The following is a 57,671-nucleotide window of genomic DNA, read 5'->3' as shown; positions in this document are numbered from 1 at the left end:
TCGGTGAGTTCGTCGTGAAGAACGCCGAGCTCGACCAGTACGCCGAAGGCAAGTACGAGGGTGATTTCGCCATCGCCGAGATTCGCCCCTCCACCTACAACGCCAACGGCCGCATGGTCATCGAGATCCGCGCCCTCCTGGGCGGGATGACGCTGTCCAACATCGATGCCCTGAGCCGCGACGAAGCCCGCCGGCTGAGTCCGCAGGAAGTCGATCCGATCGACGAGGAAGCGCAGGCGCCCGCACCGGCAGCGCCCCAGGCCAAGCCGAAGGCGAAGCCGCGAACCCCGCGCAATCCCCTGGTCGACACCACGCCGTTCGGAAGCGAGCCGGCAGCCGCATCTCCCGAGGCCTCGGCCGAAGCAGATGACGGAGCGTTGTTCGGTGCACTCTGGCCGCTGGGCGAGATCGTCAAGCTCGACGCCACCGTCGATCGCCGCGTCCTGCGTCAGCAGCGCGACCGTCTCGGTGTGTTGGGCTACGAGTTCGCTCCGCTGTCCCAGGACTGGCATCTCGCCAAGGCCTGATTCCAACCGCCGCGCCAGCGGCGTTCCACCACCCGCCGGGGTTCCTCCCCGGTGGGGCGGGGCTCCGGTCTCTCATCCAAGGAGATCGTCATGCAACTCGCATCCCGCTTCGCTTATCGCTCCCCGGTGCTGCGGTCGAATCATCCGCTGTCCGATGACCAGATTCGCACCGTCGCGCCCTCCATCTTCGCGGACACCCCGCACGAAAGCCGCTCCGAGCGGTACAGCTATATCCCCACGGCGGCTGTGCTGACCGAACTGCGCACGGAAGGCTTCCAGCCGTTCATGGTTTGCCAGACCCGCGTGCGCCAGGAGGACCGCCGCGACTACACCAAGCACATGCTGCGCCTTCGCCATGCGAGCCAGATCAACGGTGCCGAGGCCAACGAGATCATCCTGCTCAATTCGCACGATGGCACCAGCAGCTACCAGATGCTGGCAGGCATGTTCCGCTTCGTCTGCCAGAACGGTCTGGTGTGCGGCGACACGTTCGCCGACGTGCGCGTGCCTCACAAGGGCAACGTCACCGATCACGTGATCGAGGGTGCCTACGAGGTGCTGCATGGCTTCGAGCAGGTGCAGGACTCGCGCGACGCCATGCGTGCCATCACGCTCGACGACGGCGAGGCCGAGGTCTTCGCCCGGTCTGCCCTGGTCCTCAAGTACGACGAACCTGGCAAGACCCTGCCGATCACGGAAAGCCAGATCCTGCGTCCCCGTCGCTTCGACGACAACCATGCGGACCTGTGGTCCATGTTCAACCGGGTCCAGGAGAACCTCGTCAAAGGCGGCCTGAGCGGCCGCAGTGCCAACGGGCGCCAGCAGCGCACACGGCCTGTCCAGGGCATCGACCAGAACGTCCGGCTCAACCGGGCACTCTGGCTGCTCGCGGATGGCCTGCGCAAGCTGAAAGCCTGACCCCCAAAGCGGATCGTGCCCATCGTGGCGCGGTCCGCTTTTTCTTTTCACGACCTACGCATGCCATTGAAATCCAAGAAGCCGTCCCCACGTCAGGATTTCTATTCACTTTGTGGAGCAGCAGGGATGGCTGAACTCGGCGATTGGTCGGATCACGACAACAAGAAGTACATCGGCAAGCTGGATCGCATCTATGTCTCAATGACAGAGCACTACGAGGTCGGCTACTTCATCGACAAGTACCTCAAGGATCACGGGTACGGGGTGAACAACAAGAACCGAGATGTCATTGCTGCGGAGATGGAAAAGTACCCCGGCAAGGCACCGTTCAAGCGCGACGATCTGATCGCGTTTCTGGACAAGCGCATCACGAAGAAATCCTGACACTCTTGGGCTGGAGCAAAGGCTGGGCACCAACGCCCGGCCCATAGCTCCCGAGCCAGAGTCGTCAAACAGGGCGCAACCTCTCGCGGTTTGTCGCGCCCTTTTTCTTGTTGACTAGGGCAGGCTAGGCCCATGTCCGTCGGCGTTGCCGACAACATGCCCAGGTAGCCAAGACCTTCAAGGCTCCGGTGCGTTGCGACGCACAGGTCGTTCTCTTCGCCAAGCCGCTCGCGGCGTTTTCTTCCACCCCTTGGGGCAGTGACTGCCCTGGCGGGCCGTGCTGCCTCCGATTCCTTCGAGGACAACAGCATGCCTGTCACCCATCCTTCCAAGACGCTGTATCGCATCGACGAATGCCCCGACCTGATGGCCGACGGCTGCATCGGTGACGAGAACGGCAACCTGGTCTTTCTCTCCATCTGGGCACGCGACACCGCGGTCCAGGAATTCCTGGCTCGCCTGACCCTCGGGCGCGACGAGCAGGGGCTGGACCAGTTCCACATCATCACCGACCAGGGCGCGAGCGTCCCGGTCTTCGTCGGCAACGTCGAGAACCTGGAGAAGCGCATCACCCGCGCCTACCGGCGCACGCTGTTCGGTTCGCTGACCAACGTGTGGCTGTTCGACCGTCGCTGCGTGCGCCCCGACAAGGCCAACGCCAGTGCGCTGGCACTGCTGCCGCTTGACTCCACATACCGGCTCGACCGGCTGTGGTCGCTGGTGCGGGACACCTGCCCGCTGCCGCTGCTTGACCACTGGCGCGACATCGTGCTGGAGCTGTTGCAGGCGCGATCGATGCTGACCGGCCTTCCGTTCGCCCTCGGGCCATTGGAAGGCCATCGGCTCGCCATCGACGTGCCGGCGCTGACCCTGGCACTGGGCGGCCTGATCCGCAGCAACGTACTCACCACTGACGCCTCCGGGCACACGATCGCCTCCGATCTGCCGCTCGAAGCGGTGGCTTGAAGTCCCCACACCGGACATGCGAACGCGCATGTCCGCTTCCGTCCATCGACATGCCCAGGAGATTCCCATGGCACTCATGTTCCCGCGGCTCGCCCGCAATTTCGTCAAGAACGGGTACTTCCCCACGGACGAACCCACGCTCGAAAGAGCGCTCACCGCGCTGGCGCCCGCAGATGGGCCGATGTGCATCCTCGATCCCTGCGCCGGCGAAGGCGTGGCGATCGCCGAAGCCGCTCATGCCCTCGGACGCGAGCAGGTCAAGGCATTCGCCGTCGAGTACGACGCCGAGCGTGCCCGTCACGCACGGCAACTGGTCGATCGCTGCATCCACGGCGACCTGATGGACACGCTGATCTCCCGCCAGACCTTTGGCCTGCTGTGGCTCAACGCGCCCTATGGCGACCTGAGCAAGGACGCCAATGGCAACATCGGCTACCAGGGCCAGGGCCGCGCCAGGCTGGAGAAGCTTTTCTATCAGCGTGCGCTGCCGCTGCTCCAGTATGGCGGTGTGCTGGTCTTCATCGTGCCGTCCTACGTGCTCGACGCCGAGCTGGTCGGCTGGCTGACGCGTCACTTCGCCGAGTTGCGCATCTACCGTGCGGTGGAGATGCAGTTCAAGCAGGTGGTGATCTTCGGTCGCCGGGTTCGCCAACGCGACCAGGCTTCGGATTCGGTCAAGGCCACGCGCGGTCTGCTGCTGCAGATCGGGCAAGGTGATGCCGAAGCCGAGGAGCTGCCGGTCGAATGGCCATTCCTGCCGTACACCGTCCCCGCCGCCCAGGCTGAGCCGGAGCATTTCTACCGCGTGACGATGGAACCCGAGCAGTTCGCCGATGAAGTCTGCCGGCTGCAAGGACTCTGGCCGGCGCTCGACACGCACCTGGGTGCCGCGCAGCAGTCGTTGCGACCACCGGCGCGGGCCTTGTCGCACTGGCATCTCGCCCTGGCACTGGCCGCGGGCGCGATTTCCGGCGTGGTGAGGTCCAGGACCGGGCGCGTGCTCGTCGTCAAAGGTGATACCCACAAGGAGAAGACTCTCCAGACGGAATACACCGAACGCGACGACGGCTCCGTGGCCGAGACGCGCATCCTCACCGACAAGTTCGTGCCGGTCATCCGCGCCTGGGACATGACGCCAGGTTCCCCGACACGGGGCGAGGTGCTGACCATCCGCTGATCGCTGTTCCCTGACGGTTCGCCGTCGCTTTCATCCACCCACCGGGGTCATGACGTCCCGATGGGGTGCCGTGGCCCCTTCTTCCAGTAGGAGAAACCACCATGGCACTCGCAGTTCTCGACCTCGCATCACAAGCACGCTTTTCGCCCGGGCAGGTGGTCATGACCATCGGCGTCGATGATCTTGTCCGGCAAGGCCATCTCAACCCCGTGCCGTATCTGCGCCGCCATCTTCATGGCGACTGGGGCGACCTGAGCGACAACGATCGACGTCTGAACGACGCCGCGCTGAAGTCCGGCGAGGATCGTCTGTTCTCGTCCTACCAGGTCACGCCCGACCTGAAGCTCTGGATCATCACCGAATGGGATCGCAGCGTCACCACGCTGCTGTTGCCCAGCGAATACTGATCCGCATCCAGCGGCCCTGCGCCGTTCCTTTCTTCCCACCCCGGGGCACACGCCCCGCGGGGGCGGCGTGTGCCCCTTCACCTTGGAGCATCACCATGTCCTTCGATCTCGAAACCATTCCCGAAACCGCTGTGCAGGGAGACCTGCTCGAAGCGGCCGCTTCTCCTCTCACCCTCAGCCTGCAGGACTTCGTCACCGAGTTCGGCGACGAACTGCTGGACTCCCTCAACCGTGCCAATCCCCCGGTCTACGCCGGACAAGCGCGGGCGCATCGGCAGATCGTCATCGCAAGCCTCAAGCGCAAGCTGTTCCAGGCGCAAGCCGATGTAGTCCATGCCGTCACCGAATTGCTGGTCGACCGTGGCGAACGCGCCGCGATCGTCAACGGCGAGATGGGATGCGGCAAGACGACGGTCGGTATCGCCACGGCCGCCGTGCTCAACGCCGAAGGCTACCGCCGCACCCTGGTGCTCTCGCCACCCCACCTGGTCTACAAGTGGCGACGCGAAATCCAGGAGACGGTGGCCGGTGCCAAGGTCTGGGTGCTCAACGGCCCGGATACGCTGCTCAAACTGTTGAAGCTGCGCGAGCAGCTGGGTGTGCCTGCAAGCGGTCAGGAGTTCTTCGTCCTGGGTCGAGTGCGGATGCGGATGGGTTTCCACTGGAAGCCCGTCTTCACCCGGCATCGGACCCGGCACGGCGACGTGGCGGCGTGCCCGGACTGCGGTTATGTCATCACCGACCTCGACGGCGAGCCGATCAATCCGGTCGAGCTGGAAGCCGAGGAGTACCGCAGGAAGTGCAGCCATTGCGCCGCACCGCTGTGGACGCTGATCCGCCCAAGGAGCCTGTCCGCCAGTGACCAGTCCTCTTCCGTGCTCAAAGCCTTGAAACGCATCCCGACCATCGGGGAAGTCACCGCACAGAAGCTGATGCAGAAGTTCGGTGATGCGTTCCTCGCCTCGATGCTCGGGGACAACATCCACGAGTTCATCAACCTGATGGACGACCGCGGCGAGCTGGTCTTCTCGGATCGGCAAGCTCACCGGATGGAGCGTGCGATGGCGAACATGGAGTTCGGCTTCGGCGAGGGCGGCTACCAGCCGTCCGAGTACATCAAACGCTACCTGCCCCAGGGCACGTTCGATCTGCTCATCGCCGACGAGGCGCACGAGTACAAGAACGGCGGTTCCGCTCAGGGCCAGGCCATGGGTGTGCTCGCAGCGAAGTCGCGCAAGACGCTGCTGCTCACCGGCACGCTGATGGGCGGCTATGGCGACGACCTGTTCCACCTGCTGTTCCGAGCCCTGCCGGGGCGGATGATCGAAGACGGCTACCGGCCGACCAAGAGCGGCAGCATGACGTCGGCTGCGATGGCGTTCATGCGCGACCACGGTGTCTTGAAGGACATCTACTCCGAGAGCACGGGTACGGCGCACAAGACGGCCAAGGGCACCAAGGTATCGGTGCGCACGGTCAAGGCGCCGGGCTTCGGTCCCAAGGGGGTGCTGCGTTGCGTCCTGCCGTTCACGGTCTTTCTCAAGTTGAAGGACATCGGTGGCAACGTGCTGCCGCCCTACGACGAGGAGTTCCGCGAGGTCGCGATGGACACGGCGCAAGCCGCAGCCTACCGCGATCTGGCGGGTCGCCTGACCCAGGAGCTGAAGCAGGCCCTGGCGAAGCGTGATACGACGCTGCTCGGCGTGGTCCTCAACGTGCTGCTGGCCTGGCCGGACACGTGCTTCCGGTCGGAAACCGTGGTGCATCCGCGTACGCGCAACACCCTGGCGTTCGTCCCGGCTCAGTTCAACGAGCTGGAGGTGATGCCCAAGGAACGCGAGCTGATCGAGATCTGCAAGCAGGAGAAGGCGGAAGGTCGCAAGACCCTGGTCTATTCGGTCTATACCGGCACGCGCGATACCACGTCGCGTCTGAAGGTGCTGCTGGAGCAGGAAGGCTTCAAGGTGGCGGTGCTGCGCGCGAGCGTGGATGCCTCCCGCCGCGAGGACTGGATCGCCGAGCAGTTGGACCGCGGCATCGATGTGCTCATCACCAATCCCGAGCTGGTCAAGACCGGCCTGGACCTGTTGGAGTTCCCGACCATCGTGTTCATGCAGTCGGGCTACAACGTGTATTCGCTGCAGCAGGCCGCACGGCGCTCATGGCGCATCGGCCAGAAGCAGCCGGTGCGCGTGATCTACCTTGGCTACGCCAACTCCTCGCAGATGACCTGCCTGGGGTTGATGGCCAGGAAGATCATGGTGTCGCAGAGCACCTCCGGCGACGTGCCGGAATCCGGGCTCGATGTTCTGAACCAGGATGGTGACTCGGTGGAAGTGGCGCTGGCGCGGCAGTTGGTGGGTTGATCATTCCGGCCCCTTCACGGGGCCGATTTTTCTTGCGTGAATACGCTTCGAGGCGCGGCCGCGTCGCCGACCGCTTGATTCGGGACCCGATCATGGGGGGCGGAATCGTGCCGCGTGGCGAACGCCGGGATGCGGGCGGCATGGGTCATTCCGCGCAGTCTGAACCGCGGACCTGGGAATCGGAAATGGCCCGTGCGATGAATCGATTGAGTTGCGCGTGCGCATCCGCCTCCGGTCGGAGCAGATACGTGGTCAGGATCGGCGACTCTTCGGCCAGCCGACGCGTAACAACCTCGGATCGGTGATACGCGATGATCTGCGCGTGACAGGCCAGGCCGAGCCCATAACCGGCCGCGACCAGCGCGAGCATGACATCGTTGCTGGCGACGTGCTCCGCGATCGCCGGATCGAACCCGGAGGAGCGAAAGATGCGTTTGATCTGCCTGTGGCGGCCTTCGCACGTCTCGGGGTGACAGAGCACCAGCGGATACTGCATTACCTTGTCGAGGGGGATCACGCGAAAGGCCAGCAAAGGGTGGCGCGCGGGAAGGACGACCAGGAGCGGATCCTTCCAAACAGGCCGGGCGATCAGTCCGCTTCCGCTCTCGTCCGAGCGGGCGAACCCGGCGTCGTACAGGTCGTTGCGGAGTCCTCTCACCTGCTGGGAGAGAGGGACCTCGAAGAGTCGTATCTCGACTTCCGGCTCCTCCAACCTGCATCTGGCAAGCAACTCGGAGAGCCGCCGTGGCACAACACCGTCGGACAATGCGATGCGAAGCGTTCCCCGGAAGCCGGAAGCAGCTGCTCGCGCGTTCGCCGTCGCCTGGTCCACCGCGAGAAGGATGCGTCGCACGTCCTTCTGGAACACTTGCCCCGCCCATGTGAGGCGGGTTCCCCGGGGATTTCGTTCGAACAGCCGTACCCTCAGCTCAGTTTCCAATTCCTTGATCGCTCGTGACAGTGGGGATTGTTCGATGTGCAAACGTTCCGCAGCACGAGTGAAATGGAGCTCTTCCGCCAGGGCGATGAAGCAGCGAAGATGTCGAAGGTCCATTTCTCCTCCTTCTCCATCAGGACTGGCGGTCCGCGGTCTCCTCCATGCGAGCGAGAACCGCCGGGACGCGCGACCGGCGCTCCTCAAGCCCCGTTTCATCGGCCATGGGCCGGATCGCCCGCGAGACACGCAGCACCCGTCACATCCCCGGCTCGGTGACGAAGGCAGGGTGCGCATTTCGGCCCGCTGGCGCATCCCCTGACCGAAGCCGTGGTCGTGTCTGATTCCCACCAGAGTGGCGCAGACCGGGGCCGACTGGGTGGAAGCGGATGTCATCACGGTATCCCCCGTCCAGGCATGGGAAGCGGCGCCAACGCCGAGGATTCGTCCATGCCAATCATGTCGACGAAGCGATCGACGAAACCAATTCAGTGTACGAGTCGGGTTGACGGGAGCTTTTCCGTAGCCGGAAGACCATCGCCATCAGCATCAGAGCGACCACGAGGCCGATGGACAATGCCACGACATATCCCGCCCGCGCAGCCAAAGCCGTCGCCGCCGCCACCACCAGAGCTTCCCCGAGGGTCTGCAACCCCTGGAACACCGAATAGTCGGTGCCGGGCTGCCTGCCCTGCTGGGCGAAGCGCATCAGAAGGGTGTAGGACGCCACGGTGCTGACTCCGATTCCGAGGCCGCTCGCAGTCGCCAGTCCCCACACCGCCGTGGGGGCCGCAAGGCGCGGGTCCATGGCCAAAACCACCCATACCGCAGAGCTGGCCCCGACCAGAATTCCCCCCAACAGCAAAGTGGACCACGGCCCGAAGCGCACAACCATCAACCCCGCGATGCCAGATCCGGCCACGATCATCAGCATGTTGCCAGTGCCCGATAGGATGCCGACCGCGTCGAGAGACCATCCGGCATCAATCAGGAACAGCTTCGCCACACCGAATGAGACTGCGCCTCCCATGGTGGCGCATATGCCCAGCATCAGCATGGGAAGCGCCCCCGCCCGTCGGAAGAAGGCCTTGAGCGAAGCGGGCGCCGACACCCGTCCTTGCGGCGGATCTGGCTCGCGCCACAGGGTGATGGGCACGCCGCACAGCAGAACCATCAGTGCCAGCCCCAGAAGCGTGGGCGCATGCCCCAGCGTGGCGATTCCCACCATCGCCCCCGGGCCGCCTGCCAGCATGCCCGTCATGAAACCGGCGACCTGGAAGGTGTTGATGTGGGCCAGCCCGGTGCCGTGGAGCTGCTCGGATGCCAAGCCGTCGGTAGCGATGTCCTGGGTAGCGCTGACCAATGATGCCATTGCCACGAGAACCAGCAATGCGGGCGCGTTGCCGGCGGTGAACGGAAACAGCGCCATTCCCGCAAGGCTGACTGCCAGCAGGGTCTGCATAGGCAATATCCAGCTTCTGCGGCGACCAAGTGGGCGAACCCAGTGGTTCTCCACGACGGAGGCCCAGAAGAACTTGAACACCCACGGCAGGCTGGCCAGCGGCACCAGCGCGATCAGGTCCAGCGAAGCGCCACCGTCCCGGAGCAGCACGGGATAGGCCTGAAACGCGAGCCCTACCGGTAACCCCTGCACCAGATAGAGGCAGCCGATCATCATCAGTAGCTTCCGCCCCTCGGCGGCTTTGACGGGTCTGTCCATGATCACCACCGCGCCGTGAGCGTCATGCCAAAGGTTCGCGGGTCGCCAGCAATACCGGCAAAGGTGCCGCCGCCGATGTCGAAGGCGCGGGTGACATACACCTTGTCCAGCGCGTTCTTGATCCAGAACGCCACCTCGAAATCGCTGAACCGGTAGCCGGCCTTCATGTTGAGCAGGCCATAACTGTCCTGCTTCTTGGTATTCGCCGAGTCGAAGTAGACTTTACCGGCGCCTTGCCAATCGGCATGGGCATACCATCCGTTGCCGAACATGTAATCGGCACCGAGGCTGTAGGTGTAGGCCGGCGCGTTCGGCGGACGGTTGCCGGCGAAATCGTTGCCGCCGTCCTTGTACCTCACGAAATGGGCATCGTTCCAGCCGCCGCTGGCCCGCAGCATCAGGGCTCTGCTTGCCTGCCAGGCCAGTTCCAGCTCCACCCCTCGGCTGACACTCTTGCCCGCGTTGGTGATGTTGGACCGCGACAGAACCAGCTCCTCCACCTGCTGGTCGGTCCAGTCGATCCAGAACAGCGCCAACCTGGTTTGCAGCCGGTTGTTCAGGCCCGTGTGCTTGAGGCCGATCTCGTAGTTCGTTGTGTACTCGGGCTCGTAGAGTTCGTGACCCGGATCCGCCAGATTGTTGAGCCCGCCTGCCTTGTACCCCTTGGCATAGGTGGCGTAGGTCAGCAGATCGGACGACGGCTTGTATTCCAGACCAACCTTGGGCAGCCGCGCATTGAAGGTCATCCTCTCCCTGGAACCGAAGTCCCTGCCCATGGCGACCCAGACCTGACGGTTGTCCACATCCTTTGTCTCATGGTCGTACCGCAGCCCCGTGATCAGGGAGACCGTGTCGGTCATGGGCCAGGTGGCCTGGCCAAACAGCGCCATGTTACGGGTATCCGTCTTCGTCCGCACCGACTGGACACCGAAGCCCAATCCGCTCATGTTCATGTCGAAGTTGTTGTGATCCGTCTGGTCGAAATAGTAGAGTCCACCGACCCAGCGTGGCCCGGAAGCACCGTCCGGGGAGCTCAGGCGCAGTTCCTGCGTGAAGCGGGAATAGTTCACGTCCGTGCGCAAGCGCATGGCGTCGAACGCCGAGGCATCGACGTCATAGGTCGCCGATTTGTCTTCGGTGGTGTAGGCCGAGATGGAGGTCACCGTGAAGGACGGCGCTTTGTAGACTGCGCGTAGAGTGCCGCTGTGCGTGTCGGTGTCGTTGAAGCCGATGAGGTCGGACGAAACCGTGTGCGGATCGGAACGTATTTGACTGAGTGTGGCGATGTTGGTTGAGCCGTCCCGATAACGTTGGCCGTCGTAGGTGGCCACAACGTCCCAGGTATCCCCACCAGGCTTCCAGCGCACCTTGAAGCGGGCGTTGAAGTCATCAGCCTTGTCGACGTCATTGACGCCATCCGGCTTGCGGGTGAAATAGCCATCGCTGCGGAACTGCTGCAGCGCCACGCGGTAGGACCAGTCCTGATTCCCCAGCGCCCCTCCGAAAATGCCGCTCAGCGTCTTCCGGTCGTAATTCCCGATGCCCAGCGACACCGAATGCTCCCCGTAGGGTTCCGGATCGCGGGTGATGATGTTGACGGCCCCGGCCTCGGTGTTGCGCCCGTAGAGGGTGGATTGCGGCCCGCGCAGCACTTCCACACGCTCGATGTCCAGCAACTCCATATCGATGTTCCGGTAGTGGACACCATCAACGAAGAAACCTATCGGCTGCTCGGCCTCCATGAATGGAGTGACGCCGCGTATGGAGATGAAGGCGACGCTGGAATGCTGGCCGGCCTTGGTCATGTACACGTTGGGGGCCTGACGGACGATGTCGATCGTATCCTTCGCGGCGGACCGTTCCAGGTCCTCGCCGCTTACCACCGTCATGCTGATCGGCACCTCCTGTTCGGCTGCGGATGTCTTTTCCGCAGTCACGGTCACGGCCGGCAACTCGACTGCCCCTTCGCTCACGGCGCTCTTGCCCTTTTCGACCGCTGGAGCGGCCCCCTGCGCCAGGGACGCGCCGGGCAGGGCGGCCAAGGCCGCCAGCAACGCGACGGCAAGGGCGCTTGGCGCATGGGGTCGGACTCGGCGGCCTTGCGGCTTCTTCACGTAGATCGGTTGCGGCATTCATTGCACTCCTGAAACGGGTTCACGAAGCGCCGCCGAACGTTTGGCACGGAGCCGCGTGGCTTGGCTATTCAACCGACCTGGGGCATGAAGGACGCCTGGAAACCGCCGGAGATAGCCTCCGCCGACACGTTTCCGTCGGCTTATCCAAATCGACTCGACGGGCACGGCAAAAACTAGGAAAATAATGGTAAATGATTCTCATTTGTAGTAATGCCCGGCTCGGAAATCCATTGCTCGAATCGGTACTAATTGATGCTGAAGGGAGTGACTCGCATGACGTGTTCAGATCAGCCACGGTCGGCCGCCTCGTTCAAGGTGGCCATTTCGAACTGCCTTGTGAATCGGCCGGTGGCGCATGCCGAGCGCTACACCGGCCGTACCCTGACCGAGAACGGGAGGTCATCATGCAAGTACTGAGGCCCGCCGAGTTCTTCTACCCGCACCAAGACAGAGCACTGGCCGGAGTTCTGGTCAAGACGGTCGACTTGCAGCCGGGGTTGGCGGTATCGATGGAAGTGTTCGATACCCAGCAGGAGCTGAACCCGATGATGGAAGCGGAGGACGCGCGCGTTCATTTCAGCTGTCTGTTACGCGGTGCAATCCGTGTCGCTTGCGAAGGCCAGTACTTCGAACTTGATCGCGACGATGTCCTGGCGACCTTCATGCCAGGCAATCGGTTTCAGGTGAGATGCGACGCCGGCAGCGTCAATATTGAACTTCGCATCGCCCCCCAGTTGCTTGACCAACTGGCGGCAGGAGAATGCAAGCGTGCGTGCTTCGCGCATGGCAGCGAATCCTGCCTGCTTCGCGCCCGCAACAACCTGCGCATTCGCGACGCGGCCGCCCGCGTGGGGCGCCTTCTGACCGAGGAAAATGCCCCGCCGTTGCTCGTGCATTCGGCCGCACTGGAATTCCTCGCCTGGCACCTTCAATCATCGCAACCAGAAACATCCGACAGCGGTATCGGGCCGCGCGAGCGCCGGCTGCTGCTCGCCGCTCGCGAGCGCCTGCTCAGCGATCTGAGCAACCCGCCCACAATCGAGCAGCTGGCACGCGAAACTGGATTGAACCAGCTCAAGATCAAGCGCGGCTTCAAGCTCCTGTTCGGCATCAGTGTCTATGCGCTCTTCCAGCGCGAGCGCATGGAGCAGGCCCGTCGGTTGTTGCAGAGCCGTAGCGTCACTGAAACTGCCACCTCGCTGGGGTACAGCAACCTAAGTCATTTCAGTGCGGCTTTCCGCAAGCAGTTCGGAATGTTGCCACGCGAGGTTCGTCGCAATCTCATCAGATGACGAGTGGCGTGGATACTGTTACCAACCGCAGGCGGGACCAGGCCGTTGCGGTGGCCACAGCAAGGTGCGTGTGCGCATCAAGCATGCCGTGCCAAGCTTGCCATTGCCGCCTGCCATCGCCGCAGCGAAGGGGCTGTTCCTCGCCTCGCCACAAGCGCAGACGAGTGAAATCAAGCGTCAACCCCTCTCCACAGCACTTGGCGACCGCTTCCTTTACGGTCCAGGCCCAGAGGAACGAATCGTCGTCGACTATCGGCTGATCATCTGGGTGCGCGATCGCCGGCCATGGCAGGTTGGGCTGGGTATGTCGCCCACACTCCACGTCGATTCCCACCTCAACATCCCGGCGTAGCGCCACGGCAACCCACTGACCGCTGTGCGACAGGTTGAAGTGCAAAGCATGATCCACAAGGCGGGGTTTCCCATTTGCCTCGGTGAAGAATGCCAAGTGCTGGGGCGACTGATGAAGCAACGCTCCGATCACCAATCGCTTGAGTGCATGGGCCGCATGATGGCGCTGCCGATCAGGGGCGAATCGATAGCCGGCGAGACGCCGCCGCTCGGTGGCGTCAAGCCATGTCACCGGCAGACGCTCGGCCCATGAAGCCGGCGCACAAACGACTGCCACATCACTGTTCCGCAAGGGCGGAGTGTCACGCAGCGCGGATAGAAGCCCTGACCCCGCCGAAACGAATTGCTCAGTCACACACCCCGAGACATTCAGATGTGGAAGCAATTGCCTGTTCGCGCCACAACTGCGCATAGAGACCTCCCTGCGCCAGTAGCGCCTCGTGCGTACCTCGTTCCCGCAAACGGCCCTGCTCCAGCACGAGAATCTGGTCGGCATGGCGAATTGTGTGCAGGCGGTGGGCTATCACGATCACCGTGCGTCCGGCGATCAGGCGCGAGAGGGCCTGCTGTATCTCGTGCTGCGACTGAGGATCAACCGAGGCTGTCGCTTCATCCAGCAGCAGCACCGGCGCATTCTTGAGCAATGCGCGGGCGATCGACAGGCGCTGGCGTTCACCGCCGGACAGTTGCTGGCCATTCTCGCCAATCCGTGTCGCATATCCGTCGGGAAGGCGCCGGACGAAATCGTCGCAGAGGGCCAGACGGCAGGCCTCGATGACCTCCTCGTCGCTTGCGCCCTCGCGACCGATGCGCACGTTGTCGAGCACACTGCCCTGAAAGAGCTGCACATCCTGAAAGACAAAACCGAGTTGCCCGTAGAACGCTTCGCTTCGCCACGCACGCAGGTCGACGCCGCCAAGCGTGACGCTGCCTTCCTGCGGGTCGTAGAAGCGCGCGATCAACTCCAGCAGGGTGCTCTTTCCGGCGCCGGACGGCCCGACGATGGCGGTCACACTCCGCTCTGGAATGTCAAACGAGATGTCATGCAGTACCCGCTGCGCCCCGTATCCGAAGCCCACATCATGAAAGGCAACGGCAAGCCCCGATGACGCCTCCGTGTGTTCGCCTTCCTTCAAGGGAGATTCGTCCAGAAACCGTTGCAGGCGGGTTTCGCCCTGCACCATCGCGCGCAACTCCACAAGATAGGCCGCGGCTTCCAGCAACGGGTCCAGCACCTTGTAGGCCACAAGGACGAACAGCAACCAAGTCACGGGTGTCAGTTCCGCACGCGCGACGAGCCATCCGGCCACCGCCAGCAAAAGCAACAGACCCGCTTCCAGGACGAAGCGATAGGCCTGTACCGAGCCGCCTCCCCAAGCCTCGGCACCCATGCTGTGATGACGGATCCGAGCAAAGCGATCGTCCAGCCGTTGTAGCCATGCCTGGGCGCGATTGAACAGGCGCAGGGTGCGCAAGCCACCAATGAACTCCACGATCATGCCGCTGGTTTCCAGAAAAAGCGTCTGCTTGCGCGTCCCACGAGCGAGGAAATACCTGTTGGCGCCGTTGATCACGGCGAGCGCCAGAGGCCATGTCATTAGCAGCGCCAGCGTCAGGCGCCAGTCACCCCATACAAGCACCATGGCGAACAACAAGGGAACCGACACGGCGGCCAGCAGTTCGGCGGCAAGATGCGTGAACACGTCCTCCATCCGCTTGACGTCGTCGGTCATCACCGAGGCCAGGTGACCAATGCGCTGGCGGCCGAATATGCCGAGGGGCAGGCGCTGCAGGTGATCGATCAGACGACCGCGATACGCGACCGTCAACGCGTAACTGCCGCGAAAGCTGTTCATTTGGCTCAGGTAGGAAAACAGCATCTGCCCCAGCAGCAGGGCCACCAGCCACACGGCGGGCTCCGCCCATATGCGCGCCCCCATGTCAGTCGTATCTGGCGTGGTGAAGGGTGCCAGCCTCGACAGCCATAGCCAAGCCAGGAAATACGGTGCGATCGAGAAGGCACGTTCGACCACGCGCAGCGCCAGCCCGGCATAAAAGCGCATTGGAGAATGGCCGCTGGCGCGAATCACGCGGCCGCTGGCACGTACGAAACTAGCCATACAAGGCCTCTCTGGGAGACTGAATGTCAGGATTACCTTGGGCTCCGATGGCCCACGCCTCGTCCCATGCCTGTGCCTGCCACATCTGTCTGTAAAGCGAACAGCTTCGCAAGAGATTGTCATGATCGCCTGCGTCCACTCGCTGCCCGGATTGCAGCACCACGATCTGTGAAGCATCCTTCACTGTGTAGAGCCGATGGGCGATGATCAGCAACGTCTTGTCTGGACACGCTTCGCGCAGGGCCTGGAGAAATCGTCGCTCGGTACGGCTGTCCGCGAAGGCTGTGCTTTCGTCGAGCACGAGGATCGGCGTATCGGCAAGCAGCGCTCTTGCGACTGCGATACGTTGACGCTCGCCTCCCGAAAGACTAATGCCCTGTTCACCCACTTCGGTATGCCAGCCATCGGGCAGTGCTTCGACGAACGCCTCCGCCTGGGCGATGCGCAGGGCGCGGCGCACTGCGACCTCGTCCGCGTCGGGGCGGCCGATACGCAGGTTTTCCAGCAGGCTGCCCCGAAAAAGAAACGTGTCCTGCGCCACGACCGAGATGAGCCCCGCGCGCTGTGCTTCGCCGATTTCCGCAAGGAGCTCTCCGCCGATGCGGATTTCGCCATGCTCCGGTTCGATCAATCCCCCGAGCAGGCTTGCCACCGTCGTCTTGCCCGCGCCGGACGGCCCGACCAGCGCGGTGACCCGGCCAGCGGGGATGGAGAAGAACAAGTCGCGCAGTACGGGCGCTTTGCCATACCCAAAACATACGCCATCGAAGCTCAGGTCGAAGCTTTCGACGGTGGCCTTTGCCCGCGGCTCCGGTTCGCGCATGTCCAGCAAAGGGTGCATGCGACGCACGCCGTCCAGAATCTCGCGGATCTGCGCCTGAAAACGCATCAGCTTGAACAACGGCTTGAGCATGCCGTTGCCGAGCACCAGGGCGAGGAGCAGCTCCGGCAAGGCAATCTGGTGATGCTGCGCAAGCCACAACCCCACCGGCAGCAGCAGCACGATGTTCGCATTGAGCAGGACCATGAAGATCGACCAGCCGGGAACGGTACAGCGCGCGACCCGCAGACTCAGATCGTGATATCGCCTGAGCCCGTCACGCATGCGGGCAAAGGATCGCGCGTCCTGGCGGAAGGTCTTCATGACCCGCATGTTGCGCAGGTATTCAATCGAAGCGCTGTTGAGCTCGCCAACCTCGCGCTGGTACTCGGCCATGTACGAATCCATATCGCGCATGGCGACAGACTGAAACAGGATGGCCAGGGGGAATGTAGCCAACGCCGCCACGGCGAGGCGCCAGTCGGTCCACAACAGCACGACCGCAACAAGGATCGGTGCAACGATCGCTGCCGTCATTTCCACCAGATGGTGCGCAATGAATTGTTCCAGCCGCTCGACATCCTGCATGAGGAGCTTCTTCAGTGCCCCCGAACCATGTTGTTGCAGCCACGTCAGCGGTGCCCATACCAAGCGCCGAGCCAACGTCTGCCGCGTATGCATCAGGATGTGATAGGCCGCACTGTGGCTGAGGTAGTAGGCCAGCGTATACAGCAGATACTTGCCGAAGAGCGCCAACGCCATCCAGCCAGCCAAGTGAAAGAAATCCCCAGCCGCCGCATGATCGAGCAATAGCGTGGCCGAGTAGCACAACAACACGTAGGGCACCAGTTCAAGAATGGCCGCCCCGATGGTCAGCGACAACGCCAGCCCCAGGGGCAGGCGATGGCCACGCAACAGGTCCAGCAATACAGACCATGCCGGGTCGGCACGTCTTCTCGTCATGCAGCGCCTCCACATCAGGTGAACGGCACGGCACCCCGACATGACGACTCAGCGGGTCCGCGCTCCAGGGCACGGTTTTACGTGTCCTTGCGAACTCACACTACCCGGTTCGGATACGACACGAGCCCGAAATGGATGATTCGTGGTGTCGGCTCACTTTCCCCTTGAAACATCGCGTACTCAGCCAACAAGAATGCCGATGCGGGCAAAGCGGATTCCTTTCGGGTAGTCAGATGGCCATCAATCGAGAATTATTCCCATTCATGACATCTTGCTGCAAGGCCCCGTGCCAGGAAGGAGTTGATGATGGAATCTCATGCCGTTGATCGGACGAAGGCTGGGATCGCACGCCACGAACGGGAGCGGTACTGGGAGCGCTTGACGCTCGGCCAGCACCTGCGCCAGTGGGCACGGCGCTACGGCAAGCGGGTGGCCCTGGTGGATGGCGCTGGGAGTTGGACCTACGCCGAACTGGATCAGCGGGCTGACCGCTTGGCGGCGGGCTTCGTGCGTCTGGGTATCCAACGGGGCGATGCCGTGTTGATGCAATTGCCCAATGGCATGTCGTTCGTCGTGACGTTGTTCGCGCTGCTGCGCATTGGTGCGCTCCCGCTCCTTGCGATGCCGTCGCAGCGGCTGGGAGATCTCGAGGGATTGTGTGCGCAGGGACGCCCGGTCGCCTGCGTGGTGCCCGACCGCTTTCTGGGCTTCGACCATCGAGCCATGGCCGAAGCCCTGCAGGCACGATCCCCGGCCCTTCGGCATCTCATCATTGATGGAGATGCTGGCAAGCATGTGGCACTTATGTCGCTGGAAGCCGAGCCCATTGAGCGGCGAACCGAACCGGACCCTCATGACACGGCCCTGTTGCTCCAGTCGGGCGGCACGACGGGAACGCCCAAACTGATCCCGCGCACACATATCGACTATGCCTACAATGCCCAAGCGTCGGCCGCGCTATGCGGCATGAATGCGCAGAGTGTCTATCTTGTCGCCCTGCCGATCGCCCACAATTTTCCGCTGGCGTGTCCGGGGCTGCTTGGCACACTCTCCGTCGGCGGCCGTGTGGTGATGGCGCGCACGCCCAGCAGCGATGAGGCGTTCTCGCTGATTGCCCGCGAAGGCGTGACCATCACGGCGTTGGTGCCTCCGCTGGTGCAGCTATGGCTGCAGGCGCGGGAGAGCGACGACACCGACCTGTCCAGCCTGCGCCTGCTTCAGGTCGGCGGCGCGCGTCTTGAGTTGGCATTGGCCCGGCAGGTTCCGCCGGCGTTTGGCTGCCGCCTGCAGCAGGTGTTCGGCATGGCAGAAGGATTGCTCTGCTATACGCGGCTCGACGATCCCGACGAGGTGATCTACCACACACAGGGCCGTCCCCTGTCCCCATACGACGAGATCCGTATCGTCGACGCTGACGGAACCGACGTTGCGCCCGGTGAAACCGGTGAGTTGATCACCCGCGGTCCCTACACCATTCGCGGCTACCACCGCGGCGGAGCACACAATGCGGTGGCCTTCACCACCGATGGCTATTACCGCACAGGTGACTTGGTACGGCGCACGCCGGAAGGCAATCTGATCGTCGAGGGACGCCTGAAGGAACAGATCAACCGCGCCGGCGAGAAGATCGCCGCCGCCGAGATCGAACAGCATCTGCGAGAACATCCCGCGATACACGACGCGGTGGTGGTTGCGGTCGAGGACCGCGAACTGGGCGAACGTACCTGCGCCTTCGTCATTGCTAAGGGAAGCGCTCCCAGTCTGCGTGAATTGCACGATTTCCTGCGATCGCGCGGCCTGCCGCGATACAAGCTGCCGGATCAGCTTGAATCGGCGAAAACCTGGCCGTTGACCACGGTGGGCAAGATCGACAAGAGGCGCCTGGCACAACAGGCCCGGCAAGTCGGTGAGACGACGCGTCTGTCTTACCGGGAACGAACAGTCGCGACGAAGCAGGCACCGCTTGCGCTCGCGGTCGGTGTTGCACGGATTCTGGAGGACGCGTCGTTCACTGTCTACGAACGCGATGGCGAGTGGTGCGTCGGAATCGGCGTGCTGGCCGAGTTGTGTATCGACGCGCAACAAGCCGTCCTCACATACAGAGGCAGTCGCCAGTCATGGTCGCTGGGCGACTTTGCCGCCACCGTCGGGCAAGCGCTTGCCGCTTTGCCGGTCGATGGCTATCGACTGTACGGGACAGCCGATTTCGAACTGGCGCGCCTGTTCCATGGGCTCTCCGTCGCACCGACCTCGCGCCCGTTGCTTCACCTGATCGCCCCGGCAATCGAATTGCGCCTGCGTGAAGGCCAGGCAACCCTCCGCACGGTGGACGAAACGACGGCATCGGAATGGGCCGAGCGGATCGCCCAACTCGATGCGCGGCCTCCCGAGGACCAACAACCTGCCTCGTCAGGCCGCTTGAGCATGGACATAGACCACGCGGATGCGGAGCCGTACAAGCAACGCGTGGCCAACGCAGTCCGGCAGATTCAGGAACGCGACTACGAGAAGGTAATTCTGTCTCGTGTCATCCCCGTGGGCGGAAGTATCGATGTCATCTCAAGCTACCTCACGGGACGGCACGCCAACCAGCCGGCACGCTCCTTCCTCCTGCGCCGGGGCAATTTCCGCAGCGCCGGCTTCAGTCCCGAAACGCTGGTCGAAGTCGCGGCCGATGGCCGGGTCAGTACCCAGCCGTTGGCAGGGACACGCGCACTCGGCGCGAATGCGGACGAAGAAGACAGATTGCGGGCGGAGCTGGTCAGCGATCCAAAGGAGATCATGGAACATGCCATCTCGATCAGGCTGGCTTTCGAGGAAATGAAACAGGTGTGCGCGCACGGCAACGTGCAGGTTGGCGAATTCATGCAGGTCTGCCGGCGGGGGACTGTCCAACATCTGGGCTCGCGCGTCCACGGCTGCCTCGATTCCGGCAGAACCGCCTGGGACGCCTTCCAGTCCCTGTTCCCGGCCGTAACCGCATCCGGCATTCCAAAACGTGAGGCCATCGATGCAATCGGCCGTTACGAACCTGTGCAGCGTGGCCTCTACAGCGGTTGCGTCCTGATCGCCGACAGCGATGGGGCGCTGGATGCCGCGCTGGTACTGCGCTCGATGTATCAGGACGAAGAGCGCGCCTGGCTGCGCGCCGGTGCCGGTATCGTCGCCATGTCCACCCCCGAACGCGAACTTGAGGAAACCTGCGAGAAACTGACCAGCGTGTCCCGTTTCCTCGTCGGAGCGGGAGGCCAGGCATGACCACGGCACCGATGACGGAAGAGGCGATTCACCAGAATGCCAGCGAGATTCTGCGGCCCTGCCGGATTCGGGCACAGGTGAAGGCTCTGCTCACCGAGCCGAATGCGCATTTGGAGGATGACGATCATCTGATCGAACTGGGGCTGGACTCACTGCAGCTGATGCGCCTCGCCAACCAATGGCGCAAGGCCGGGGCGGACGTCAGCTTTGCGCAACTGATCGAACGGCCCAGGCTGTGCGACTGGTGGCCGCTGCTGTCCCGTCGGCGCACGCAGGAGGTCGTGGCCGCAGGGGAAACATCACGACCATCTGACGACCCCGCATCGTTCGCACTGACCGATGTGCAACATGCCTATTGGATCGGGCGCGGCGAGGAACAGGTGCTGGGGGGCGTGGGCTGCCATGCCTACCTCGAACTCGACGGCCGCGACGTCGATCCATCGCGTCTGGAACACGCGTGGGCAGGTCTTCTGGCACGTCACGGGATGCTGCGCACTCGCTTTGACGATCAAGGGCGACAATCGATCAGCCCTGTTCCAGCCGAGGCCACCCGCCAGGTTCAGGTACACGATCTGCGGAAACAGGCGAGCGAGGTCGCGGAGCAGACACTGGCGACGATCCGGGAACAACGCTCGCATCGTCGGCTGCGGGTCAACGAAGGGGAGGTAGCGGGACTTTCCCTGAGCCTGCTGCCAGACGGAACCACGCGCCTTCACTTCGACATCGATTTACTGGTCGCCGACGTTCAAAGTCTGCACGTCATCCTGCGCGACCTGGCGGCACTGTATGCACACGAGTCGCTGCCACATGCACCCATCAACTGGCATTTCGGCCACCATCTCGAAGCGCAGACGAAGCGGCGCGGAGATGCGCTGGAAGAGGCCGGGCATTACTGGAGCAAACGCCTGCCGCTATTGCCGGGCGCGCCCGCGTTGCCCCTGCGTTGCGCGCCGGAGACCCTTGCGTCGCCCCGCTTTACGCGACGTGTGCACAAAATGCCGGCGACACGATGGGCGCGCCTGCAACGCTTCGCCGCCTCGGCACGAATCACGCCCGCCATGGTCCTGGCCACTACCTATGCGGAAGTGCTTGCGGCCTGGAGCACAGTACCGCGCTTCCTGCTGAACCTGCCGCTGTTCGACCGGCACGGCGACACGCCCGGACTGGACAACGTGGTGGCCGATTTCACCAACCTCCTGCTGCTTGAGGTCGACTGCCGCGAGCCGATGCCGTTCGCAGCTCGCGCACGCGCCTTGCAGGCAAGGTTCCACACGGATGTTGCGTACAGTGCCTGGTCGGGCGTACGTCTTCAGCGCGAACTCGCCCAGCGTGGCGACGGCGAACGCAGCTTCGCGCCGGTTGTGTTTGCCTGCAATCTCGGCACACCCCTGCTCGATGATCGAACGCGCCGGTCGCTGGGCGAACTCGGATACATGATCTCGCAGACGCCCCAGGTCTGGTTGGACCACCAGGTCTACGAACAGGGCGGGGGGGTACTGCTCGCGTGGGATGCGCTGGAGGACCTTTTCCCCGATGGTCTGATCGATGCGATGTTCGGTGCCTACGTCCGGCTGCTCGACCATCTCGCGGAGGACGCGGCAGCCTGGGAGGCACCGCTTCCGGCGCTGCTGCCGCCCGGGCAGCACGCCGTGCGCGAGATGGCCAACGCCACCGATGTACCGGTCGCGCCGCGCACCCTGCATCAGCCCATCTTCGAGCAAGCCACCGCGCATCCGAAACGCACCGCCCTGATCGACGGCGCCAACGGTCAGACCGTCGATTACGGCACGCTCGCCCACCGCACGCTCCAGGTTGCCGCCCTGCTGCATGAGCAGGGCGTGCGTCCGGGCGATCCGGTCGCCGTCACGCTGCCGCGCGGCATCGACCAGGTGGTCGCGGTACTCGGCGTGCTGGCGGCTGGGGCGTGCTATGTGCCGGTCGGCATCGCACAGCCCGTCGCGCGCCAGGAACGCATCCACCGCCGGGCCGGCGTGCGGCACGTGCTGACCGACCAGGGTCGGATGGAGGCAATTCGGCCGACCGGGGCCGACGTGATCGACGTGGCTCAGGCCGCGCTCCGCCGCCCTCTGACGCAACCGGTTTCCGTCGCCCCCGATGCACCCGCCTATGTGATCTTCACCTCCGGCTCGACGGGCGAGCCCAAGGGGGTCGAGATCAGCCATCGTGCCGCGGCCAACACCATCGACGATCTCAACCAGCGCTGCGGCGTCGGCCCCGACGATCGCGTGCTGGCCGTCTCCGCGCTGGACTTCGATCTCTCCGTCTACGACCTGTTCGGCCTGCTCGGCGCCGGTGGCGCGGTGGTGTTGCTCGCGGAGGACGACCGGCGCGACGCCTCGGTCTGGCTGCGGCTCGTGCACGAACAGTGCGTGACGCTCTGGAACAGCGTGCCAGTGCTGCTCGACATGCTGCTCGTCGCCGCCGAGGGCGACGGCCGTCCGCTGCCGCTGCGGCTGGCGATGGCCTCCGGCGACTGGATCGGCCTGGATCTGCCCGCTCGGCTGGCCCGGATGGCGCCCGCCGCACGCTTCGTGGCCATGGGCGGCGCCACCGAAGCCGCCATCTGGTCGAATCTGTGCGAGGTCACGCTCCCGCTTCCGAACCATTGGCGCTCGATCCCCTACGGCAGACCGCTGGCCAATCAACGCTACCGGGTGGTGGATACGCAAGGTCGGGACTGCCCGGACTGGGTCGCGGGCGAGCTGTGGATCGGCGGCGCGGGCGTTGCGCGCGGCTATCGCGGCGACCCGCAACGCACCGCCGAAGCCTTCGTCGAGCACGACGGCCTGCGCTGGTACCGCACCGGCGACCTGGGGCGCTACTGGCCCGATGGCACACTCGAATTCCTCGGCCGGCGCGACCACCAGATCAAGCTGCGCGGCCACCGCATCGAACTGGGCGAGATCGAGGCCGCGCTCCTGGCGCAGCCGGGCGTACGCCAGGCGGTCGCGCTGGTGGCCGGACAGCCGCCCGCGCTCGCCGCGGCCCTGGTCGCGGAGGGCCCGCCCGACATCGGTGCCCTCGCCACGGCGCTGCGCATGCTGCTGCCCGACTACATGGTCCCCGCAAGCTGGCTGGCGCTCGACGCCTTGCCCCTGAGCGCCAACGGCAAGATCGATCGCCGCGAACTCGAAAATCGGGTCATCGACCATCTCGCCACATCGTCTTCCACGAAAACACCGCCCGAAGGTGCCGTGGAAGAAAAGATCGCCGCCGTGTGGCGCGAACTGCTTCGACACGATGCCCCCATTTATCGCAATGATCATTTCTTCCGGCTCGGCGGCGACAGTCTGGTCGCCACCCAGGTTGTGGCGCGGCTACAGCGCGACGGACTGCGGGCCGCCCAACCACTGCGCCACTTGTTCGCCAGGCCGATCCTGGCAGATTTCGCGGCGATCTGGCAAAGCGGTGGCCTGAGCACGCCAACAATCCCTTCCCTGCACCCCAACTCGTCCGAGTTTCACGAACCGTTCGCGCTCACCGAGGTCCAGCAAGCCTACTGGATGGGCCAGGCCGACGGTCTGCCATTGCATTGCGGCACGCTTTACCTGATCGAGCTCGATGGCAGTGCCGTGGATCTGGCGCGCTTCGACACGGCCTGGCGCGCACTATGGCAACGCCACGACATGCTGCGCGCCTGCGTCGACGACGACGGGCACCAGTACATTCCCCGTGAGATACCGGATATCGTCCTGCGCATCGAACCCGCCGAACCCGACGCGAATGCAGCGCGGGCGCGGATCGTCGAATGCTGGCGCCAACGGGATCGCACCCGCGCCAGCCCACCCCTGCACGTCGTGCATGCGGTGCCGTATGCCGACGGGCGTTGCAGGCTGGGCTTGATCTTCGACTACCTCACGCTCGACGGTTACAGCGTCAAGCTGTTGCTTAGCGAACTGGTGGCGCTGTATCGCAATCCGACCCGGTTGCCTGCACCGCCGCAGGTCAACTTCCGGGATTACGTTACGCAAACGGCACCGGACGCGACCGCCCGGGACGAGGCGGAGGAGTACTGGCGCGAACGGCTCGACACCTTGCCACCCGCGCCTGCACTGCCGCTGGCCTGCGAACCGGCGACGCTCGGACTGGCGAACTTCGCGCGCTGGCATGCACGGCTGCCGGCGCCGCAATGGCAACGTTTGCGTGACGCCGCACAGCGGTACGGCCTGACACCATCGGTCCTGCTGCTCACCGTCTACGCGCACATGCTGTCGTATTGGAGCGGCGGGAGCGCGCATACGCTCAACCTGACCTTGTTCGACCGGCGCGACGTGCATCCCGATGTCCATAGCATGCTTGGCGACTTCACCACGCTGGCACCGGTGCCCTTCGAGCCGCAGACACAGACCGACCTGATCGGTTGCGCCCACGACATGCAGCGCCGCATCGCGGAGGTGCTGGAACATCGTGCGGTGTCATCCATCTGGGTGCAGCGCGAGCGGGCTCATGCTGTAGGGTTGCAGGCCGCCGCGCTGCCGGTGGTTTTCACCAGTACGCTCGGCATGGCCGACGGCTTCTTCGACGATCTGCCGGAAGGATTTCCCGATCTGGCCGACGGCGGACTGTCGGAAACTCCCCAGGTCTGGCTCGACCATCAGGTGTACGAGCATCGCGGCGAGCTGGTGCTGTGCTGGGACGCCGTGCCCAGCCTTTTCCCCGATGGTCTGATCGATGCGATGTTCGGTGCCTACGTCCGGCTGCTCGACCATCTCGCGGAGGACGCGGCAGCCTGGGAGGCACCGCTTCCGGCGCTGCTGCCGCCCGGGCAGCACGCCGTGCGCGAGATGGCCAACGCCACCGATGTACCGGTCGCGCCGCGCACCCTGCATCAGCCCATCTTCGAGCAAGCCACCGCGCATCCGAAACGCACCGCCCTGATCGACGGCGCCAACGGTCAGACCGTCGATTACGGCACGCTCGCCCACCGCACGCTCCAGGTTGCCGCCCTGCTGCATGAGCAGGGCGTGCGTCCGGGCGATCCGGTCGCCGTCACGCTGCCGCGCGGCATCGACCAGGTGGTCGCGGTACTCGGCGTGCTGGCGGCTGGGGCGTGCTATGTGCCGGTCGGCATCGCACAGCCCGTCGCGCGCCAGGAACGCATCCACCGCCGGGCCGGCGTGCGGCACGTGCTGACCGACCAGGGTCGGATGGAGGCAATTCGGCCGACCGGGGCCGACGTGATCGACGTGGCTCAGGCCGCGCTCCGCCGCCCTCTGACGCAACCGGTTTCCGTCGCCCCCGATGCACCCGCCTATGTGATCTTCACCTCCGGCTCGACGGGCGAGCCCAAGGGGGTCGAGATCAGCCATCGTGCCGCGGCCAACACCATCGACGATCTCAACCAGCGCTGCGGCGTCGGCCCCGACGATCGCGTGCTGGCCGTCTCCGCGCTGGACTTCGATCTCTCCGTCTACGACCTGTTCGGCCTGCTCGGCGCCGGTGGCGCGGTGGTGTTGCTCGCGGAGGACGACCGGCGCGACGCCTCGGTCTGGCTGCGGCTCGTGCACGAACAGTGCGTGACGCTCTGGAACAGCGTGCCAGTGCTGCTCGACATGCTGCTCGTCGCCGCCGAGGGCGACGGCCGTCCGCTGCCGCTGCGGCTGGCGATGGCCTCCGGCGACTGGATCGGCCTGGATCTGCCCGCTCGGCTGGCCCGGATGGCGCCCGCCGCACGCTTCGTGGCCATGGGCGGCGCCACCGAAGCCGCCATCTGGTCGAATCTGTGCGAGGTCACGCTCCCGCTTCCGAACCATTGGCGCTCGATCCCCTACGGCAGACCGCTGGCCAATCAACGCTACCGGGTGGTGGATACGCAAGGTCGGGACTGCCCGGACTGGGTCGCGGGCGAGCTGTGGATCGGCGGCGCGGGCGTTGCGCGCGGCTATCGCGGCGACCCGCAACGCACCGCCGAAGCCTTCGTCGAGCACGACGGCCTGCGCTGGTACCGCACCGGCGACCTGGGGCGCTACTGGCCCGATGGCACACTCGAATTCCTCGGCCGGCGCGACCACCAGATCAAGCTGCGCGGCCACCGCATCGAACTGGGCGAGATCGAGGCCGCGCTCCTGGCGCAGCCGGGCGTACGCCAGGCGGTCGCGCTGGTGGCCGGACAGCCGCCCGCGCTCGCCGCGGCCCTGGTCGCGGAGGGCCCGCCCGACATCGGTGCCCTCGCCACGGCGCTGCGCATGCTGCTGCCCGACTACATGGTCCCCGCAAGCTGGCTGGCGCTCGACGCCTTGCCCCTGAGCGCCAACGGCAAGATCGATCGCCGTGAACTCGAAAATCGGCTTGCGGCCACCATGTCGCCCGCCCACTACGAGCCTCCACGCGATCCGCTCGAACGGGAGCTTGCCGCTCTGTGGGAAGAAGTGCTGGGCTGCAAGAAGGTCTCCCGTCACGACGATTTCTTTCAACTGGGCGGCGACAGTCTGCGTGCGACACGGCTGATCGAGGCGCTGCGCCAGCGCGGCCCTGCCGGCGGCGGTCTATCGCTGCGAAAGGTGTTCTCCGCCCCGACGGTTGCCGCCCAGGCCGCTTTGCTGCGAGCGCAGAACGAGCAATCCGAATCTGCCGTCGTCAATACCGCTTTCGAGGAAGGTACGCTATGAATCCCGCCACATTTGTCGCCGAACTCGAAGCTCTCGGCATCCTGCTTTGGGCCGAAGATGGTCAGCTGCGCTTTCGCGCGCCAAGCGGCACCTTGACGGATGAACGCAAGGCAAAGATGCGCGCCCACAAGGACGCGCTGATTGCCCACCTGTCCAGCGACGACGAGGCCGTCGAGGCGGACCCAGGGCATCGCCATGTACCGTTCCCTCTGACCGATGTGCAAGCCGCCTACCTTGTCGGCCGAGGCGACGCCTACGACTACGGTGGCGTTGGATGCCATGGCTACGTCGAACTGGATATGCCCGATCTCGACCCCATCCGGCTGGAATTCGCTTGGCATCGCCTGATCGATCGGCATGACATGCTGCGCGCGGTAGTATCGCCTGAAGGGTGGCAACGGGTTCTGGACGATGTAGTCCCCCCCGCGTTGATCGTCCACGACCTGCGCGGTCAGCCGGCCGATCGCGTACAGACGGTCCTGGAACGGGTGCGCGCCGAAATGTCCGAGCGTCGCTATGTGCCGGACGTATGGCCGCTGTACGAACTGCAACTCAGCCGTAACGACGCGGGCAGCCGCCTGCATCTGTCGCTGGACCTGTTGATTGCCGACTTTGTCAGCATCCGGATCATGCTGGCCGAACTCGACCGTCTCTATCGCACGCCGGAAGCCGAGCCCGCCCCACCCGGCATCACGTTCCGTGATGCCTTGCTGGCCGAGCGGCGATTCCGGGAGCGACCTGCGCAGCGCGCCCGTTACGAACGCGATCGCGCCTACTGGAACGCCCGCCTGCCCGACTTGCCCGGAGCGCCGGACCTGCCCGTGAGAGAGGACGCGCGATCCGCCGGTCCCGCGCGCTTCCAGCGACATTCGCTTGTGGTGCCCGCCGCACGCTGGCAAGGCTTCTGCGTCCGGGCGAGCACCCTGCGGTTGACGCCTTCGTCCGCTCTGCTGGCGGCCTTCGCGGACACCATCGGACGATGGTCGCGGAATCCTCCGTTCTGCCTGAACGTGACAGTGTTGCAGCGCCCAACGATTCACCCGGATATCTCCCGGATCATCGGCGACTTCACCTCGGTCAATCTCCTGGAGGTCGCCCCGGCGCCGGATTCCCGCTTCGGCGAGCGCGCCCTTGCGTTGCAGGGGCGACTCTGGGAGGACCTGGAGCATGCGAGCGTCTCCGGGATCGAAGTGCTGCGCGACATGGCGCGCGAACGTGGACAGCGCGGCCTCATCATGCCCGTGGTGTTTACCAGCACGCTCGGCATCCAGGCGGAAGCCGGCGCCCCCCCAATTGATGGGGAATTCATGCAAGGCGCCAAACTCGGTTATGGCATCACCCAGACCCCACAGGTCTGGCTGGACTGTCAGGCCGGTGAACGCGGCGGCGTGTTGTACCTGAACTGGGACGTGCGCGAAGGGGTTTTCCCGCCTGGGTTGATCCAGGACGCATTCGAGTCATTCCGCAATCTGCTTTGTGCCCTTGCCGACAGCGATCAAGCGTGGCAGGCGGAAGAGCCGCTGGAGTTGCCTGCGGCGAGCGAATCCTGCCGTGCGCGGATCAATGACACCGCAGCGCCCGCACCGCAGGGCGCGCTACATCACGGTTTCCTGTACAGGGCGCAGCAACAGCCGCATGCGCCCGCCGTGATCGACGCCCACGGTACGACCTCATATGGCGAACTGCTTCGACTCGTCGCCACCGTGGCGCAAACGCTGCGCGACGCCGGATGCCGCCCGGGCGACCTCGTGGCCGTGGCCATGGACAAGGGGTGCGCGCAAGTCGCCGCCGTGCTTGGCATTCTGTGGGCAGGGGGCGCCTATCTGCCGCTCGATCTTCAGCAGCCGGTTTCCCGCCGCGATGCGATTCTCGCCGACGCGCGCGTACGAATCGTGCTGGCCGATGCGGACCGGTTCGGCGCGCAATGGCCGGAAGGAGTGCAGGCCATTGTCGCGGACCGGCCTTCCCCGTTGTCGCAGGACGTGGAGGAGATGCCCGCCCCGGTTCCGATCGATCCGCTCCAGCTTGCCTATGTGATCTATACGTCCGGCACCACGGGAGCCCCCAAGGGCGTCATGATGACCCACGTGGCAGCGCTCAACACCGTCGCCGACATCAACGCGCGCTTCGGCATTGGCGTTCGGGATCGGGTGCTGGGGCTGGCGAACCTGGCCTTCGACCTGTCCGTGTACGACATCTTCGGCACGCTTGGCGCGGGCGGGGCTCTGGTGTTGCCAGACCCCGCGCGACGTGGCGACCCTTCCCACTGGGCCGCCTGCCTTGCGGAGCACGGCGTCACCGTTTGGAATTCCGTGCCGGCCCAGATGCAGATGCTGGTCAGCTACCTGGATACCGAACCGGCTGCCGCGCCTGCGCAGCTCCGCCTGGCGATGCTGTCCGGCGACTGGATCCCGACCGGGCTGCCCGATGCGATACGCGTCCACCGCCCCGGGCTGCGCCTGATCAGTCTGGGCGGCGCCACCGAAGCGGCGATCTGGTCGATCTGGCACGAGATCGGCAAGGTGCCGGCGGAGGCGCGCAGCATCCCCTACGGCGTTCCTTTGGCAAACCAGCAATTCCACGTGCTGGATACACGGATGCGCCCATGCCCAGACGGGGTCAGCGGCGAACTGTACATCGGCGGCATCGGCCTTGCGCTGGGCTATCTGCACGATCGCGAGCGTACGGACGCGCGTTTCATTCATCACCCGGTAAGCGGCGAACGCCTGTACCGCACCGGCGACCTGGGCCGGTATCGACCGGATGGTGTGATCGAATTCCTCGGACGCGAAGACAGCCAGGTCAAGATCCGAGGGCATCGCATCGAACTGGGCGAAATCGAAAGTGCCCTGCAGACCCATCCCGATATAGCCATGGCCGCCGTGGTCCTGTGTGGCCAAACCACGATGGATCGACACCTGGCTGCATTCGTCGAGCCGGTGGTGCGGGCTAGGCCCGATGACAACCATGCCCGCCGCCAACTCGTGACGGCGGCGCGCACCGCGGGCGACGAAAGCGTGGCCACGCTCGATCGTGCTGCCTTCCTGCGCTGGATCGCAACGGCCGACGACATCGCCCGGCTGGACATGCTCGCGGCGCTGCGTGGCTGCGGCCTGTTCCCGGACAGCGGAAGCCGTCACGGCTTCGACGAGATCGTCGCGCGCAGCGGCACGGCCGCCGCACACCAGCGGTTGCTTCGGCGCTGGCTGCGCACCTTGTGCGAATCGGGCTGGCTGAGCCGGGAAACGAATGACGAGCATTACCGCCTTCTGCGCGAACCTGCCGACGGCGAAGCCGCGGGACGCTGGAAGGAATTGCAGCAGCTCGAACAACAAGTGCGCTACAGCACCGAATTGTTGCGCTACCTGCGTCAATCGAGCGCCCATCTACCGGGCTTGCTGCGTGGCGACGTTGATCCGCTGGATCTGCTGTTTCCGCAAGGCCGCCTGGACACGGCGGTGGCGGCCTACAATGAAAATCTGGTCAACCGCTGCATGAACGCCGTAGTCTGCGCTATCGCCCGTGAAGTCGCGAGGGCACGAGTGTGTCAGGGAGACGCCGCGCATCCCTTGCGCGTGCTGGAAATCGGCGCCGGGGTAGGCGGTACGAGTCGCGCGCTGATTCCTGCGCTGGCCGACTTCCCGGTGGACTACCTGTACAGCGACGTTTCGCCGTTCTTCCTCAACGAGGCGCGTAATCGGCACGCCGAACTGCCGTGGGTTCGGTACGGCTTGTTTGATCTCAACCAGGACTATGTATCTCAAGGCCTGAGCGCCGGTAGTTGGGATGTGATCGTCTGCTCCAATGTGCTGCACAACGCCAAGCACATGCCCACCGTGCTCGAACGTTTGCGGGAACTGGGCTCGCCCGGCTGCACGCTGATTGTGATCGAGGCCACCCGTGAAATCGCCGCGCTGATGACGTCGATGGAATTTCAGAGCGGGCTGAGCGGTTTCGTGGACGAGCGCGAGACGCTGGACCAGACCTTCTTCACCCGTGAGCAGTGGGAACGGCTGTTTGCCGATGCCCGAGGCGACCTGCTATGCAGCTACCCGCAGCCGGACGATGCCTTGGCCAGCGTTGGACAGGTCACGTTCGCGATACGCTTCCCGCAGGAACACGCCGTTCTGTACGAACATGACCTGCGCGGCCATCTGCGACAGCGACTCCCCGAGCCCATGCTGCCGGCGCGGATCGAATGGCTGCGTGCTCTCCCATTGTCGCGCAACGGCAAGCTCGATCGCACCGCATTGCGGCAACGCGCCCAGACCGCCAGCCAACCTTTGGCCGCCGTGGCAGCGGAGCGACTGCACGACGCGCTGGAAGCGCGCATCGCGGCCATCTGGGCAGCGGCCCTGGGTCACGACGGAATGGGACGTGACGAGGAATTCTTCCAGGCGGGCGGCGATTCATTACTGATCGCGCAGGTCGTTGCGAAAATGCGTGAACAGCTGCCCGAGGCGCGGGAATGGGAATGGGATCGCCTGATGCGCGAAGTGTTGCGTGCGCCGACCGTCGCGGAGGTGGCGGCAGCCCTGCGGCAGACTGCCGACGAAGGGTCCGGTGCGCCGGTATCCTCCGAGCGGTCGCCACTGCTGTCGCTGGTGCCTGCGCGCCGCTCCACGGACGTTGTTCATGTGCTGTTGCACGATGGCAGCGGGACTCTGGCGCCATACCGGACCTTGCTGCCACTCCTCGCCGAGGCTCCGAACCGGATCGGCGAAATCGTCGGCCTCACCGTACCCGATGCCAGGACATATCTGTCGCGCGATCCGCAGCGGCTGATCGGCGATCTGGCCGGCGAATATGCCGAACTGCTGCGTTCTCATGGCGCACGGCGGTTCCATCTGATCGGCTACTGCATGGGAGGACTGCTGGCCACCGAAGTCGGCCGCACACTGCTCGAAGCGGGCCACAGGCTCGATTCCGTGACCGTGATCAGCAGCGACCGTTTTCGCTATCGCATCGATGACGATTTGCTGCTTGAGCGTGCTTTCGGCGGCCTGCTCGGCGCCAATATCGCGGCGGCAGGCCACACGGTGAGCAACACGGACATGGAGCGCGCCCTTTGCGTGCTGCGCGAGAAACACGGGGAACGTCTGCCTGCCGGATGCCTGCAAGATCTGAACGGCGAACTACATGAAGTCGGCGCGTGCTACGCGCGGCTCGCGCAAAGACCCGCGAGCGAACGCCTCGCCGCCCTGGCGGAAACAGTATCGACCAAGGCATGGGAGGTTTCCGACGCTCAAATCGAACAGTTGTTCCACGTCTTCCGGCACAGCTTGCGCGCGGTCGCCGACTACCAGCCCGAGCCGTTCGCGGGCGATCTGAACCTGCTGCTCGACGACGAGGTGCTGCACTTCCTGCCCGGACTGCAACCGGACATGAAAACCTTCTGGACCGAGATCGCCTTGGGCGAACTCCGTATCGAGCGAATCGGGGGCAATCATCTGACCTGCCTGCAATCACCGCATGTACAGACGGCGGCCTCACTCATCCTGCACGAGACCGCCGCATGAGCCCCCCCGTGATCGGCATCGTGGGCGCAGGTGGTTCGGTCGGTGGCGCGGCGCTGGATGGACTGCACACGTCGCCCCATTGGACATTGCGTGCCGGCTATCGATCACAGTCGGCGCGCAAAGACGATGCTGCGGACATCGATTGGCGGCACGTGAATGCCGACGACGCAGCTTCACTCGCCCGCTTTTGCGACGGTTGTGCGGTCGTGCTGAATGCGGCCGGCCCCTCCTGCCGCATCGGCGATCGCGTGGCGCGCGCCGCCGATGCAGCGGGCGCCGACTACGTGGATGCTTTCGGCGGCGCGATGCTGGTTCGGCAACTTGCCGCACGACCGTTGTCGCTCGAACGCCGTGTCATCCATTCCGCCGGCGTCTATCCCGGGCTGTCCGGCGTGCTGCCGCGCTGGCTGGCGGGGCAGGGGTTCGATCGCGTTCATGCGCTGCGCGGCTGGGCAGGCGGACGCGAACGTTGCACACCCGCGGCGGCGGCCGATGTGCTGCTCAGCACCCTGGACGGCTTTGGCCAGGCCGGGGTGGCATGGATCGACGGCCGGCGCGTGACGGACGCCCTGCCGCCGCGCGACGAAGTCGAACTGGTGGGTTTTCCCGGACGCGTCCATGTGCAACCGTTCTTCAGTCAGGAAATGGAGCAGCTTGCCCGCGAACTCGGGCTGCGCGATGCACATTGGAGCAATGTCATGCCAAGCGGTCGCACAACCGAGACGATCGCCCACTGGTGCGGACGCCTGAGCGCGCGAACCGACGACTCCACGCTGAAACACGCGATCAGCGACTTGGTGGAAACCGCCCGGCAGGATGTCGCCGGGCAGGCACCGTACTACCGTCTGGTTCTGGAAATGGATGGCGAACGGGCAGGGCGTCCGCGTTATGTACGCGCGGTCCTGAACGCGCCGGACAGCTATCGGGTGAGCGGCACCGTCGCGGCAAGCGCTGTATCGTGTCTGCTCGACACTCCCCCCGCACCGGGTATCCATAGCGCGGACAGCGTGCTGGCATGGGAGCCTCTGCTCGATCACCTGCGGCGCTGGGGTGCAGTGGACTCCTTCAGCCTGGTCGAACTGCCGGTGAATGACGCAGCCGTCGAGGCGGTGATCGAGGAAGGAACGCTATGACCCAATCCTCCTCGCGTCTGCGGGTCATCGTCTGCGGCACCACCTTTGGCCAGACCTATCTGAATGGTATTGCCAGCCTGCCGGACCATTTCGAGCTGGCCGGCATCCTGGCACGTGGCAGCACCTTTGCGCGCGCCTGTGCCGAACGGTATCGGGTACCGCTCTACACTGAAGTGGAAGCATTGCCGCCGGAGATTGATCTCGCCTGCGTCGTGGTTCGGTCGGGCGTGCTCGGAGGAGCCGGTTCGAGGCTTGCGCGTGCATTGCTGGAACTCGGCATCCATGTGCTGCAGGAACAGCCCCTGCACCCTGATGAACTGGCGGACCTGCTGCGTACCGCGCGAAAGACGGGATGCCAATACCGGCTGAACGGCTTCTACCCGAACGTGGCACCCGTCGCCCGCTTCATCACCGCCGCCCGATATGTGCTCAGCCAACGTCAGCCGCTTTTTCTGGATGCCGCATGCAGCGTCCACGTGCTCTATCCGTTGATCGACGTCCTCGGGCAAGCGCTCGGCCGTGTGCGTCCATGGTCGTTTTCCCTGCAAGCCGTCGCAGAATCGGACATGGGCCCCTTCTCCTGCATCGGAGGGCGTCTCGGCGGCGTGCCACTAACGTTGCGAGTGCAAAACCAGTTCGACCCACGCGATCCGGACAACCACATTCATCTGTTCCATCAGATCACGCTAGGCACCGAAAGCGGCAGGCTGACACTGGTGGACAGCCACGGCCAACTGTTGTGGCACCCCAGAATGCGGTTGGAGCGACGCGACGACGGCGTCATCGACCTATCCGCCCAACACGAGGCATTGACGCTGCCGGTCAGTTCACTCATCGGTCCGGCGACGGCGCCATCCTACTATCAGGCATTCAACCATTACTGGACCGAAGCGGCGGCGCGCGGTTTGCTGGATTTCCGTGACGCCATTCAAGCGGGCACTCAAGATGCGAAGCTTCAGCAGTATATGCTCAGTGCCGCGAAGGCGTGGGTCGGCCTGGGCACAGAACTCGGATCGCCGCAGGAAATCACGCCGCCAGACGCCCTGCCGCTGGCGGTAGACGGCATCGTCGCACACCTCCAGACGCAGGCGCGAACGTGAATCCGCGCCCCGTCAAGTCGCTTGCGAACTCGCCATGGTTTCGCATGTATCGACCTCAGCCTGGCGCAACAGCGCGCATTGTGTGCCTACCGCATGCCGGTGGTTCGGCCAGTTTCTTTCGTGGCTGGGTCGATTATTTTCCCCCTACGATGGAATTGGTGGCAGTGCAGTACCCCGGACGCGAGGAGCGTATCAACGATGCGCCAGTCGGTTCAATGCCAGCTTTGGTGGATGCGCTTATCAATGAGATATCCCCCATCATCGACCGGCCCTATCTGCTGTTCGGGCATAGCATGGGCGCCGCTGTCGCCCATGAACTGTGCCTAGCACTGATGCAACGCGGTCTGCGCCTGCCGCTTCGTTTAGTCGTCTCCGCACGAGAACCCCCGATCCATCATAAGGGCGGCCGCTGGCATCATGCGACCGATGCCGCCTTGTGCGAGGAAATGGTTCGATTGGGAGGCACCCCATCCGTGCTGCTGCAGTCGGATGAATTGCGTTCTCTGATGCTGCCCGTCATCCGCAATGACTATCGACTGATCGAAACCTATCGTCCGCCGCAATACCAGCCCCCCTTGCCAATACCGCTCAGCGCCTTTATTGGCCGTGAAGATGGGGAACTGACATCGAAGCAAGCTGCCGACTGGGCGCTGTTCGCGGCGGAGGTGTTCGAGTTGAAATCATTTCCCGGCGGACACTTCTATCTCATGGAGCAGAGGGCCGCTGTTGTTGCCGATTTACTCCATTCATTTCAGGCTCAGACTCCATGTGTGTCGATCTGGCCATCGACACCTTGAGTTCTGATAGGACGCGGAATGCCAAGGCGCAGCTTCCGTGCATGCCTTTGGTGAGCATCCTACTTGGGTCTACCGCCGTTAATCGGTCGGCGTCCAGTTCCTTTTGTTTGCTGCCAGCCCGAGTGGCGGAGGCGATGGTGACGATTCCACATATCGGGGAACCGACCCATGCGACCGCCCGCCCGTTTTTTTGGCTTCCTTTCCCTCTATGGCGTAACGGCCTGCGCCGTCCTGGCTGCAGGTTGCGCCACCACTTCGCCGCTGCCTAATCATGCCCTGACGACGGGAGCGCCCGGCGCGCTCGCCGGGGCTCCAGAGCTGGCGGTGATCGCGGGCGCTTCAGCCGGATACGTTCCCGTCGTCCGCCACGGACGCTACACCTTGGTCGAGCTGGTACCGGAGCCGGCACAGCGTGATCTGATGCAGCAAGTCGTTGAGGTCGCAATTCCACCCATGTTCGATGCGAGCGTGGGCGACGCCCTGCGTCATGTCCTTCTGCACACGGGCTATCGACTTTGCGACGCCGCGGATGCCTCGGCCCTGTATGCGCTTCCGTTGCCCGCGGCGCATCTGCGTCTCGGACCGCTGACGTTGCGCGACGCCCTGCTGACGATCGCCGGACCCGCATGGGATCTATCGGTCGATGACGCATCCCGCCATGTGTGCTTCGGGCGCCGAGCGGCCCCCGTTTCGGCCATTTCGATCGTGGTCCCGACCGGCGGTGTTCCAAGCGCAGACCAGATCGAGGCCGATGGGACTCGGGAGGTCCAGCCATGAACATCCCTCAGTTCCCTTCCGACGTCGAGGGCCGCCGGCGCTGGCCGAAGATCGCGGCCGCCGTCTGGCTGCTGTTCGCGAGTGTGCTCGCCGTCGTCAACAGCGTCGGGTTGTCGCACTTGGCAGAGCAAAGCCGCACCAACGCCCAGGACACCCATGTCCAGGCGCTCGTCACGCGGGTTGGCGAAGTCGAACAGCAGGTGGAGGAGATCAAGCGCCAGCCCAAGCCGATCCCTCAGACGGACTTCGATACCGCCCGCCAGGCCCTGGAGGAGCGGCTGGCGCACGTCGAACAGGCGCAGGCGACGGATGCCCACGGCGACGACATCAAGGCGCTGCAGGCACGCGTGGGCGTCCTCGAAGCGCGCCTGAAAAAGGCGGCACCGTCCGCGGCAGATCCCCACAAGACCGCAGAGGCGGCCAAGCCCAAAGTGCCCGAACCGCCATTCAACGTGGTTGGCCTGGAGCTGCGCGGCGGTGAACGCTTCGTGTCGATCGCATCACGCGGCGCCGCAGCGCTTACCGAACTGCGGCTGCTGCGCGTGGGTGAGTCGATCGGTGCCTGGCAACTCCAGGCCATCGACGCGCATGCCGCCGTCTTCCGCGTGGACGACCAGATCGTACGTGTCGCGCTGCCGTAGGAGCGTGCCATGAAGCCAGGCTTTGCGACCGCGATCGGCCTTGCCGTGGCGCTCACCCTCGTGGCGGCCGGTGGCTTCGCGCAGTCGGCGCCGGTGGCGAACTCCCGCGTGACCCCGAGCCTGATGCAGAACAGCACCGACGCCGGGCTGGACGAGCGCCTCGCACGGGATTGGGGACTGCGGCCCGAGGAATGGGCGCGCTACCGGCAATTGATGCAGGGACCGCTCGGCATCTACTCCCCGAACCTCGATCCACTCACGGTCCTGGGCATCGAGGCCCGCAGCGACGAGGAGCGCAACCGGTACGCGGAGCTGCAGGTGCAGGCGGAGTCGCGGCGCGTGGGCAAGACGCTGGCCTACCAACGCGCCTACGACGCCGCGTGGAAACGCCTGTTTCCCGGCCAGCAGCGCGTGAACCTGCCCGGCGCACGGGCTCCCGCTTCCGGCAACATGGGGCCCGGCCGGCTGGCCGTCTTCGTCAAGGCGGACTGCCAACCGTGCGAACAGCGCGTGCGCCAGTTGCAGGCGGCTGGCACGGCCTTCGATCTCTATATGGTCGGCAGCCGCCAGGACGATGGCCGCATCCGCCAGTGGGCGACGCAGGCCGGCATCGACCCCGCCCGGGTGCGGGCGCGCACGATCACGCTCAATCATGATGGCGGCCGCTGGTTGTCCTTGAGCCTGCCCGGCGAGCTGCCCGCCGTGGTGCGCGAGGTGAACGGCCAATGGCAGCGCCAGTAGCCGCGGCACGAGCCGCATGCGCAGTGCTGGCCCTCTGCGCCTGGGAGACGATCGCATCGGCCCAGGAAGTGCCGCCGCCGGCTTACCAGCTCGCCGCACAGCGGGCGGGCATACCCTCGCCCGTGTTGTTTGCGGTCGCGCTGCAAGAGAGCGGCGCGCGGCTGCACGGCCGCCTGATTCCCTGGCCGTGGACCCTCAACGTCGCTGGCCAGGCAGAGCGCTACGCCACACGGGCCGAAGCCTGCGCCGGGCTGCGCAGAGCGCTCGCACGCACCCCGGCCAGCCGCGTCGACGCGGGCCTCGGGCAGGTGAACCTCGGCTACCACGCGCACCGCTACGAGCAGCCTTGTGATCTGCTCGACCCGTACCGCAATCTCGCCATCGCCGCGGACATCCTCGTGGAGCAGCACGCACCTGGCGAGGACTGGATGGTCGCCATCGGCCGCTACCACCGGCCCACCGGCGGCGAGCCGGCCGCCCGCTACCGCCGCAGCGTTCATCGGCACCTTGCCCGCGTGTTGGGTCCGGACGCATCCGTTTCTTCCAACGCTTTCACCCGGACCCGCACGCCATGAAGCGCATCCTGCTTGTCATTACCCTGGGGTTGTGGTCGGCCACCGCCGCCGTCGCGCAAACGACCCTCCAGCCAACTCAGACGACCGCGCCCCAACCGCTGATCGTCGTCGAGGGCCGAGGTGGCGTATCGGCCTTGCCGTACTACCAGGCCCTGAATCCACAGGACGCCGGCCCGGCCCAGCCGCCTGCTGCGACACCGATGCCCCGCGTCGACAATCCGTCCGATGAGGAGGCGGACATGCTGCCGGTTCGCTCAGCGCTGCTGACGCCGGGCGACGAGCCGCGGCGCGTGATTCGCGCACCGGGCCTATCGCCGTTGTTCCTGGTGGGGGACGACGATCGCTCGCGCGCCTGGCTGCGGCAGCCGCGCGCGGCCCTGCAGGAACTGCGGGCGGTCGGACTGGTGGTCAATGTCGCCACCGCCGAGGCGCTCGCCGCGCTGCGCCGCCTCGCTCCCGGCCTGACGCTTTCACCAGTCTCCGGCGACGACCTGGCGCAACGGCTCGGCATCCGCCACTACCCGGTGCTGATCACAGCCACCGGCATCGAGCCTTGAAGCGAGATACGGTGCAGCGTCCGCCATGGCCCAGCCCCACTCTGTCGAGGTACTGCTGCGACCAGCGGTGGAGCTTTACACCGTCGCGGTGTGTGTCGGCGCCGCGCTTCTGTGCATGGTGGCACCGTGGTCGCTCGCGCTGAGCCCCTTGCTGGGCCTGGGCAGTGCGCTCGCGTTTCTCACCTTTGGTGCCATCCGCTGGCGGGATGCCTGGGCCATCCTGCGCTACCGGCGCAACATCCGGCGGTTGCCGCGCTACGTGATGACCAGCCGCGATATGCCGGTGAGCCAGCAGCGGCTGTTCATCGGCCGGGGCTTCCGGTGGGATCAGCGTCATACGCATCGGCTCATGCAGACCTACCGGCCGGAATTCCGTCGCTACGTGGAGCCGACGGCGATCTACCGGGCGGCGCGGCGGATCGAGGAGCGGCTGGAGTTCGCACCGTTCCCAGTCTCGAAGCTTGCGAAGGCGCTGGCCTGGGATAGCCCGCTCAATCCGGCGCGTCCGCTGCCGCCAGTCGGTGGGCTGCCGCGTTTGCACGGCATCGAACCGCACGAAGTCGACGTGACGCTGCCGCTGGGCGAGCGGGTCGGCCACTCGCTGGTCCTGGGCACCACGCGGGTGGGCAAGACTCGCCTGGCCGAGCTGTTCATCACCCAGGACATCCGGCGCAAGGTCAACGGCCAGCACGAGGTGGTGATCGTCTTCGATCCGAAGGGCGACGCCGATCTCCTGAAACGCATGTATGTGGAGGCCAGGCGCGCCGGGCGCGAGGGCGAGTTCTACGTCTTCCATCTGGGCTGGCCGGACATCTCGGCGCGCTACAACGCCGTGGGCCGTTTCGGCCGCACCTCGGAAGTCGCCACCCGTATCGCGGGTCAGCTTTCGGGCGAGGGCAACAGCGCCGCGTTCCGTGAGTTCGCCTGGAGGTTCGTCAACATCATCGCCCGGGCTTTGGTGGAACTGGGGCAGCGCCCCGACTATCTGCTGATCCAGCGCCACGTCATCAACATCGACGCGCTGTTCATCGAATACGCCCAGCATTTCTTCGCGAAGAACGAGCCGAAGGCCTGGGAGATCATCGTCCAGCTCGAAGCCAGGCTGAACGACAAGAACATCCCGCGCAACATGATCGGCCGCGAGAAGCGCGTCGTGGTGCTGGAGCAGTACCTGTCCCAAGTGCGCATCTATGACCCGGTGCTCGACGGCCTGCGCAGCGCCGTGCGCTACGACCGGACGTACTTCGACAAGATCGTCGCTTCGCTGCTGCCGCTGCTGGAGAAGCTCACCACCGGCAAGATCGCGCAACTGCTCGCACCGAACTATTCCGACCTGTCCGACCCGCGACCGATCTTCGACTGGATGCAGGTCATCCGCAAACGCGCGGTAGTCTACGTGGGGCTGGATGCGTTGTCCGACGCCGAAGTCGCGGCGGCGGTGGGCAACTCGATGTTCAGCGATCTCGTCTCGGTCGCCGGCCACATCTACAAGTTCGGCATCGACGACGGGCTGCCCGGCGCAGCGGTGGGCGCCAGGATTCCGATCAACGTCCACGCCGACGAATTCAATGAACTCATGGGCGACGAGTTCATCCCGATGGTCAACAAGGGCGGCGGTGCCGGCGTGCAGGTGACGGCCTACACGCAGACCTTGAGCGACATCGAGGCGCGCATCGGCAACCGTGCCAAGGCCGGCCAAGTGGTCGGCAACTTCAACAACCTGTTCATGCTGCGCGTGCGCGAGACCGCCACCGCCGAACTGCTGACGCGACAATTGCCCAAGGTCGAGGTGTACGCCACGGCACTGATGAGCGGCGCCACCGACAGCTCCGACCCGCACGGCAATACCGCCTTCACGTCCAACACCCAGGACCGCATCAGCAGCAACAGCGTGCCGCTGATCGAGCCGGCGCATGTGGTGGCGCTGCCCAAGGGCCAGTGCTTCGCGCTGATCGAGGGCGGCAACCTCTGGAAAGTCCGCATGCCGCTGCCGGCACCCGACCCCGACGAAGCCATGCCGAACGATCTGCAAGAGCTGGCCGGCTACATGCGACAGCACTACGTCGAGGCAGGAGACTGGTGGGAGAACCAAGGCATCCCCGGCCTGCAGGACAAGACGCTGCCCGACGACCTGCTGGACGACTTCAAGCAGATGGCCGCCGCTGAGGAGGCCGAAGCATGAGCGATCCAGCCGTCGCAGCACAGCGCCAGCAGCAACGACAGCAGGGGCTGATCGCCGGCCTGGTCACGCTGCCGTTCCGCTTCTTCGGCGTGCTGTGCGGCGCGCTGCTGCTGTGCATCCTGATCGAATGCGTCGGCATGCACTTCTTCTGGCCCGATCAGGGCTGGCGCCACGCGCAGGGCATGCTGCACTACGAGCTGGATCAGCTCTCCACGCATTTCACGCGCAGCGCGCTGGCGCAGGAGCCGGGGCGCACCGCGCAGCGGCTGGTCGAGCAGGGCTACGACTGGCTGTTCGTGAAGAGCGGCCTGCTGGACTGGATACGCGACGCCTCGGCGCAGGCCAGCGCCGGCAGCCATCGCCCGACCAAGGATTTCCGCTACTACATCGGCTTGGTCTACGTGAACGTGGAGAGCTACCTGATCGCTGGAGCCTACACGACGCTGGTCTTCCTCGTGCGGCTGCTGGTGCTGTGCCTGACCCTGCCGCTGTTCCTGATGGCCGCTTTCGTCGGCCTCGTGGACGGGCTGGTGCGCCGGGACATCCGCCGCTTCGGCGCGGGACGCGAATCGGGGTTCATCTATCATCGCGCCTGGGCCAGCTTGATCCCGCTGGCCGTACTGCCGTGGGTGACTTACCTGGCACTGCCGGTCAGCGTGAACCCGCTGCTGATCCTGCTGCCCAGCGCCGCAATGCTCGGCGTGGCGGTGTGCATCGCAGCGGCGACGTTCAAGAAGTACCTGTAAGAACGCGCGATAGATTCTCCATTTCGGACCTCGTGGGTACGCTGCATGGAGGGATGATGAATTTCAATACCTATCGGCACAATCTATGATCGCTTTTCAGCGGCGCCTGCTTCGCCCCGGCCATGGCAGTTCTCCCGTCAGTTCAGCCAAGCCTCCATCGTCTTCGACACGTGCGCCGTAGCGGTTCACCTCCACCTCCGGCAAATCGTCACTGTCGAACCATAGCAAGGAGATGGTGGTATCGGTGCGCAGGTAATGCCTTGAAAGTTCCCAGAGGTCAAGGCCCTTTTCCCAGTTGTCGAACCAGACGTCCTGTGAAACTTCCCCCGTCTCAGTGGCGCTAATCCCTGAAGAGCGGATTCGGTGAGCCACGGAGCCTGCTGGAATTACCGACCTGGGAGGTATCCAGGCCCCTGCTTGCCGCAAGGCCGTGGAGCGCGCGGCATACCGCACCGCACCGCGCTCCATGGTGACGAATGCACATGGCATATCGCTAAGACTGGCAAACCTTGACGCCGCTGCAGGGAATGATGTGCCGAACAAGGCGGCCATGTGTTGGATGAGCTCCAGGGAGGGCTCTTCGTTGGGAACAGCGGAGAGCCATTGCTGATAGGGCATCAGCAGTTCAGAGGCAAACGTGTCGCAGGCGATCTCGTTCGGATGTCGCTTTGCATAGGACCATGACGGCACCTCGTTGTGACTTGATTCCAAGCCGAGCACGATATGAGCTATTTCGTGGCAGACAGTGAAGCGCTGGCGCTCTTCGGTTTCCAGCGAATTCACAGTGATGATGTGCTTCCCGTTCGGCTTGGTAACGGTATAGCCAGACTCCCCCTCGCCAAGCTCATCCTTCTTGACCTTGGCGTTAGCCGCGGTCACATACGGGGACAGGTCTTCTCGGATGTTCGAAACATCGACTCTCGCGACAAACGCGCGCGCGCTCTGCCTGACATCCGCCTCGTCCATGTTCAGTCGTCCTCGTCGTCGTCGAAGGCCTTTTTGATTCGGGCGATGAGCGTCGCGGGGTCAGGCCTTGCATTTCCCCGATGCCTGACTCCAGCCGCGGCCGAAAAAACATCGATGCTGATCGAGGGATCTTGTAGCACGAATTCAACAAGGCTTGGATCAGCGTCTGCGTGGTCAACCAGCCACATCACGAGTGCGGCATCTCTTTCTCCCGGCTTGAGAACCTTCAACAGCTTCTCAACCAAGTCTTGGGATGGGTTTGTCTTCTCGCCTGTTTCGAGGCGGTGGACATACGCATGATCAACTGACGATAGCTGGCCGATCTCACGCAGGGAAAGGGTTCTGCGTTCGCGTAGCGTCTTGAGGGCGACGCCTAGGCCTGTTTGCGGCATGAGTTCTGATCCTTGCGGTTGCGGGAAGAAGGGCCAAGCCCTCTGTTGCCCCTCCACATCCTGTTGATGTTCAAAGGCGCACGCCGTACCCAGTTGCACCGGCGCACGTGCTCTGATACATTGTTGTCCATCCAGACAACAGATGTAGGTTTTACGCCTGCTCCAGGTTGGATTGGCTTGGCCTTCCTGTTGTCTGCGTGAGCAACGAATTGTGCTACAGCGGGCGGCCGTTGACAACCCAGTCGAGCGGCTGGGCCTTCGATAGTTCCACTGTAGGAGAACCATCATGGCAGGCAAGAATCAGCATGTTGTCCCTCATCAGGATGGTTGGGCCGTCAAGGGAGCCGGCAATCAGCGGGCGACCTCCGTGCACGACACCCAGCAACAGGCCATTGACGCAGCGAGGGATATCGCACGCAACCAGCAGTCCGAACTCGTCATCTATCGTCCGGATGGCCGTATCCGTGACAAGGACAGCCACGGCAACGACCCCTTCCCGCCGAAGGGCTGAAGCGCCATGACAGGCATCCCTACCTACCATGTGCTCGCCCTGTCAGGGGGCGGTTATCGCGGCCTGTACACCGCCACGGTTCTCGCCGAACTCGAAACCGTGCTGGGCCGTCCTATCGCTTCGCACTTTGATCTGATTTGCGGCACATCGGCAGGAGGGATGCTGGCTTTGGGGCTGGCTGCGGAAATTCCGGCCTACGAACTCAAGGCACTATTTGAAGAACAGGGCAGCCGCATCTTTGGTTGCCGCAGCCTGCCGCGGCGGCTTCTGGGGTTCTGGCTGACCGCAAAGCATGACTCAACAGGGCTGCGAGAGGTACTGACCGAGCGCTTCCAAGGGACCACGATCGGCGACCTGAAGCATCGTGTTCTCGTGCCAGCAGTCAACTACTCGACAGGTCGCGGGCAGTTCTTCAAAACACCGCACCATCCGTCCTTTGAGTTGGATCACCGCATGAAGATCGTCGATGTGGCGTTGGCGACCGCAGCCGCACCCGTCTACTTTCCTCTGGCGCGCAACGACCGCGGTGTCTTCGCGGACGGGGGGCTGGTGGGCAACGCCCCGGGCCTGTTCGGGTTGCACGAAGTCAAGACGTTCCTGGCGCCGAAACAGGATGTGCTGGTTCGGGTCCTCGCCATCGGAACGATGACCATCGGTGCGACCGTTCGCGGCGGCGCCAGCCTCGACCGCGGATTCGGCAAGTGGCGCGGGGGACTCTTTGACCTCGTGATCTCCGCCCAGGAGTCGTCGGTGGACTACATGCTGCGGCAGGCGCTGGGCAACAACTATTTCCAGATCGACGACAAGGCGACGCCGGATCAAAGCAAGGACGTGAAGGCGCTGGATCGGGTTTCCATTGGATCCACGAATACGCTCAAGGATCGCGGCAACCACGCGGCGCAGCGTGCGCTCGGCGATCCTCTCTTCCAACCATTTCGAGCGCACCAGGCCGGCGCTCCCATCTTCTATCACGGCCCCAACAAGAATTTTCCGGAGGCCGCATGCTGAACTTGAGCCCGCTCTTCTTCACCACCCTTGATGACGAATCCTGCATGCACGACGAGCTTGATCTGACGCCTGAACAACGCGCCTGGATCGCCAGCGTACGCACTGACGTCAGGGACTGTCTGCGCACAGGCATCCCCCGCGTGCTTAAGGCAAGCGGATACACGGAAGACGTGCCGCAGCCGCGCTTCTTCACACAAGGGTCGTGGGCATACAAGACGCTGAACTCCCCGGCACAACGCCCGCAGCAGGCGGATGTCGATGATGGCTGCTATCTACCAATGAGTTTCGTCTCGCAGACGAGGCGTCCCAGCACTGCGTCGACGGTGTTCTTTGCCGCTGCGGAAGAAGCCTTGAAGCCGCTGGTCGAGGAAAAGCGGTGGCAGCTCATCACCGACAAGCCGACGTGCATCCGCATCGTCTTTGCCACGTATGCCCACATTGATATTCCTCTGTACGCCATTCCCGACGACGAATTTGTCACGCTTGCAAAGGCTTCGATGGAGCGATATGGCTACGACTCGCTGACGGAAGCGGTGAACATGGCAGAGCAGGATGCCTGGACCGCACTGCCCGCTGACAAGGTTCTCCTGGCCCATCGCGAATGCAACTGGATGTCCTCTGACCCCAGGCCTGTGAAGGAATGGTTCCTGGGCGAAGTGGAGGCCAAGGGGGAGCAATTCCGCCGCGTGGTTCGTTACTTGAAGGCGTTTCGTGATTGGAGGTGGTCCAGCGGCGGACCCGCTTCGATCCTCTTGATGGCCGCCGCAGCCCCTCTCTTTGAAAAGCGTGATTGGCGCGACGACCTCGCGTTGCTGGATGTCGTCGCGGCGCTGCCAGCTAGGTTGCGTGGGGGAGTGAACAACCCCGTGGATGAGTCCGAATCGCTCACGGAGCGACTTGGCCAAGCGGGTGTCGAAGAAGCAGCAAAGGCGTTCGAAGAATTTGAGAAAGTGCTTCGCGGAGCAACCGGCGCTGGCAGTCCTTCACAGGCCTGTATCTGGATGCGAGGCGAGTTCGGCCCGCGCTTTCCGAACGAGCCGGATCGGGTCAAGGTGGTGTCCGTTGCCGCCACCATTGCCGCGGCCCCAGCCGCTACTGGTCCTAGCGAACTTATCGGACGAACGAAAGCTGGATGAGCAGCGCCGCAGCGGTCGCAGACGTGATCGAGGCCTTCAAGCAGCGAGGCTTCAAATTTGTCGGCAAGACGGATACCGGCTGGTTCAGGCTGCACGGGCGGTTGACCCCGCCCCAAGCGGACAAGGGTTGTCCGTGCGAAGTCCAGCTCGACCCCACGTTCTTCGACTTGCCTCGCATCCGGCTGCTGGAAATCCCTCCTGAGCTGCCCGCAGCGGTTCCTCATCTTGGCGCAGATGGCGGGCTTTGCTATCTCGCCAAGGGCACCGTCGTTCTGGACATCTACGATCCTGTGGGACAGTCGCTGGCGTGCCTGCAACGCGCGGCCGTCGTGTTCGGTCAGATCATGCAGGGGGAGATGATCGAAGACCTCGCGGAAGAGTTCTTCGCCTATTGGCACGGCTGGCATTGTTTCGTGGACATGCAAGGCGAGGATCTAGGGCGACAGAACTGCGTAGTCGCGCAGGCCAATGGGTGCCCTTTGTGGTTCATCACCGACAACGAAGATCGAACAACTGAGAAGCTGAAGTCGCTCGGCTACCAAGTCACCGATAGAACGGTGCTGACTTACCGGGTGAAGACTGGTGCTCAACCCCGCCCTTTGACCAGCCATTGGCCTCCTGAAACAGTTGGGGATATCTTGGCGTGGCAAAGCACCCTTGACCCCCGGTGCCGGCGCAAGATTCACGAGCGTATCAAGGAGGGGGAGAGGAAGAAGGCCAACGGGGTTCTGATCGTCATCGAATCCCCGTTGATGACGTATGGCTTCGCGGTTCTCTATGACCGCCAAAGTCCTGTCCAAAAGAGCAAGCTCGTAGATCGCAGGGATTCGAGCTATGGGTTGAAGGTGATGCCCATCTCTGTGGTCAGAATTGACGATCGGTATCTTGCCCAGCGGAACATGCCGAAGTCAAAGACGCTTGCAGGGAAGAACATCGCCGTCGTTGGATGCGGCACGATTGGCGGCTATCTGTCGGATATGCTTGTCAAGGCTGGGGCGGGGACATGCGGCGGAAAACTCACGTTGGTGGATTTCGACTGCCTTCTCCCGCAAAACATCGGGCGCCATCGCCTGGGATTTCCGGACCTGTTGTCTAACAAAGCCGAGGCTATGGCGAAGGAACTCAAGCGCTTGGCGCCAGGCGCCGAGATTCGCGCGTTGCCCGTGGATGTCAGGCAGGCTCAAATGGGAGAGCTGGATCTGCTCATAGATGCCACCGGGGAAGAATCGCTCGGGCATTGGCTGTGCGGCCACTATCCGCCTCCGACGCCCATGCTTTCGGTCTGGATCGAGGGGCCAGGAACGGGTGTCCGTGCGCTCCTGAGGACGAACGCATCTGGTGCGTGCTATCGATGTCTTTGGCATAGCAACAGAAGGGGCGAGCTCCGTTCTACCATTGATCCTCTTCCTGGCATTTTGGCGGGGCATGGATGCGAGGGCTTGTACGTGCCATTCCCCGCTTCGGTGTCGGTGCACGCTGCCAGCCTGGGCGCTGAGATGACCCTTGATTGGGTCAACGGCGTCCATTCCCCTGCGTTGCGAACCAAGTTGATCGACCGCGCCCAGCAGCTTGCCACACCCGATTGCGATCCGCTGCGGGATCGGGAATGTCCCTCATGCAATTCATGAGTTCTTGGGCGGCCGACGACAACAGAACGCTGCTGCATTTCTCGAAGTCCGCGCTGGAGACCTTCCACCAGCATGTTCAGGCCAGTGATTCTGACTGCGAAGCTGGCGGGCTGCTACTTGTGCGTAATCCAGCTCTTTCGACCAAGCAGTCCAGTACCGCCCACAGTATGACCACTGGTCCTGACCACTGGTCGCGTCTCTCTCTGAGTGAATTTTCAGTAACTTATTGTGGATAACTATTCGCGGCCCAGCGATTGTGAATAACTTGCTTCCAGCATTGAAAACCTATGCTGCTCAGACAGCTCACTCCGTCCTGCGGGCCTACAAGGGAGCTTGAGAAATGTTTGCGCTGAAAGAACTTCAGCTGAACAGAAGCCTACAGCCAGAACCCACGCTTATTCACATTGGCAAACAGCGCTGAGAGTGCACCGAGATCCTCTGTGTCAAGCCGCATTTCAGTAGTGCCATTAAGAGAGGTCGGCAACTGGGTGCCGTGGATTTCTCTCGACTGCTTGAGAATCTGGCCGAGCAAACTGCTTCGGGGAAGGAGTATGTAGCGCACCTCGCAGTCCAAGCCATCGGCAAGCTTGGCCAGCGTGTTCAAAGAAATGCTTTGATTTGCTTCTGCCTGTTCCAGCTTGCGCACACCTTGGGCCGTCATTCCGGTTCGTGCCCCAAGAGCCGTTGAACTCATGCCTAGGGCGAGGCGGATGGTCTTGACCCAGCCGCACCTCGGTGCCACATCGCGATGCAGCTTCGCGAATTCGCAAAACTGCCGATCAAGTTCTGCCAAGCGGTTGAAATCCAGACGACTCTTCAATTTTCACGGATTCCTGGAAAGCTACTGATTGGTTGCCAAAGTTGTGCGGCGGGGCAACCGGATGCATTCCATTCGCCAGTGTCAACGCTACGAGCGAAATAACGCCTTGGAGCTAGGTTATCTTCGCGCTCCCCGGTTCCGAATGGGACCAAATAGTCTCACATTTCTTGAACAACCAACATGCTGCGTGTGGAAAAAACTACTCTTGGAACATTTGGAGAGCCTGAACTGGCAGGCCTTATAAACTCGCGAGGGTGGAAATCAGTCTTGCCTGATGCTTTAGATGATCAGCATCTGCTACTGGTCTCAGAGCAACTGCGGGATTTACTTGCAGGCAAGGGCTGGGATGATAACCAGGGGCCTGGCAGCGCTGCCCTACCGATCAGCTTGTTGCTGCTGTCGGAGGCGGGTGCCGAGCGGCTGAGTAAGGGCTTTGATGTCGCGATGAGTACATTGCATGAGGCGATGACTCTTCTAAGCATCACTATTGATAGAGAGATCGTGAGCCGGATTTTGCATCGTAAGGATGGCCCCACTGGCGCTGAACTGATGGAAAGCCTGCGCGTCCTTACTCAGAACAACGTCGAACCCGCCCGGTCACCTCGCCCCGCCTAACATAGGGTCAAAGCTTGGAGGTCGGCCTTCACGGTCTCGATGATTTCGTCGAACGATGCATGCTCCAAACCTTGGCAATATGCAGTCGCGATCAGCGTCATAGGATGGATCTGCAAACTCTCAGCCAATCCTTCTATGGTTCGGATGCTTGGCACTTGGTGGCCTTGTTCAACGCGGCTGATGTGTCGTCGGCTCGTCGCAAAGAGCATGTCTTCCTGGGTCACACCCCGTGCAGCGCGCAGTACTTGAAGCGCGCGACCAAAGTCAGCTTTGGGTCGGAGTTGTTTTCGGGAAGACATACTCCCGATTTCCGCCGAATGAGACCAATAAGACCACGACCAACTAGTCTCATTGCAAGTCCCGTCGTAAGAAAACTCTGCACATCACAAGTCTTCTCTTGAATGTCGCCCAATGCCTATCTTGTTTCTGGATTTCGACGGTGTTCTACATCCGGAGCATTGCCATGAGTCCAAACACTTTAGTTGCTTACCCGTGTTTGAGAGCGTTCTCAGCCAGGTTCCCGACTGCAAGCTGGTGATCGCGAGTACTTGGAGGCTGCAAATTCCAGTAGAGCGTCTTCGAGAAAAACTGGGACCCAATGTGGCTGCCAAGCTCGTGGGAGTTACCCCCCAATACTGCTATCTTCGCGACGTTCCGCTTACGCTAGTTGGTTATGAACGGGAAGCCGAATGCCATGCGTGGCGACGGGCCAATCAGGTCCTCAATGAGCCGTGGCTCGCGGTTGATGACCGTTCCTGGCTTTTCAGGCCGTTTTGCCAATCGCTTTTCCTGACCAACAGCCGCACAGGTCTATGCCCCACAAGCGCGGAACGGCTTGTCGCACGGCTTCTGAAGCTTCTCTGAAAACGTGAATCCTCATGAACTGACTGAGCTGCGGCAGGGTCTATACAAAGTCCCCCCCAGTGCGACCTCTGCGAAAGCATGCCCTTGGTGGCGGATCATGTGCAGGTCGAATATGAACGACGGCAAAGAAAACGAGTGAAGCGCTGTTGCCAGGGAGCGTTGGCCAGGTAGGTTGCCATTCAATTTGAAGCCCTGCGCCCCCAAGACAGTTGAACGAGCGCAGGAACCTGTATCCATCTGTGATCGTGACGGTAAGATGGGACGAGTGATTTTTATGCGTACACCCCGCTCTTTTGACTCGAGTTGTGCGGCCAAACTCTCTCAGTCTCCATGCTCGACGACATCAAAAAAACCCTCTGGGCCACCGCCGACAAGCTGCGCGCCAACATGGACGCAGCCGAATACAAGCACTTGGTGCTCGGCCTCATCTTCGTCAAATACATTTCTGACACCTTTGCCGCCCGCCGTGCCGAACTGACGGCCCGCCTGACCAACCCCGACGACGAATACTTTTACGGCGATGCTGATCCTGCCGACATCGAAGCCGAGCTGGAAGACCGCGACTATTACAAAGAGGTCAACGTCTTCTGGGTGCCCGAAGGTGCGCGGTGGGAGGCGCTGCGCAATGCCGCCAAGCAACCCGACATTGGTAAGCGTATTGACGACGCCCTCACCCTGATCGAGGCCGAGAATCCCAAGCTCAAAGGCATCCTCGACAAACGCTATGCCCGTGCGCAACTGCCCGACGGCAAGCTGGGTGAGTTGGTTGATCTGGTCTCCACCATCGGCTTTGGCGACGACCCCGCCGTGGCCCGCGACGTGCTGGGCCAGGTGTACGAATACTTTCTGGGCATGTTCGCCAGTGCCGAGGGCAAGCGGGGCGGGCAGTTCTACACGCCTGCCAGCATCGTCAAAACCCTGGTGGCCATCCTGGCCCCGCACGAAGGTAAGGTGTACGACCCGTGCTGCGGCTCGGGCGGCATGTTCGTGCAGTCGGAGAAATTCATCGAAGCCCACGGCGGCAAGCTGGGCGATGTGAGCATCTACGGCCAAGAGGCCAACCCTACCACTTGGCGCCTGGCCGCCATGAACCTAGCCATTCGCGGCATTGACTACAACCTGGGCCGCGAGCCTGCCGACACCTTCACCCGCAACCAGCACCCCGACCTGCGGGCCGACTACATCCTGGCCAACCCGCCTTTCAACATATCCGACTGGTGGCACGGCAGCCTGGAAGGCGACCCGCGCTGGGAGTATGGCGACCCGCCCCACGGCAACGCCAACTACGCATGGTTGCAGCACATGCTGCACCACTTGAAGCCCACGGGCCGTGCAGGCATTGTGCTGGCCAACGGCAGCATGAGTTCTAGCCAAAACAACGAGGGCGTGATCCGCGCCGCCATGGTCGATGCCGATGTGGTGGAAGTCATGGTGGCCCTGCCCGGGCAGTTGTTCTTCAACACCCAGATCCCCGCCTGCCTGTGGTTCCTGGCCAAGCAGAAAACGCGCAAGGGTGAGGTGCTGTTCATCGACGCCCGCAAACAGGGCCGCATGATCAGCCGCGTTCAGGCCGAGCTGACCGACGACACCATCGCCCGTATCGAAGCCGTGGTGGCCGCCTGGCGCGGCGAGCCGGGCGCAGGCAGCTATGAAGACGTGAAAGGCTTTTGCCGCAGCGTGCCCCTGGCCGAGATTGCCCAGCACGGCCATGTGCTCACCCCCGGCCGCTACGTGGGCGCAGAAGATGTGGAAGACGACGACGAGGCCTTTGCCGACAAGATGCAGAAGCTCACCGAGAAGTTGGGCGAGCAAATGGCCAAGGGTGCGGAGCTGGATGCGGTGATTCGGGCGAAGTTGGGGGGGCTGGGGTATGAGTTCTGATTCGGTCAGGCCTTATCGCTTTGCCGACCTTCTGTCGGAGCCGTTGCGAAACGGCATATACAAATCGAAAGAACACCATGGAAGCGGCATCAAAGTTGTGAACATGGGTGAACTCTTTGGTCACCCACGGCTACGCAACGTGCCGATGAAAAGACTTGAATTGACAGAGGCAGAACTCCGCAAATCGAGTCTGAAAGAAGGTGACCTACTGTTTGCTAGGCGATCTCTTGTTGCAGAAGGGGCCGGCAGATGCAGCATCGTCAAAGAGATAGCTGAGGCGACCACCTTCGAAAGCTCCATCATTCGTGCTCGTCCTAATCCTTCTATTGCTGATAGCGACTACCTGTACTACTTTTTCGCTTCGCCCCAAGGCCGAGAGCTGATGGGAACAATCCTGCGACAAGTTGCTGTATCCGGTATCACGGGTGGCGATCTTGCAGAGTTGCAGATCCCATTGCCACCCCTGCGCGAACAACGCACGCGAGCTTCAGTGATGGAGGCCCTCGACGACCGCATCACCCTCCTGCGCGAAACCAACGCCACCCTCGAAGCCATCGCCCAGGCCCTGTTCAAGTCCTGGTTCGTCGATTTCGACCCCGTGCGCGCCAAGATGGAAGGCCGCACGCCCGAAGGCATGGACGAGGCCACCGCAGCGCTGTTTCCCGATGGGTTTGAAACGTCGGAGTTGGGGGAGGTGCCGAGGGGGTGGCGGGTTGGTACGCTTTCAGACATCGCTTTTCTCAATGCACAGTCCTGGACTGTGCGAAATGCGCCATCTGAAGTGGCGTACGTCGATTTGGCAGGGGTTAAGAGCAACGTTTTCGATGAGCCCCAGTCGTATGCGTTTTCTGCCGCTCCTAGCCGCGCACGAAGAGTATTGCGAACAGGCGACTGCATTGTTGGCACTGTTCGCCCTGGAAATCGTTCCTTCGGGTTCATTGCGCATGCGAACAACAATTTGACCGGGAGTACCGGTTTTGCGGTGCTGAGTCCTAAGCAGAAAGAGATGACAGCATTTGTCTATCTCGGCGCAACGCGGGAAGACAACATAGACCGACTCTCTTCTCTCGCGGATGGCGGAGCGTACCCCGCGGTTAAACCTGAACTTGTAGTAGCAACTACTTGCGTACTGCCAACTGATAGCGTGATGCAAGAGTTTGATGAAGTTGCAAGGCCGCTACTTGATTCCATAGGCTCCAATAGTGCGCAAGCCCAAAGCCTCGCCAGCCTCCGCAACACACTGCTCCCCCGTCTCATTTCCGGTCAATTGTTGGCGACTGAAGCACGCAAAGAGACGAATATTTATTAATATAACCTGAGTTTGCGAAAAAGCTCGGCTGACATAATTTGATATTTTCAAAAGGAGGAGTTCAATGGAAAAGAAAAGCAAAAAAGATGGCAATGAGGGCGGAAAAGATGGCCAAATAATAATCGCCAATGCTACACCGAGCAGTGACACGGAAGACCTAATTGCAATCAAAGCGTTGTTTGAGTTGACGCTTGAGTTGCGCAATTTTGAAATTAGTCAGCTCGTTCAAAGAAATAACTTTTTCATGATTTTTCAGGGTGTTCTTTTGGCTGGTGTCGTTCAGTCTTCACACACTAAACCGGTGGTTAGTTTTTTGGTCTGCTTGGCTGGGTTGATAGTTTCAATTTATCAGACCCGAATGGCTGCTGGTGCAAAATTTTGGCAAGACTATTGGCAAGAGGCGTTAGTCCATATTGAAAAAATTATGCTGGGTGGACTTTTTTCAAGCAAAAAAAGAAGAATCTTTGTTCATCTATTCCATCAGGATGATGATCAAAAAACAAGAATGGTAAAAAAACAATTGGGTGATAGCAGCGGAACAATAGTCGGGAAAATGATTTTAAAGAGGTATTCTGTTAGTCAAATTCCTATTTATGTTGGCATCGCACTTTCAGCTATTTGGTTGTTTTTGACGTTGTGTACCTTAAGGGGATACCCACCACTCGGAATTCCATCGTTCATTGTTGGCTTCTGACAGTTAACAGAAATGACTGAAGACCAACTCGAACAAGAAACCCTGGCCTGGCTGCAAGACGTGGGTTATACCCACCGCTACGGCCCCGATATCGCCTTCGACGGCTCTTCGCCCGAGCGCGCCGACTACCGCCAGGTTGTCCTGCCCTTCCGTCTGCGCGAAGCCATCAACCGCCTGAATCCAGGTATCCCGGTAGCGGCTCGCGAAGATGCCATCAAGCAAGTCACGGATCTGGGCATCCCATCCCTGCTGTCTGCCAACCGCGCATTCCACAAGCTGCTGGTGGGCGGTGTCCCCGTCCAGTATCAAAAGGATGGCGAGACACGCGGCGACTTCGTTCGCCTGATCGACTGGGCACACCCCGAGAAGAACGAATGGTGGGCCGTCAACCAGTTCACCATCAAAGGCCCCCACAAGACCCGCCGCCCTGACATCATCTTGTTCGTCAACGGCCTGCCGCTGGTCCTGCTGGAACTCAAAAACCCCGCCGACGAAAACGCCAACATCTGGAAAGCGTTCGACCAGATCGAGACGTACAAGGAGCAGATCCCGGACGTGTTCCAGTACAACGAGGTGCTGGTGATCTCGGACGGTACTGATGCGCTGATGGGGTCTCTGTCTGCCAACGCTGAGCGCTTCATGGCCTGGCGCACGATTGATGGGGTGAACCTCGATCCACTGGGGCAGTTTCAAGAACTGCAAACCTTGGTGCGTGGCGTACTGGCCCCACAATACCTGCTGGACTACATCCGTTACTTCGTCCTGTTTGAGGATGACGGCCAGCTCGTGAAGAAGATCGCGGGCTACCACCAGTTCCACGCCGTGCGCGCAGCCATCGAAGAAGTGGTGACCGCCTCCCGGCCCGGAGCCTCCCGCAAAGGCGGCGTGGTGTGGCACACCCAAGGCAGTGGCAAGAGCATCACCATGACCTGCTTTGCCGCCCGTGTGATGCAAGAAGCCGCGATGGAAAACCCCACCATCGTGGTCATTACCGACCGCAACGACCTCGATGGGCAACTCTTTGGCGTGTTCAGCCTGGCCCAAGACCTGTTGCGCGAGCAGCCCACCCAGGCACTGACCCGACCAGACCTGCGCGCCAAGCTGGGCAACCGCCCCTCGGGCGGCATCATCTTTGCCACCATCCAGAAGTTCATGCCGGGAGAGGATGAAGACACCTTCCCGGTGCTGTCCGAGCGCAGCAACATCGTGGTGATCGCAGACGAAGCCCACCGCACCCAATACGGCTTCAAGGCTACCCTCAAAGGCAAGCCCGGTGAAGAAAAATACCAGGCGGGTTACGCCCAGCATTTGCGGGATGCCCTACCCAATGCCACTTTCGTGGGCTTCACTGGCACCCCAGTCAGCAGCACCGACCACGACACCCGAGCGGTGTTTGGGGAGTACATCCACGTCTACGACATGCAGCAGGCCAAGGAAGATGGCGCCACTGTGGCCATCTACTACGAGTCCCGCCTGGCCAAGCTGCGGCTCAAAGACGAAGACCTGCCCGCCATCGACGACGAGGTGGATGAGCTGGCCGAGGACGAGGAAGAAAGCCAGCAGGCCAAGCTCAAAAGCCGCTGGGCCGCCCTGGAAAAAATCGTCGGTGCCGAACCCGGGGTCGTCTCAGAAAACGGAAAATAAAGCACGCTAAGCCGGTTGCAGCGGCCGTAGCGGCCTGAACTTGCCCGCGCCGATCTTGGCGCTGCTGCGCCAGAGGTAATCGCCGGTCAGGTTGATGTGCTCCCAGCCGAGCGGCGACAGGTACTGCAACAGGCCGTCATCGACGGCTTGACCGTGGCCACGCAAGGCGTTCGCGGCCCGCTCCAGATAGACCGTGTTCCATAGGGCTCTGTTGCAAAGATTGGCGGCAGTCAGAGGTAGGCTGTCGCTCTGCGCCGATCAGGCGGCTGCTGCGAAATGGTGGTTGAGCATGCCCATGGCCTCCGTCAGCGCCGAGGGCCCAATGCCAAAAGCTCTCTCCACAAGGCGCACCTCGCCCCTGATGCCGGGCTGCAGGCACCAGGGGCGAGCCTGTCCTTTGCGCAGGGCTCGCATGACTTCGAATCCCTTGATCGTGGCATAGGCCGTGGGGATCGATTTGAAACCGCGCACCGGCTTGATCAGTATCTTGAGCTTTCCGTGATCGGCCTCGATCACGTTATTGAGATACTTCACCTGCCGGTGGGCCGTCTCCCGGTCCAGCTTTCCTTCGCGCTTCAATTCGGTGATCGCTGCACCATAGCTCGGCGCTTTGTCGGTATTGAGCGTGGCAGGCTTTTCCCAGTGCTTCAGGCCTCGCAGGGCCTTGCCCAGGAACCGCTTCGCTGCCTTGGCGCTGCGGGTCGGCGACAGGTAGAAATCGATCGTGTCGCCCCGCTTGTCGACTGCCCGGTACAGGTAGGTCCACTTGCCCCGCACCTTGACGTAGGTTTCATCCAGGCGCCAGCTCGGATCAAAGCCACGCCGCCAGAACCAGCGCAGCCGCTTCTCCATCTCCGGGGCGTAGCACTGGACCCAGCGATAGATCGTCGTATGGTCGACCGAAATGCCGCGTTCCGCCAGCATTTCCTCAAGGTCGCGATAGCTGATCGGATAGCGACAATACCAGCGCACCGCCCACAGGATCACATCACCCTGGAAATGGCGCCACTTGAAATCCGTCATCGTTCCGTCCGTCCAATCTCCGCCAAGCATGCTCAAGCTTCACGATTTTTGCAACAGAGCCCACACGAGTATTGAGCATAGTCGAGATTGGTGCAGATCACTTCTGATATTGAACTGTCAGGAGCTGGCTGCACAACAGCCATTACGCCCAATCAACTGGTGCAGTCGTCTTCTGAAAATGACATTTGGTATCTCTCATAAACGGATGTTTTTGAGAGAACTATCTTCGGCCTTCACACGCACGAAAGGCGGCGAAGCTCCGCCGTTAATCCGTCCGCCGGAGATCTCGCCCAGGCAGGCTGAAGGCCGAGCAAGCCTGACAGGCCCGAAAAGCCCGGCACGGGCGTCGGCGGCGATGACGGCGGCGGCATTATCCAGGGTTGATGATGGAAGTGGAGGATATCGACAACCTCTCGCGCAACCAAGACATCGCGGTCGGACTGCAAGTGATCTTGAAGCCACGGGCCCGTCCCACCCCGACATGGACCTCGATGCCCGAACGGACGTTAGATTTCGAGTTCTAGGCGTTCTGCGATGAAGGTTGGATCCCAGCCGGGATTGAAAGTGTCGACGTGGGTGAATCCGAGCCGCTCGTATAGGCCACGCAGGTTCGGGTGGCAGTCGAGCCGCAGCTTGGCGCACCCCTGCGTTCGCGCGGCATGGCGGCAAGCCTCGATCAGCGCGGAGCTGACACCCCGGCCCGCATGTGTCCGTCGCACCGCGAGCTTGTGCAGATATGCGGCCTCCCCCTTGAGGGCGTCGGGCCAGAACTCGGGATCCTCGGCCGACAAGGTGCAACAGCCGACGATGCCGTCGCTGCAACTCGCGACTAGGAGCTCGGATCTCAGGACGAAGGTCTCCGCGAATGTCCGGTCGATCCGCGCGACGTCCCAGGCGGGCGTTCCCTTGGCGGACATCCACGCCGCAGCGTCGTGCATCAGCCGCACAACCTCGTCGATATCACCCGAGCAGGCGACCCGAACGTTCGGAGGCTCCTCGCTGTCCATTCGCTCCCCTGGCGCGGTATGAACCGCCGCCTCATAGTGCAGTTTGATCCTGACGAGCCCAGCATGTCTGCGCCCACCTTCGCGGAACCTGACCAGGGTCCGCTAGCGGGCGGCCGGAAGGTGAATGCTAGGCATGATCTAACCCTCGGTCTCTGGCGTCGCGACTGCGAAATTTCGCGAGGGTTTCCGAGAAGGTGATTGCGCTTCGCAGATCTCCAGGCGCGTGGGTGCGGACGTAGTCAGCGCCATTGCCGATCGCGTGAAGTTCCGCCGCAAGGCTCGCTGGACCCAGATCCTTTACAGGAAGGCCAACGGTGGCGCCCAAGAAGGATTTCCGCGACACCGAGACCAATAGCGGAAGCCCCAACGCCGACTTCAGCTTTTGAAGGTTCGACAGCACGTGCAGCGATGTTTCCGGTGCGGGGCTCAAGAAAAATC

44 protein-coding genes and 3 pseudogenes (1 of these 47 running past the window's edge) are annotated in these 57,671 nt (G+C 63.0%); 32 read left to right on the top strand and 15 right to left on the bottom strand.

The features are described from left to right. The 7 genes from ABWL39_RS05015 to ABWL39_RS04985 all read left to right on the top strand — a co-directional run. Window positions 1-527: the 3' portion of a DUF3275 family protein gene (locus ABWL39_RS05015; RefSeq protein WP_367788223.1), read on the top strand. 85 nt of this gene lie to the left of the window's left edge; 527 of the gene's 612 nt are visible here — the last part of the coding sequence; its start codon lies beyond the left edge, outside the window; its stop codon occupies window positions 525-527. A 90-nt stretch (window positions 528-617) separates the two neighbouring features. Further along, the gene (locus ABWL39_RS05010; RefSeq protein ID WP_367787743.1) at window positions 618-1,445 is read left to right on the top strand and encodes a DUF932 domain-containing protein; all 828 of its coding nucleotides are present in this window, start codon (window positions 618-620) and stop codon (window positions 1,443-1,445) included. 60 nt (window positions 1,446-1,505) lie between these two features. Continuing rightward, window positions 1,506-1,829, top strand: coding sequence for a hypothetical protein (locus tag ABWL39_RS05005; protein WP_367787740.1), 324 nt, complete (start codon window positions 1,506-1,508; stop codon window positions 1,827-1,829). A gap of 309 nt (window positions 1,830-2,138) precedes the next feature. After that, entirely contained in the window at window positions 2,139-2,795 is a 657-nt protein-coding gene (locus tag ABWL39_RS05000) for a hypothetical protein (RefSeq protein ID WP_367787738.1), read from the top strand. Window positions 2,796-2,862: 67 nt separating this feature from the next. Beyond that, window positions 2,863-3,972 carry a DUF6094 domain-containing protein gene (locus ABWL39_RS04995; protein WP_367787735.1) on the top strand — a complete coding sequence of 370 codons (1,110 nt, stop codon included), beginning with the start codon at window positions 2,863-2,865 and terminating at the stop codon, window positions 3,970-3,972. Window positions 3,973-4,073: 101 nt separating this feature from the next. Further along, entirely contained in the window at window positions 4,074-4,379 is a 306-nt protein-coding gene (locus ABWL39_RS04990) for a hypothetical protein (protein WP_367787732.1), read from the top strand. Window positions 4,380-4,474: 95 nt separating this feature from the next. Then, window positions 4,475-6,745, top strand: coding sequence for a helicase-related protein (locus ABWL39_RS04985; RefSeq protein ID WP_367787729.1), 2,271 nt, complete (start codon window positions 4,475-4,477; stop codon window positions 6,743-6,745). Between the two features lie 145 nt (window positions 6,746-6,890). Here the strand turns inward: ABWL39_RS04985 and ABWL39_RS04980 are convergent, their stop codons facing one another. The 3 genes from ABWL39_RS04980 to ABWL39_RS04970 all read right to left on the bottom strand — a co-directional run bounded on the left by ABWL39_RS04980 (window position 6,891) and on the right by ABWL39_RS04970 (window position 11,531). Continuing rightward, window positions 6,891-7,799, bottom strand: coding sequence for a LysR family transcriptional regulator (locus tag ABWL39_RS04980; RefSeq protein ID WP_367787727.1), 909 nt, complete (start codon window positions 7,797-7,799; stop codon window positions 6,891-6,893). A 337-nt stretch (window positions 7,800-8,136) separates the two neighbouring features. Next, a complete protein-coding gene (locus ABWL39_RS04975; protein ID WP_367787724.1) occupies window positions 8,137-9,399 on the bottom strand; it encodes an MFS transporter in 1,263 nt (420 codons plus the stop codon). A gap of 2 nt (window positions 9,400-9,401) precedes the next feature. Next, on the bottom strand, window positions 9,402-11,531 hold the full coding sequence (locus ABWL39_RS04970) for a TonB-dependent receptor (RefSeq protein WP_367787722.1): 2,130 nt from the start codon (window positions 11,529-11,531) through the stop codon (window positions 9,402-9,404). Window positions 11,532-11,938: 407 nt separating this feature from the next. Between ABWL39_RS04970 and ABWL39_RS04965 the strand changes: the two genes are divergently transcribed. Beyond that, window positions 11,939-12,826, top strand: coding sequence for a helix-turn-helix transcriptional regulator (locus tag ABWL39_RS04965; protein WP_367787720.1), 888 nt, complete (start codon window positions 11,939-11,941; stop codon window positions 12,824-12,826). On the opposite strand, the gene ABWL39_RS04960 is transcribed toward ABWL39_RS04965, so the two are convergent. Beyond that, complete coding sequence (locus ABWL39_RS04960; RefSeq protein WP_367788221.1) at window positions 12,819-13,148, bottom strand: 4'-phosphopantetheinyl transferase superfamily protein; 330 nt, start codon at window positions 13,146-13,148, stop codon at window positions 12,819-12,821. The two genes, ABWL39_RS04965 and ABWL39_RS04960, sit on opposite strands and share 8 nt — an antisense overlap. A 78-nt stretch (window positions 13,149-13,226) precedes the next feature. Here ABWL39_RS04960 and ABWL39_RS04955 point away from each other — a divergent pair, with 78 nt between their 5' ends. Beyond that, complete coding sequence (locus ABWL39_RS04955; protein ID WP_367788240.1) at window positions 13,227-13,430, top strand: hypothetical protein; 204 nt, start codon at window positions 13,227-13,229, stop codon at window positions 13,428-13,430. 94 nt (window positions 13,431-13,524) lie between these two features. Here ABWL39_RS04955 and ABWL39_RS04950 read toward each other — a convergent pair whose 3' ends face one another. Together ABWL39_RS04950 and ABWL39_RS04945 are read right to left on the bottom strand one after the other, a co-directional pair. After that, window positions 13,525-15,297: an ABC transporter ATP-binding protein gene (locus tag ABWL39_RS04950; RefSeq protein ID WP_367787717.1), complete on the bottom strand. Its 1,773-nt coding sequence runs from the start codon at window positions 15,295-15,297 to the stop codon at window positions 13,525-13,527. Next, a complete protein-coding gene (locus ABWL39_RS04945; protein ID WP_367787714.1) occupies window positions 15,290-17,080 on the bottom strand; it encodes an ABC transporter ATP-binding protein in 1,791 nt (596 codons plus the stop codon). The genes ABWL39_RS04950 and ABWL39_RS04945 overlap by 8 nt, the downstream gene beginning before the upstream one ends. Before the next feature lie 303 nt (window positions 17,081-17,383). Here ABWL39_RS04945 and ABWL39_RS04940 point away from each other — a divergent pair, with 303 nt between their 5' ends. The 13 genes from ABWL39_RS04940 (at window position 17,384) to ABWL39_RS04880 (ending at window position 41,735) form a co-directional block, all read left to right on the top strand. Further along, complete coding sequence (locus ABWL39_RS04940; protein WP_367787711.1) at window positions 17,384-20,338, top strand: salicylate synthase; 2,955 nt, start codon at window positions 17,384-17,386, stop codon at window positions 20,336-20,338. Then, window positions 20,335-26,967 carry an amino acid adenylation domain-containing protein gene (locus ABWL39_RS04935; RefSeq protein ID WP_367787708.1) on the top strand — a complete coding sequence of 2,211 codons (6,633 nt, stop codon included), beginning with the start codon at window positions 20,335-20,337 and terminating at the stop codon, window positions 26,965-26,967. The genes ABWL39_RS04940 and ABWL39_RS04935 overlap by 4 nt, the downstream gene beginning before the upstream one ends. Then, window positions 26,964-32,486, top strand: coding sequence for an amino acid adenylation domain-containing protein (locus ABWL39_RS04930; RefSeq protein WP_367787705.1), 5,523 nt, complete (start codon window positions 26,964-26,966; stop codon window positions 32,484-32,486). Before ABWL39_RS04935 ends, ABWL39_RS04930 begins: the two co-directional genes overlap by 4 nt. Then, a complete protein-coding gene (locus ABWL39_RS04925; protein ID WP_367787703.1) occupies window positions 32,483-33,619 on the top strand; it encodes a saccharopine dehydrogenase NADP-binding domain-containing protein in 1,137 nt (378 codons plus the stop codon). Before ABWL39_RS04930 ends, ABWL39_RS04925 begins: the two co-directional genes overlap by 4 nt. Then, window positions 33,616-34,719 (top strand): Gfo/Idh/MocA family oxidoreductase, encoded by a 1,104-nt coding sequence (locus ABWL39_RS04920; RefSeq protein WP_367787700.1) that lies wholly within the window; start codon window positions 33,616-33,618, stop codon window positions 34,717-34,719. Before ABWL39_RS04925 ends, ABWL39_RS04920 begins: the two co-directional genes overlap by 4 nt. Beyond that, window positions 34,716-35,516 (top strand): thioesterase II family protein, encoded by an 801-nt coding sequence (locus ABWL39_RS04915; protein ID WP_367787697.1) that lies wholly within the window; start codon window positions 34,716-34,718, stop codon window positions 35,514-35,516. Before ABWL39_RS04920 ends, ABWL39_RS04915 begins: the two co-directional genes overlap by 4 nt. A gap of 168 nt (window positions 35,517-35,684) precedes the next feature. Beyond that, entirely contained in the window at window positions 35,685-36,293 is a 609-nt protein-coding gene (locus ABWL39_RS04910) for a PilL N-terminal domain-containing protein (RefSeq protein WP_367787695.1), read from the top strand. Next, a complete protein-coding gene (locus ABWL39_RS04905) occupies window positions 36,290-36,934 on the top strand; it encodes a hypothetical protein (RefSeq protein ID WP_367787692.1) in 645 nt (214 codons plus the stop codon). Before ABWL39_RS04910 ends, ABWL39_RS04905 begins: the two co-directional genes overlap by 4 nt. A 9-nt stretch (window positions 36,935-36,943) precedes the next feature. Further along, complete coding sequence (locus ABWL39_RS04900; protein ID WP_367787689.1) at window positions 36,944-37,675, top strand: TIGR03759 family integrating conjugative element protein; 732 nt, start codon at window positions 36,944-36,946, stop codon at window positions 37,673-37,675. Next, window positions 37,660-38,250, top strand: coding sequence for a lytic transglycosylase domain-containing protein (locus ABWL39_RS04895; RefSeq protein ID WP_367787686.1), 591 nt, complete (start codon window positions 37,660-37,662; stop codon window positions 38,248-38,250). The genes ABWL39_RS04900 and ABWL39_RS04895 overlap by 16 nt, the downstream gene beginning before the upstream one ends. After that, a complete protein-coding gene (locus ABWL39_RS04890) occupies window positions 38,247-38,807 on the top strand; it encodes an integrating conjugative element protein (protein WP_367787683.1) in 561 nt (186 codons plus the stop codon). The genes ABWL39_RS04895 and ABWL39_RS04890 overlap by 4 nt, the downstream gene beginning before the upstream one ends. Before the next feature lie 25 nt (window positions 38,808-38,832). Next, window positions 38,833-40,989, top strand: coding sequence for a type IV conjugative transfer system coupling protein TraD (gene traD, locus ABWL39_RS04885; protein WP_367787680.1), 2,157 nt, complete (start codon window positions 38,833-38,835; stop codon window positions 40,987-40,989). Next, window positions 40,986-41,735: a TIGR03747 family integrating conjugative element membrane protein gene (locus tag ABWL39_RS04880; protein WP_367787677.1), complete on the top strand. Its 750-nt coding sequence runs from the start codon at window positions 40,986-40,988 to the stop codon at window positions 41,733-41,735. Before traD ends, ABWL39_RS04880 begins: the two co-directional genes overlap by 4 nt. A gap of 96 nt (window positions 41,736-41,831) precedes the next feature. On the opposite strand, the gene ABWL39_RS04875 is transcribed toward ABWL39_RS04880, so the two are convergent. Together ABWL39_RS04875 and ABWL39_RS04870 are read right to left on the bottom strand one after the other, a co-directional pair. Continuing rightward, window positions 41,832-42,701 carry an ImmA/IrrE family metallo-endopeptidase gene (locus ABWL39_RS04875; RefSeq protein ID WP_367787674.1) on the bottom strand — a complete coding sequence of 290 codons (870 nt, stop codon included), beginning with the start codon at window positions 42,699-42,701 and terminating at the stop codon, window positions 41,832-41,834. A gap of 2 nt (window positions 42,702-42,703) precedes the next feature. Next, window positions 42,704-43,093, bottom strand: a complete 390-nt coding sequence (locus ABWL39_RS04870) for a helix-turn-helix transcriptional regulator (protein WP_017462926.1) — start codon at window positions 43,091-43,093, stop codon at window positions 42,704-42,706. Between the two features lie 286 nt (window positions 43,094-43,379). Here ABWL39_RS04870 and ABWL39_RS04865 point away from each other — a divergent pair, with 286 nt between their 5' ends. Genes ABWL39_RS04865 through ABWL39_RS04850 form a run of 4 tightly spaced genes read left to right on the top strand, consistent with a single transcriptional unit; the run spans window position 43,380 to window position 47,376 of the window. Next, complete coding sequence (locus tag ABWL39_RS04865; RefSeq protein WP_367787669.1) at window positions 43,380-43,604, top strand: DUF2188 domain-containing protein; 225 nt, start codon at window positions 43,380-43,382, stop codon at window positions 43,602-43,604. A 6-nt stretch (window positions 43,605-43,610) separates the two neighbouring features. Beyond that, entirely contained in the window at window positions 43,611-44,612 is a 1,002-nt protein-coding gene (locus tag ABWL39_RS04860; protein ID WP_367787667.1) for a CBASS cGAMP-activated phospholipase, read from the top strand. Next, complete coding sequence (locus ABWL39_RS04855; RefSeq protein WP_367787664.1) at window positions 44,606-45,748, top strand: CBASS cGAMP synthase; 1,143 nt, start codon at window positions 44,606-44,608, stop codon at window positions 45,746-45,748. Before ABWL39_RS04860 ends, ABWL39_RS04855 begins: the two co-directional genes overlap by 7 nt. Continuing rightward, window positions 45,745-47,376: a ThiF family adenylyltransferase gene (locus ABWL39_RS04850; RefSeq protein ID WP_367787661.1), complete on the top strand. Its 1,632-nt coding sequence runs from the start codon at window positions 45,745-45,747 to the stop codon at window positions 47,374-47,376. The genes ABWL39_RS04855 and ABWL39_RS04850 overlap by 4 nt, the downstream gene beginning before the upstream one ends. A gap of 376 nt (window positions 47,377-47,752) precedes the next feature. On the opposite strand, the gene ABWL39_RS04845 is transcribed toward ABWL39_RS04850, so the two are convergent. After that, entirely contained in the window at window positions 47,753-48,196 is a 444-nt protein-coding gene (locus ABWL39_RS04845) for a helix-turn-helix domain-containing protein (protein WP_367787658.1), read from the bottom strand. A 180-nt stretch (window positions 48,197-48,376) separates the two neighbouring features. On the opposite strand from ABWL39_RS04845, the gene ABWL39_RS04840 reads away from it, so the two are divergent. Then, the gene (locus tag ABWL39_RS04840) at window positions 48,377-48,811 is read left to right on the top strand and encodes a hypothetical protein (protein ID WP_367787656.1); all 435 of its coding nucleotides are present in this window, start codon (window positions 48,377-48,379) and stop codon (window positions 48,809-48,811) included. Here the strand turns inward: ABWL39_RS04840 and ABWL39_RS04835 are convergent. After that, window positions 48,808-49,110, bottom strand: a complete 303-nt coding sequence (locus ABWL39_RS04835; RefSeq protein ID WP_367787654.1) for a helix-turn-helix domain-containing protein — start codon at window positions 49,108-49,110, stop codon at window positions 48,808-48,810. The genes ABWL39_RS04840 and ABWL39_RS04835 overlap by 4 nt on opposite strands. Window positions 49,111-49,222: 112 nt before the next feature. Here ABWL39_RS04835 and ABWL39_RS04830 point away from each other — a divergent pair, with 112 nt between their 5' ends. The 5 genes and pseudogenes from ABWL39_RS04830 to ABWL39_RS04810 all read left to right on the top strand — a co-directional run. Beyond that, window positions 49,223-49,675: an HAD domain-containing protein gene (locus ABWL39_RS04830; RefSeq protein WP_367787651.1), complete on the top strand. Its 453-nt coding sequence runs from the start codon at window positions 49,223-49,225 to the stop codon at window positions 49,673-49,675. A 330-nt stretch (window positions 49,676-50,005) separates the two neighbouring features. Then, window positions 50,006-51,556, top strand: a complete 1,551-nt coding sequence (locus tag ABWL39_RS04825) for a type I restriction-modification system subunit M (protein WP_367787648.1) — start codon at window positions 50,006-50,008, stop codon at window positions 51,554-51,556. Next, on the top strand, window positions 51,546-52,865 hold the full coding sequence (locus tag ABWL39_RS04820; protein ID WP_367787645.1) for a restriction endonuclease subunit S: 1,320 nt from the start codon (window positions 51,546-51,548) through the stop codon (window positions 52,863-52,865). The genes ABWL39_RS04825 and ABWL39_RS04820 overlap by 11 nt, the downstream gene beginning before the upstream one ends. Before the next feature lie 64 nt (window positions 52,866-52,929). Further along, window positions 52,930-53,559 (top strand): hypothetical protein, encoded by a 630-nt coding sequence (locus ABWL39_RS04815; RefSeq protein ID WP_367787642.1) that lies wholly within the window; start codon window positions 52,930-52,932, stop codon window positions 53,557-53,559. A 12-nt stretch (window positions 53,560-53,571) separates the two neighbouring features. After that, a pseudogene (locus tag ABWL39_RS04810) lies at window positions 53,572-55,176 on the top strand (type I restriction endonuclease subunit R); the annotation flags it as partial. Between the two features lie 33 nt (window positions 55,177-55,209). Here the strand turns inward: ABWL39_RS04810 and ABWL39_RS04805 are convergent. The 5 genes and pseudogenes from ABWL39_RS04805 to ABWL39_RS04785 form a co-directional block, all read right to left on the bottom strand. Next, window positions 55,210-55,407: pseudogene (locus ABWL39_RS04805) on the bottom strand (Tn3 family transposase); the annotation flags it as partial. 54 nt (window positions 55,408-55,461) lie between these two features. Next, complete coding sequence (locus ABWL39_RS04800; protein ID WP_001389365.1) at window positions 55,462-56,226, bottom strand: IS6-like element IS6100 family transposase; 765 nt, start codon at window positions 56,224-56,226, stop codon at window positions 55,462-55,464. A gap of 117 nt (window positions 56,227-56,343) precedes the next feature. Next, window positions 56,344-56,412: pseudogene (locus ABWL39_RS04795) on the bottom strand (EAL domain-containing protein); the annotation flags it as partial. A gap of 320 nt (window positions 56,413-56,732) precedes the next feature. Further along, window positions 56,733-57,233 (bottom strand): GNAT family N-acetyltransferase, encoded by a 501-nt coding sequence (locus ABWL39_RS04790; RefSeq protein WP_000376623.1) that lies wholly within the window; start codon window positions 57,231-57,233, stop codon window positions 56,733-56,735. Between the two features lie 127 nt (window positions 57,234-57,360). Further along, window positions 57,361-57,671: dihydropteroate synthase (locus ABWL39_RS04785; RefSeq protein WP_003159205.1), on the bottom strand; the 311-nt coding region annotated here is incomplete at its 5' end.

The sequence above is a fragment of the Chitinivorax sp. PXF-14 genome (assembly GCF_040812015.1).
Lineage (GTDB): Bacteria > Pseudomonadota > Gammaproteobacteria > Burkholderiales > SCOH01 > JBFNXJ01.
Note: the sequence above shows the minus strand (reverse complement) of the source record. Positions and strands in the feature narration are given on the sequence as shown.

What these genes read in the sequence shown, in the direction of transcription:
- ABWL39_RS04880 (WP_367787677.1), top strand. Translation starts at nt 40,986, where the DNA reads ATGAGCGATCCAGCCGTCGCAGCACAGCGCCAGCAGCAACGACAGCAG.
- ABWL39_RS04965 (WP_367787720.1), top strand. Translation starts at nt 11,939, where the DNA reads ATGCAAGTACTGAGGCCCGCCGAGTTCTTCTACCCGCACCAAGACAGA.
- ABWL39_RS04950 (WP_367787717.1), bottom strand. Translation starts at nt 15,297, where the DNA reads ATGGCTAGTTTCGTACGTGCCAGCGGCCGCGTGATTCGCGCCAGCGGC.
- ABWL39_RS04870 (WP_017462926.1), bottom strand. Translation starts at nt 43,093, where the DNA reads ATGCCGCAAACAGGCCTAGGCGTCGCCCTCAAGACGCTACGCGAACGC.
- ABWL39_RS04850 (WP_367787661.1), top strand. Translation starts at nt 45,745, where the DNA reads ATGAGCAGCGCCGCAGCGGTCGCAGACGTGATCGAGGCCTTCAAGCAG.
- ABWL39_RS04970 (WP_367787722.1), bottom strand. Translation starts at nt 11,531, where the DNA reads ATGCCGCAACCGATCTACGTGAAGAAGCCGCAAGGCCGCCGAGTCCGA.
- ABWL39_RS04925 (WP_367787703.1), top strand. Translation starts at nt 32,483, where the DNA reads ATGAGCCCCCCCGTGATCGGCATCGTGGGCGCAGGTGGTTCGGTCGGT.
- ABWL39_RS04905 (WP_367787692.1), top strand. Translation starts at nt 36,290, where the DNA reads ATGAACATCCCTCAGTTCCCTTCCGACGTCGAGGGCCGCCGGCGCTGG.
- ABWL39_RS04860 (WP_367787667.1), top strand. Translation starts at nt 43,611, where the DNA reads ATGACAGGCATCCCTACCTACCATGTGCTCGCCCTGTCAGGGGGCGGT.
- ABWL39_RS04975 (WP_367787724.1), bottom strand. Translation starts at nt 9,399, where the DNA reads ATGGACAGACCCGTCAAAGCCGCCGAGGGGCGGAAGCTACTGATGATG.
- ABWL39_RS04980 (WP_367787727.1), bottom strand. Translation starts at nt 7,799, where the DNA reads ATGGACCTTCGACATCTTCGCTGCTTCATCGCCCTGGCGGAAGAGCTC.
- ABWL39_RS05010 (WP_367787743.1), top strand. Translation starts at nt 618, where the DNA reads ATGCAACTCGCATCCCGCTTCGCTTATCGCTCCCCGGTGCTGCGGTCG.
- ABWL39_RS04800 (WP_001389365.1), bottom strand. Translation starts at nt 56,226, where the DNA reads ATGACGGATTTCAAGTGGCGCCATTTCCAGGGTGATGTGATCCTGTGG.
- ABWL39_RS04865 (WP_367787669.1), top strand. Translation starts at nt 43,380, where the DNA reads ATGGCAGGCAAGAATCAGCATGTTGTCCCTCATCAGGATGGTTGGGCC.
- ABWL39_RS04835 (WP_367787654.1), bottom strand. Translation starts at nt 49,110, where the DNA reads ATGTCTTCCCGAAAACAACTCCGACCCAAAGCTGACTTTGGTCGCGCG.
- ABWL39_RS04790 (WP_000376623.1), bottom strand. Translation starts at nt 57,233, where the DNA reads ATGGACAGCGAGGAGCCTCCGAACGTTCGGGTCGCCTGCTCGGGTGAT.
- ABWL39_RS04825 (WP_367787648.1), top strand. Translation starts at nt 50,006, where the DNA reads ATGCTCGACGACATCAAAAAAACCCTCTGGGCCACCGCCGACAAGCTG.
- ABWL39_RS04995 (WP_367787735.1), top strand. Translation starts at nt 2,863, where the DNA reads ATGGCACTCATGTTCCCGCGGCTCGCCCGCAATTTCGTCAAGAACGGG.
- ABWL39_RS04930 (WP_367787705.1), top strand. Translation starts at nt 26,964, where the DNA reads ATGAATCCCGCCACATTTGTCGCCGAACTCGAAGCTCTCGGCATCCTG.
- ABWL39_RS04940 (WP_367787711.1), top strand. Translation starts at nt 17,384, where the DNA reads ATGATGGAATCTCATGCCGTTGATCGGACGAAGGCTGGGATCGCACGC.
- ABWL39_RS04985 (WP_367787729.1), top strand. Translation starts at nt 4,475, where the DNA reads ATGTCCTTCGATCTCGAAACCATTCCCGAAACCGCTGTGCAGGGAGAC.
- ABWL39_RS04890 (WP_367787683.1), top strand. Translation starts at nt 38,247, where the DNA reads ATGAAGCGCATCCTGCTTGTCATTACCCTGGGGTTGTGGTCGGCCACC.
- ABWL39_RS04910 (WP_367787695.1), top strand. Translation starts at nt 35,685, where the DNA reads ATGCGACCGCCCGCCCGTTTTTTTGGCTTCCTTTCCCTCTATGGCGTA.
- ABWL39_RS04990 (WP_367787732.1), top strand. Translation starts at nt 4,074, where the DNA reads ATGGCACTCGCAGTTCTCGACCTCGCATCACAAGCACGCTTTTCGCCC.
- ABWL39_RS04900 (WP_367787689.1), top strand. Translation starts at nt 36,944, where the DNA reads ATGAAGCCAGGCTTTGCGACCGCGATCGGCCTTGCCGTGGCGCTCACC.
- ABWL39_RS04815 (WP_367787642.1), top strand. Translation starts at nt 52,930, where the DNA reads ATGGAAAAGAAAAGCAAAAAAGATGGCAATGAGGGCGGAAAAGATGGC.
- ABWL39_RS04830 (WP_367787651.1), top strand. Translation starts at nt 49,223, where the DNA reads ATGCCTATCTTGTTTCTGGATTTCGACGGTGTTCTACATCCGGAGCAT.
- ABWL39_RS05005 (WP_367787740.1), top strand. Translation starts at nt 1,506, where the DNA reads ATGCCATTGAAATCCAAGAAGCCGTCCCCACGTCAGGATTTCTATTCA.
- ABWL39_RS04920 (WP_367787700.1), top strand. Translation starts at nt 33,616, where the DNA reads ATGACCCAATCCTCCTCGCGTCTGCGGGTCATCGTCTGCGGCACCACC.
- ABWL39_RS05000 (WP_367787738.1), top strand. Translation starts at nt 2,139, where the DNA reads ATGCCTGTCACCCATCCTTCCAAGACGCTGTATCGCATCGACGAATGC.
- ABWL39_RS04895 (WP_367787686.1), top strand. Translation starts at nt 37,660, where the DNA reads ATGGCAGCGCCAGTAGCCGCGGCACGAGCCGCATGCGCAGTGCTGGCC.
- ABWL39_RS04840 (WP_367787656.1), top strand. Translation starts at nt 48,377, where the DNA reads ATGCTGCGTGTGGAAAAAACTACTCTTGGAACATTTGGAGAGCCTGAA.
- ABWL39_RS04955 (WP_367788240.1), top strand. Translation starts at nt 13,227, where the DNA reads ATGATCCACAAGGCGGGGTTTCCCATTTGCCTCGGTGAAGAATGCCAA.
- ABWL39_RS04945 (WP_367787714.1), bottom strand. Translation starts at nt 17,080, where the DNA reads ATGACGAGAAGACGTGCCGACCCGGCATGGTCTGTATTGCTGGACCTG.
- ABWL39_RS04820 (WP_367787645.1), top strand. Translation starts at nt 51,546, where the DNA reads ATGAGTTCTGATTCGGTCAGGCCTTATCGCTTTGCCGACCTTCTGTCG.
- ABWL39_RS04935 (WP_367787708.1), top strand. Translation starts at nt 20,335, where the DNA reads ATGACCACGGCACCGATGACGGAAGAGGCGATTCACCAGAATGCCAGC.
- ABWL39_RS04875 (WP_367787674.1), bottom strand. Translation starts at nt 42,701, where the DNA reads ATGGACGAGGCGGATGTCAGGCAGAGCGCGCGCGCGTTTGTCGCGAGA.
- traD (WP_367787680.1), top strand. Translation starts at nt 38,833, where the DNA reads ATGGCCCAGCCCCACTCTGTCGAGGTACTGCTGCGACCAGCGGTGGAG.
- ABWL39_RS04855 (WP_367787664.1), top strand. Translation starts at nt 44,606, where the DNA reads ATGCTGAACTTGAGCCCGCTCTTCTTCACCACCCTTGATGACGAATCC.